The following is a 55,029-nucleotide window of genomic DNA, read 5'->3' as shown; positions in this document are numbered from 1 at the left end:
CTGGTCCTCGGATCTCATGATCTCGTCCTCCTCATCGCGGGCCCGGTGACAGCTCGGCGAGCGCCATCAGCTGCGCGGCACGCGACGACCAGGAGGCACCGAGCACGGATCCCCGAATGGTCTCGGCGGGCTGCAGACCCCCGTCGCGCAACGTCTCACGAACAGCGTCCAGGAAAAGGTCACCGCCGGCGGCGATCCGCACGCGATCGGCATAGTTCGCGAGTTCCTGGAAATCGGTGCTGACCACCGGCAGGCCCAGCGCGAGATACTCCTTGAGCTTGATCGGATTCGAATGCCTGATCCACGGATTGTCCAGCCACGGCATGATCGCGACATCGAATCCCGATCCGTACGCGGGGATGTCCTCGTACGGCCTGAATCCGAGCCAGTGCACGTTCGGATGGCGGGTGAGCCGTTCCATCGGGACGGTCGCGTCGCCGATCAGGACCAGCGAGACGCCGGACAGCTCGACGGCGATCCGTTCGAGAAGGTCGAAGTCGACGAGATAGTCGTCCAGCGCGCCGAAGAAACCCACCCTCGGGCCGGGGATCGCGCGGAGGTCGGCGGGCTGCTCGCTCTCCGGACGGCGCCGGAAGTGGTCGGTGTCCACGCCGTGGTCGAGGAAGTGCGCGCGGTCTCCGGTCACGCCGCTCTCCTCGCCCATCAGCGCGGTGCTGACGTAGACCACGTGGTCGGAGCGTTCGAGCAGGCCGCGTTCCAGCGCCTCGATGGTCGGCCGGTCGGACTCGGGGAACGACGAGTGCCGGTCGGAGCGGTTGAACACCAGCGCCCGCCTGCGCATCGGCCGCACCACGTCCCACGCCGTGGGTATGGTGACCATGATCACGGGGTGGCGCAGTCCCAGTGCCCGCGAGACGGCCAGCACCTGGGCCCGGACCAGCAGCGCGTTCACCCGCCTGGCCAGTGGCGAGCCGTAGAAGGGCAGCGGCAGCGGGGACATCACGTAGAAGCCGGGCAGCTCCCGCAGCGGCCTCCTGACGAGCATCGCGACGCTGCGCAGCTTGCGCCCGACGCGCCGCAGCACCTGCGTGGACCTGCCCGGCATCGGCATGCGCATCCCGATGCTGTTGACCACGAGGACCTTCCTGTGCGCGGCGACCGAGCGCATGAGCTGGAAGTCCGAGTGCGCCCGGTTGTGATACCACCAGTCCTGCGCCGAGAAGCAGACGTAACCGGGAGAGACCTCCGCCCCCCGGGCCGGGGATGTCTCCGTGGTCTGGAAGGCGGAGGCCTCCGTGGTCTGGGACTGGGAGACCTTCGTGGTCTGGGGCTGGGAGACCTTCGTGGTCTGGGGCTGGGAGACCTTCGTGGTCTGGGCCGGGGAGATCCGGGAGACCTTCGTGGTCTGGGCCGGGGATGTTTTTTCCTCGCCGGGCAGAAGCGGCCACTCGCGCAGGGGGACCAGCTGGCGCAGGGCGGCCCGGTGCCGCCTCCCGCCCTCCCCGCCCCTGGCGACCGCGCGGACCAGCTCGTTGAGCCCGACGGCCAGCCGCATCAGCTGCCCGCGCGGGCGGCCGTACCGTTCCCGGTGCATCCGGACCCGGTTGGCCGACGACAGCGCCCACAGCCGGCTCGACGTGGACTGCTCACCACCGAGGTGAACGGCCACGGCACGGGGCTCGTACCGGACGGCGAACCCCGCCGCCCCCGCTCTGAGCATGTACTCGGTCTCCTCCGAGTACAGGAAGTAGCGTTCGTCGAGGGGGTCCAGGGCGTCCAGGCACGCGCGGGAGACCAGCCAGGCCGCACCGGCCACCCAGTCGGCCGCCTGCGGCCTGTCGTAGGCGGCCGGGTCCACGACCAGCTCGCCGAGTGCCGGGATCCGTCCGGCTCTGTGCCCGCCCAGCAGCGCCTCCCCGAGCGCCCTCGGCACGGTGGGGCGCCTGCGCAGGGAGAGGTGGAGCGTCCCCGTCTCGCCGGTGAGGCGGGGGGCGGCGATCCCGGTTCCCGGCAGGGCGAGCGCCTGCCGGAGCAGGAGCACGGAGCCGGGTGCGAGCCGGATGTCGGGATTCAGTATCAGCACGTCGCAGCCGTCCGCGGCGGCGATGCCCGCGTTCACCCCGGCGGCGAAGCCGGCGTTGCGCCCGGTCTGGATCACCTCGGCCTCGGGCGCGACCTCGCGTACCCGCTCGACGGTGTCGTCGGGCGAGGCGTTGTCCACCACGACGACCCGTGCCGGACCGGCACCGGCCAGTGCCGCGTCGAGCGAGCGAAGGCAGCCCTCGACCACCTTGCCGCTCGAATACGTGACGATCACTACGGCCAGCGGGAGCCGGTCTGGAACAGCCATGTCGGAGCCGTTTCTCGTGAGAGAGGACCGTGGCGGGAAGGCGGTCACGCCGAAGGACGGGGGATCGGCGGCCACCCGGGGCGCCTCGATCCCGGACGCGGGATCGGCGGTCATGTGAAGCGCCTCGGACCTGGACTCGGACTCTGACACGGGATCGGCGGTCACGCCGGGTGCCTCGGACTCGGACGCGGGATCGGCGGTCATGTGCGGCGCCTCGATGTCAGGCGGGTGCGCAGGGCGCCCGCGAGGAGGGCGACCGCGAACGGCGCGTCGTCGCGCAGGTAGCGGCGGGCCAGGCGGCGCGGTTCCAGGGCGAGCCGGTACAGCCACTCGGCGCCCACTCGCTGGACCGGCCCCGGGGCGCGGCTGAACCGCCCGGCCGCCATGGGGATCCCTGCTCCGCAGCCGAGGTACCAGGCGTCGGGCAGTTTCTCCCTGAGAGCCTCGATGACCCTTTCCTGCTTGGGGAAGCCCAGCCCGACGAGGACGAGGTCGGGTGCGGCGGCGGCCACCCCCTCGACCACCTCGCGGACCCCGTCCGGCGTGCTCTCGAACCCGAAGGGAGGCGAGCAGGTGCCTGCCACGCGCAGTCCCGGGCAACGTCCGGCGAGGACCCGCGCCGCGTCCTCCGGCACGCCGGGCTCCCCTCCGAGCAGGTAGACCGAACGGTTCTCGCGCGCGGCCCGTCCGGTCAGGGAGTGCACGAGCGCGGCACCGGTGATCCGGCAGGGAACCGCCGGCCCGGCGAGCCTCGACGCCCAGACCACCGGCATGCCGTCGGCGACCACGATCTCGGAGCGGGTGACGAGGTCCGCCAGGGCGGGGTCGCGCGTGGCGGCGCGGACGATGTCGACGTTCGCGGTGACGATCGCGCCGCCGCGCCCCCGTCGCCACTCGGCCGCCACGTGGTCGAGAAGCTCCGCCTCGCTGACCGCCATGACCTCGACGGCCCCGACCCGGACGCGCGCGAACCCCGCCCCGGACCTCTCCGGTGGCACCGTACGCACCACCGGCGGGGAGGGCCGGTCCGCGGGAGGGACGTCCTCCGGGGTACGCGGACCGGCGCCGTTTCCCGCTTCTCCATGGCCGGAAGGCTCCGTACGCCCGTCGGTACCGTTTCCCGCTTCTCCATGGCCGGGAGGTGCGGGAGTCGTGAAGATGGGCTCATGAGAGTCGAACGCGCCGAGATCGACGATGTCCTGCTCTTCGTCCCCACCCTGCACAGGGACGACCGCGGACTGTTCACCCGCACCTTCGACGCGGCGCTCGCCGCCGCCCACGGGCTGCGGCCCGAGGCGTTCGTCCAGGACAGCCAGTCGCGGTCCCGGCTGGGGACGATCAGGGCCCTGCACGGCCGGGGAGGACGGGGGGAGGCCAAGCTCGTCCGGTGCGCCCGCGGGGCCGTGCACGACGTGCTCGTCGACGCCCGGCCGGGCTCGCCGACCTTCGGCCGCCAGATGTCGGTGGTTCTGGACGATGAGACGTTCGTTCACCTCTACGTTCCTCCTGGCTTGTTGCACGGCTATCAGGCACTGACCGATCAGGCCGACGTCTGCTACCGGATCGACCGGGAGCACGACCCCGCCGAGGACCTCGCCGTCCGCTACGACGACCCCGATCTCGGCATCCGGTGGCCGCTGCCGGTCACCGCGATCAGCGAGCGGGATCTGGCCGCGGGCTCCTGGGCGGATCTGCGCGCCCGGCTGGTCGGGTGACCTTCCCAACGGCCTCGACGGCCTCGACGTCCTTCTCGCCGACCTCCTCATCGGTCTCCTTCCCGAACTCCCCGAGCTCCCGGGACTCCCCGGGCTCCCCGCCGGACCTCTCCGGCGGCCGGATGGCCTGAGCCCTCGGCTGCCGGGTGGCGCGCAGCAGCGAGCCGGCGGCTCCGATGATCAGGAATGACAGGCCCGTCACGGTCGCGAACGAGCGCAGGTCGAACGTGGCCGCCCCGACCAGGGGGACGACCAGGCACGCGGCCAGGGTCAGCCCCAGGTCCCGTACGGCGGGGTCGGAGCTGAGGCGGCGGACGCGCAACGCCGCCCAGATACCGGTCAGGAAGATCCCGGAGAAGGCGGCCAGGCCGATGACCCCGGTCTCCACCAGCGACAGGATGTACTGGTTGTCGAAGATCAGATGCTTGGGCGCGTACCAGGTGCCCAGCCCCCTGCCGACCCAGAAGTGGTTCCCGATCTCGGTGGCCGCCACCGCGTAGTCATGGGTCCTGTACTGGATGCTCGAATCGCTGGACAGGCTGGTGAACAGTCCGAGGAAGACGCTGATCAGACCAGGTACGGCCACCTTCATCGCCACCAGGAAACCCACGCCGCCGAGCGCCGCCCACAGCCTCCTGCGCGCGGGCCACCCGGCGACCAGCACCACGCCGACGACGGCGAGCCCGAGGACCGCCGACCGCGACACGGAGAACATCAGCCCGGTGCCGATCAGCGCGCAGCACACCCACCACCGCAGGGAGGGCTCCCCCCGGTCGCGGGCGCCGAACGCGTAGTGCAGCGCGAGAGGAGTGATCATCGCGCAGACGACGCCGAGCTCGATGGGATGTCCCGTGGTGGCCGCGACCCGGCGCAGGGTGTTCCGTTCGAGGATCGCCGGCAGATCCGAGGTGAACCGGAAACCGGGAAAGGTCAGATACTTCGTCAGGTCGAATTCGAGCACGAACTGGAGCGCCGCGATGACCCCGACTGCGGCGCCGGAGATCACGAGACACCTCAGAACGAAGTCCAGCCGCTCCCGGCCCCGGATACCGTCGCACGCCCCGAGACCGATGCCCACCGCCGCCACGACGAGGACGATGCTGTGGTCGGCCATGTCGAGCTCGTCGGGCGGGAGGTAGGCGGCGCTGGCGTACCCGTAGGTGGCCAGCATCGCCGCGGTGTACACGAACAGCGCGGTGCGTACGGGGTTGGAGCCCTTGGCCGCGCCGAGCGTGGTCGTGAGCTGCGCGCAGAACCACCACAGCGCGGCGAAGAGGCCGACCGCGTCGGCGGGCGTGAGCGAGAAAGGCAGGCCGCGGAAGACCAGCCGCGCCGGAGACAGCATCAGGACCACCGCGAACGCGGCGGCGAGGGTGGCCCCGTCGGCACTGCGGAGACCGGGGCGGTCCAGGGAGGCGACGGACACGGGGGCCGGATCCCCGGTGGGGACCTCGGCGCGGACCGTGCCGGAGACCGTGGGTGCCGTACGGGTCACGGGGATCCTCACCGCCGCAGGAGGGAGGGTTCGGCGGGCAGCCCGGGCGCCGGCACGGGCCTCCCGCGTCTCCGCTTCCGGGCGTCCAGGAAGCTCTCCAGGGAGAACACCGCGGCGAGGCTGGCGAGTATCCCGAGAAGCAGTGCGGCGGCGGCCCCGCGCGTCTTCCCCCCGCGCTGGGGTTGCGGCTCCGTCGGCGGCACCATCTCGTCCATCGTGATGTAGGTCGCCAGGGGCGCGTTGAGCTGCCTCTGGCGACCGGCCAGCTCGATCCTCGCGCGGTCCCTGACCCGCGTCACGATGTCCCGCGCCCCCTCCGGCGACCTGCTCGTGCCCTCGATGTACACGAACGGCCCGCCGTCCAGCGCCTCCGGATTGGTGCTGCCGTTGGTGGCCGTGAAGGTGGTGTCACCCTCGGGCCGCACGCCGAGCGACTCCGCCGTCTCCGGCGCGCTGATCACCTGAATGAGGATCGAGGCGGACATGCTCAGGCCCCAGTCGAAGTTCAGCAGGGGGTTGGTCAGCCCGTTGGGACGCTCGGGGTCGCTCGGCAGGCTTCCCCCGGTGGGCGGGATGGTCAGCACGAGCACCGCGTTCGAGACGTAGAGCGTGGGGATCGACGAGTAGACGCCCAGCGCGGCGCCGATGGACAGCAGGAACGCCGGCAGGGCGACGTACCAGCGCCGTAACACGATGAGTACGGTCCCCCAGAAGTCCACGCGTTTCCTCTCGTCTGCCTGTCGCGGTCGCCTGCTCGTCGCCGTCTACTTGTCGTCGTCCACTTGTCGTCCTCGTCCAGGCGTCGCCGAGGGCGCCGGGGACATCGCCTCCACCGGGTACACAGTGATCGGCGGCTCGGCGGCGCCCCTGCCGTCACGGCCTCCACGCCCCCTGCCGCCCGCGCGGCTCTTACCGCCCCCGCCGCCCTTACCGTCCTTGCCGGTCACCGGCTCCCCGCCTTCCTCGCCTTCCTCGTGCTCCCGGCCCTTTTCCGGAAGGTCATCGGGATGCGCCTCGTCGGAACGGCCTGCCAGGGGCGGGGCCGCGTCCGTGGCCCTGTCCGTGGTCGTGTCCGTGTCCGTGTCCGTGTCCGTGGTTGTGACCCTGTCCGTGGCCGTGGTCGTGGCCGTGTCCGGCCGGGGCTCGCCGGGCCGCCCGCCACCGGACCTCCGCCGGAACACCCTCCGGCGCTCCACGGCGTACACCGCGCCGAGGCCGAGCAGGACGACGGCGAACGCCGCCCCGCCCGCGGCCTGCCACGTGCCGCTCCGGTTCATCGCGGGGTAGCCGGCGGGCACCACCTCGACGAACCCGATGAAGGTGGAGCGAGGGGCGCCGAGCACCTCCTGTCTGCGGACCAGCTCGGTCCTGAGGCGGAACTGGGTCCTGGCCATGACGGCACGGGTGACCTCGGCGGAGTCGCTCTCCACCTCCACGTACACGAACGGGCCGTTCATGAGGATGCCCAGCATGCTGGGGTTGGTGCGCCCGTCGTTGATCGTGACCTCGATGGGACCGTCCTTCACGATGCCCAGTTCCGTCGCGACCGCCTCGGTGTTCATGGACAGGATGAGAATGCCGGCCGTGGTCCTGAGACCGTCGCTGAACTGCAGCAACGGGTTGGTCCGCCCCGGCTTCTTGGCCGGGTCCGTCGTCCCTCCCGCAGGGGGCGTGGTCAGCACCATGGAGGCGCTCGACACGTAACGCGGGGGCACCAGGGAGAAGACGACCACGGCGGCGAGGAGCGTCAGGCCGAACAGCGGAAACCCGACCCGCTTCCTTCTGGCGAGGTCGAGGATGGTCTTCCAGAACTCCACTACGTCGTCCCCGCTCCCCCGAGCGCGCCAGACGCCCAGGACACGATGCGTATTGGTCGCAGCACACGAACTCCTTGTCACTACGGACGTCACCGCAGGCGTCACCACGGACGTCACGGCCTCACAGCGTCACGGCCTCACCGCGGTGTGGCGGTGGCCGGGTGTCCGCCGCTCACCCGGCCCTGGTCAGGGCCTCCGCCTCGTACTCCAGCGCCAGCTCCTCCGGCATCGGGTCGAGGTCGGAGGAGCGGACGAAGTCACGCAGGGTGGTACCGGTGCACTCCGCGTCCACGTTGCGAGCGCCGCGACGGGTGCGCACGTCGTCGATGTGGACCGTGCGGAAGTCGATGCTGAAGCGGGTCCTGCCCGAGGTGTTGGGCACCGTGGAGTGCAGCTGGGCGCCGGAGAACACCATGACGCCCCCCGGCTCCGGCACCACCCGCACCTGCGGGTCGAGTACGACGGTCTCCTCGGGGCGGGGCTGGTCCCTGGTGTCGCCGCGCACGTGCTGGGCGGCGGTGAGCCGGCTGGTCCTGTTCCACTCCGCGTAGTCGTAGCGGGCGCTGCCGTTGCGCACCGGGCTGCCGAAGTACTGGGGATGGAAGGCCATCACGTTCTCCGGGACCACCTCGTAGACGGGGATCCACCAGTTGAGCTGGTTGAACGGGGCCGAGTACCAGCAGTCGCGGTGCGGGTGGAAGGCGTAGGAGATGCCTGAGGTGAGGTAGTCGTGGGAGGTGGAGGTGCGCAGCCGGGGCACGTCGAAGTAGGTGCGGTCCAGGTCGCAGCCCAGCTCCGCGAGCACCGCGGGCAGCAGTTCCTTGCACCGGGGGTGATGGATGAACCGGGGCTTGAGCCGGGCGAGCAGGTCGGCGAACTTCTCGACCGGCATGTCGAACTGGGCGGTCTCCGGGTCGCGCTCGCCGAACGCCTCGGCGATCAGCTCCCTGGCGAAGGCGGCCAGCTGGGCGGAGGCGGGCGTCGCCGAGTAGACGAAGACCTGCCCCTGGTAGAGCTGCTCCCTGCGCGTGTCGTCGTTCACCGCGCTGTTGGAGAAGACGGTCGTCACGGGGTTCTCCTTTCTGAAATCACTGGTGGGGAGTCGGAGGACATCTCTCACCGCCCACCGGGGACGAGCCCCGAGGCGATGAGCGCGAGCCTGCGGCCCCGGCGGGCCGCGGTGAGCCGCTGGCGGCGCGCGTACATGGCGAGGACGGCCGCGCGGGCACGGCGACGCTGGTCGGCGGTGAGATCGGCCTCCCGCAGCCAGCGGAACAGCTCCCCGCACTGCAGGACGCTGGAGCAGCGGGCCCGCCAGGGCGGCACGTCGAGGCGGCGGGCGATCGCCGACAGGGTGTCGTGCTTCCAGTTGCGGTGGGCGAGGACCTCGGGGACGTGCCCCCACGGTCCGGCCAGCGCGAGCTTCGCCGCGAACACCTCGTCCTCGCGCAGCATGTTGCGCCGCGGAATCCTCGCCAGGGGGTCGCGCCGCAGCGTGCCGTACAGCGGGTCGATGAGCAGGTGGCTCTCGTTGAGCAGCCGCAGCATCTCGGCGAACCGCTCGACCGGGTCGTCCGAGGCCAGGCCGGAGCGGTCGAGGGGAGCGGTGGTGACGGTCCCGTCGGGTCCGGTGTAGGCGACCTGCGTGGTGACCAGGACGAGCCGGTCGTCCTCCGCGAACGCCTGGAGGGACCGGGAGACGCACGCGGGCTCCAGCCGGTCGTCGTCGCCGACCCAGCGGAAGAACGTGCCCGCGACCAGTTCGGTGGTACGGACGAAGTTGTCGAACAGGCCCACGTTCTCCGGGTGCCTGCGGTAGACGATCCGGCGGTCGGTCGCGGCCAGGTCGCGGCAGATCTCCTCGGTGCCGTCCGTGGACGCGTTGTCGGAGATCACCAGCTGGAGGCGCTCGTGGTCCTGGCCGAGCACCGAGCGGATCGCGCCCTCGATCCGCCCGGCCCCGTTGCGCACGGGAAGCACGATGGACACCAGCGTGTCGGAGTTCTCCATCCGGTCTCTCCTCTCCTGAATCTCGTGGATCTCCTGAATCTCGTGGATCTCCTGAATCTCCTGAATCTCGTGGATCTCCTGAATCTCGTGGAACTCGTGGAACTCGTGGAACTCGTGGAACTCGTGGATCTCGTAGGTCTCGCGGAGCTTGCGGGTCTGGCGGGTCTGGCGGATCTGGCGGATCTGGCGGATCTGGCGGAGCTGGCGGAGCTTGTGGCGGTCAGCGGGCGCGGGCGGGGACCACCCGCGCGCCGAGCTGTCTGAGCCGCGCCGCGGGTACGGCGATCAGGAGGTACGCGAGCAGTCCCCCGCCACCGGCCACGCAGAGCTGGACGAGCGCGGAGCCCGCGGTCGCCCCGCCGGTCCCCTGACCCGTCAGGCCGCTCGTCAGGCCGGCGAGCGTGACCGTGACGACCGTCGCGACCGCGGCCCCCAGGAGCGGGCGGACGAGGGCGGGCAGGACGGGTGCCAGGCGCACGCCCGCGCGGCTCAGCACCAGGGCCGCCATCGGCAGGGCGACCAGGACACCGGCCAGCGCGTGCCCGATCGCCGCGCCGCGGATGCCGTACCAGTGCGTGCCCGCCCACAGCGCGGGCACCAGCGCCACGGCCCAGCCGAGGTTCATCCACACGGTGGCCCTGGTGGCGCCCGCCGAGGTGAGGATGTCGAAGGCGAGGGAGGTGAGCATCCGCACGACCATCAGGACCGCCAGCAGCGCCAGGACCCCGGCGGCCGGGGCCCACTTCTCGCCGTAGAGGAACGCCACGATCGCCGGGGCCAGCGTGGCCGTCACCACGGCGACCGGCAGGACGAACGCGACCAGCAACGGCACCGAGCGCTGCACCCCCAGCGACAGCGCCTGGGACCGCTGCTCGGCCAGCCGCGAGAAACTGGGCACGGTGACGTACCGCAGGGCGGTGCCGATCACGCTGGGCACCCAGCTGGAGACGTTGAACGCCAGCAGGTAGAAGCCGAGGGCGACAGGGCCGAGCACGGCGCCGACGATGACGTAGTCGGCGTTCATCAACACCGCCTCGATGCCGAGCCCCAGGGCCAGCGGCGCCCCGAACCGCAGGAGCCTGACCGCCACCTCCCGGTCGAAGCCGAGGCGGAACGGCAGCCCGGCCCAGGCGAACACCAGCGCGCCGGTGACCGTGTTGGCCGCCACCTGCCCGACGGCGAAGCTGTAGGCGCCTGCGCCGTTCGCGGCGAGCGTGACGGCCACCCCCGCGTTGACCAGCGAACCCGCGATGTTGGCCTTGGTCAGCCTGTCGTGCCCGAACCCGCGCATCAGCGAGCCCGCCCGCACGGCGGTGACGCCGTCGATGAGGATGACCGCGGTGAGCAGCCGGACCACCGGGGTGGCCTCCGCGCTGCCCGCCAGCTCCGCGAAGTACGGGGCCACCACCCAGAAGATCCCGTACATCCCGGTGCTGAACGCCACGGCCATGACCGTCGCCGTCGGCGCCATGTCCTCGACCCTGCCCCGCCACTGCACGGTGGCGGCGATGATGCCGACGTCGTTGACGTGCATGACGAAGGTGGTCGCGGCGAGCGCGATGGCGTAGAGGCCGAAGTCCTCCGGCACGAGCAGCCGGGCGAGCACCAGTCCCATGACGAAGGTGGTTGCCTTCGTCCCCAGGTTGCCCAGGAGACTCCAGCGCAGCCCGCGACCGGCCTTCCTGCCGATCGTCCCGACCTGCTCACCGGCCGTGCCGGCGCCGCCGGTGTCATCGACTCCACCGGCGCCACCGGTCCCGCCGGCCGGGTCGACCTCAGTGGCCGTACCGGTCTCGCCGCCCGTCTCGGGGGACGGCCCGCTCACCTGGGCTCCTCGACGCGTTCGAGCCAGATCTCCCGCCAGAACGGGACGAACTCGCGCGGGCAGCTGACGTTGTACGCGCCCGCGCAGACGACGCCCTCCAGGACGATGCAGGGGTTCTTCATCCGCAGCATCCGGCCGGTCTTCTCGTCCAGGCACCTCTCGACGCGGGCGCTCACCCGCGCCACGTGGCCGCAGTAGCGCGACATCTCCTCCTCGAACCCCATGCCGCGGTTGAGCAGGCCGTCGTTGAGCGTCTTGAGGATCTCCTCCTTGGACTTGACCCTGACGAGCTCTCCCGGCCGCAGGTCCAGGGTGAGCGTCGGAGTGGTGGGCCCGGCCTCGCCCCTGACGAACCCCCAGCGCAGCCCGCCCCTGATCCACAGCCACCTGGGCAGGACGCGCCTGCTCGCCTGCTGGAAGCGGTTGAACAGCCCGACGAGGAACGAGCGCAGCATCCAGGTCACGCCCACGTTCCCGGTGCGCACGTCGGCGACGTACTGCCCGACGTCCTTGAACGGCAGGCAGGTGGGCGCGGCGCGCAGCAGCTCGGTCGCCTGGCAGGAGAAGCGTTCCTCCCCGTCGGGGCCCGGCTCCTTCCTGGTGGCGGCCTGCAGGATCGGCAGCAGGGGCCTGCCCGCGGCCAGACCGTTCTCCGCGGGAGGAGCGGGGGGAGCGGTGGGAGAGGCCGGGTCCACCCGCTTGAGCCAGGACTCCTTCCAGTAGAACTGGCAGGCCGTCTGGCAGCCGCCGTGCGCCTGCCCGTCGCAGCGGGCCCCGGTCAGGTGGACGGCGCGCTCCATCCGCCGCATGCCGCTGCTGCTGATCGTGTCGCAGAGCTTGTGCGCCACCTTGTGCACCGTGAGCCGCCGCCCGCAGAAGGCCAGCATCTCCGGCATGAAGGGCAGCTCGTCCAGCTCCCCCCTCTCGTCCAGCGTGGCCATGATCTCGGCCTCACCGAGCACCTCCACCGTCTCGCCGACCCGGAGGTTGAGCGCCCCGCCCGCCCTGGAGCCCGCCCGGGAGCCCGTCACGACCTGGAACCGCGTCACAGCGAACACTCCTTGAGAAGTCCCGAACCGCGAAGGGCCCGTGCCGCCTCCGCCACGGCACCGAAGGGAAGATCGGACCGTTCGGCGATGTCCAGGAGGCTGTGCCTCCCGTCGGAGAGGTTCAGCACCCACAACATCGCCATCTGGGCCTCCCTCGTGTCGCTGCGCCCGCCCAGCGACCCGTACAGGCCCCGCCTGCCCAGCCGCGGTTCCCCGTACGGGCTGAGGTTGAGGTAGGCGCGGTTGTCCTCCAGCACCCGGGTGACCTCCCAGCAGGTCTCCAGGGTGTCGGCCATCGCCTCGGGGGAGACGAAGTCCGGGTCGTCGGCGGAGGTGTGATACTCCGGGTAGCCCGCGTACGGGGTCCTGGTGAGCGAGCCGACGGGCAGGTCGAAGCCGGGCGAGCAGAACTGACGCTCGTCGTAGCCGTACGGGGAGAAGTCCACGACCGTGTGGGGGCGCCCCGAGCTCCGCAGGACGTGCCGCACCGCCCTGTCGATCTCGGCGTCGCCCCGCCTGCTGCGTTTGTACGTCAGCGGGCCGCGGTCCCCCGCGCAGGCCAGCACCAGGCCGTGCCTGATCCGCCCGGCGCGCTCCCGGTTGCGGGCCAGCCAGGTGATCGCGCCGATGGTGCCCGGCGCGAACAGGAAGCGGTAGGTGTACCACGGGTCGGCCCCGGCCAGCCGCCGCGCGAGCCGGACCGCCACCGCGACGCCCGCCAGGTTGTCGTTGGCCAGCGAGGGGTGGCACACGTGGCAGGAGACGAGCACCTCCTCGGCGACCCTGCCGGGCACCACGTGCTCGCCGTAGGTCAGGTGCCCGTCGGCGAGCGTCGAGTCGATCATGACCTCGTACGGCCCGTCCCGGAGGCCCTCCAGGGTGTCGTGGGCCAGGCAGAAGCCCCACGTCTCCGCGTAGTAGCTCGTGCGGTACGGGACCAGGTCGGGCTGCTCGGGGAGCGTGTGCAGGTGCCCGCGCAGCTCGTCCAGGGTCATGGTGGCCGACACCGGGACGCTGTAGCCGACCACGTGCAGGTTCGACGCGGCGAAGTCGACGACCCTGGCCCCCGAGGCGTCCTTGATGTACGCGTCGCGGATGTTCCACTCCCTGGGGACCGTCCAGTCGAGGACCTGGGTGCCCGTCGGCACCTCGCGGACCTGCAGGCGGAGGGACTCCCCGACGATCTCCAGGGTGCGGCGCACGCCGTTGCCGGTGATGCTCCTGCAGAGCGGGTAGAGCCGCTCCACGAGGTCCCGCATCTCGCGCGCCTCGTCACCGCTTCCCGTTCCCAATGCCTCGTCACCGCTCCCCGTTCCCAATGCCTCGCCACCGTCTCCCGGCCCCGGTGCCTCGCCGCCGCTCCCCGCCTCTGACGCCTCGCCGCCGTTCACCGCGCCCGGCGCCTCGTCACCGTTCACCGCCTCCGGCGCCTCGCCGCCGGGGTCACCCGTCACCGCGCACCGCCCCGCGCGGCCGCAGCGCCCCGTCGACGGTTCCGGCCTCGCGACGGGCCGACAGCCACGCCAGCCTGGTGAAGTGGCGCCGGAAGCCGTCCTCGGTCAGGCCGAACCGCCCGTACGCCTCGGCCAGCTCGACCGCGCCCGCCTTCACCGTCCACAGCGCCCGGTAGCCGGGGAGCGCGTCCCGGATCCGGGAGAAGTCGACCCGGTAGGAGCGCGGGTCGGCCCCGGTCTCCCCGGTGATCACGACTCGGGAGCCGGGCACCGCCTCGGCGACCTCGGCGGCGATCTCCGCCACCGTCACGTTGTTCTCCTCGGTGCCGACGTTGAAGGCCCTGGCGTGGACGGCGTCGCGCGGGGCGGCCAGCGCCATGGCGAAGGCGTTCGCGATGTCGGCGGCGTGCACCAGCGGGCGCCACGGGGTGCCGTCGGACAGCACCCTGACCTCGCCGGACAGGAGCGCGTGGCCGACGAGGTTGTTCAGCACGATGTCCGCGCGCAGCCTGGGCGAGAACCCGAACGCGGTGGCGTTGCGCAGGAACACCGGGCTGAAGTCGTCGTCGGCCAGCTTGAGCAGGTCGTTCTCCACCCGGACCTTGGAGTCGGCGTACGGGGTGACCGGGCGCAGCGGCGCGTCCTCGTCGACCAGGTCCGAGCCGGAGGCGCCGTAGACCGAGCAGGTGGAGGCGTACAGGAACCGGCGCACGCCCGCGTCACGGGCCAGCCGGGCCAACCGCACCGAGGCGCGGTGGTTGATGTCGTAGGTCAGCTCGGGCGCCAGCGCGCCCAGCGGGTCGTTGGACAGGGCGGCGAGGTGCACCACCGCGTCCACCCCCGCCAGGACCTCGGGCGTGACGTCCCGCAGGTCGACGGCGTGTCCGGGCGGGTCGTCGGGCGCGGGGCCCAGGACGCGTCCGGCGAAGAGCCCGGAGTCGAGCCCGGTCACCTCGTGGCCCGCGGCGGCGAGCACCGGGGCCATCACACTCCCCAGGTAGCCCTGGTGCCCGGTCAGCAGCACGCGCATCCGGTTCAGCCTCCAGCCAGGTCGAAGATCAGCTTGTTGACGTGGAACGCCTCGGCGTAGCGGGCGTGGCACTCGATCCCGCGGATGCGGGCCAGCCCCAGGAACGCCTCGCGGTCGAACCAGGAGCGGTGACGCTGGGAGGGGTAGTGGCGGTGCAGCAGGCCCGCCTTCGCCTCGGCCACCTCGGGCGTGAGCGGCTGGTAGGCAGAGGGCCGCCCGAGGTCGCCGTCCCACTTGGCGATCTCGTAGCCGAGCACCTGGTGGTCGCGGAAGGCCGTGGGCACCAGCCTGGCCAGGCCCCGGTGGTCCTGGTGGGCGTCGGCGGGGTTCGGCGCGAGCAGCAGGTCGGGGTCGGTGCGCGCCCGCAGCTCCTCCACCGCCTCCTTCGCCTCCTCCCAGCGCGCGGGCAGCCGCCCGTCGGGCAGTTTGAGCACGGTGAGCCGCAGGTCGGCGCCGGGACAGAACGCGGCCAGCGCGGCGCGCTCCTCGTCCTCCCGCTCGGTCCCGCCGCCGGAGAGCACCAGGGCGTCCACCTGGACGCCGGGGCGCGCGGAGCAGAGGGTGAGCAGGCTGCCGCCCGCCCCGATGGCGAGGTCGTCGCAGTGCGCGGCGAGCAGCGCGATCCGGCCCGTTCCGGCCGGCCGGAACCGGATCATGCGACCGTCACCGCCGCGTGCCCTCCTCCGAGCACCGCCGCGGACCCGTACCCGGGTTCCTGTCCCGGCACCGGCGTCCGCTCGCGCTCCCACAGCGCCCACGGGCGGTCGCCGCGCGAGTAGGCCTCGTCGAGGGCCACCCGCTCCTTGACCGTGTCGGTGGGCCGCCAGTAGCCGCGGTGCGGGTAGGCGAGCAGCCTGCCGCGCTTGGCCAGCTCGGCACAGCCGTCCGCGACCAGGTCGCCGCCCTCCGGGATGTGGTCGAAGATCTCCTGGCGGAGCACGAAGTATCCGCCGTTGACCCAGAGCGGCATCTCGCTGACCGGCGTGATCCCGCCGACCGTGCCGCGCTCCCCCAGCTCGATGCAGTGGAAGGTGTCGGCGGGCGGCACCACCATCATCGACGCGGCCGCGCCCGACCGGGTGAAGCGGTCGACGATCTCCGGCAACGGCGCGTCGGTGAGCACGTCGGCGTAGTTGGCCAGGAACATCTCCTCGCCGTCCAGGTGGTCGCGGACCCGGCGCAGCCGCTCGCCGATCGGCGACGCGATCCCGGTCTGCACGAACGAGATCGACCACTCGGAGATGTCGGTGGACAGCAGCTCGACCCTGCCCCCGCGCAGGACGAAGTCGTTGGACGTCGTCTCCTGGTAGTTCAGGAAGAAGTCCTTGATGTGATGCGCGCCGTACCCCAGGCAGAGGACGAACTCGGTGTGCCCGAAGTGCGCGTAGTAGCGCATCACATGCCAGATGAGCGGCCGGGGCCCCACGAGCTGCATGGGCTTGGGCACGTCACCGGGGGTGCCGGCGCGCATCCTGGTGCCGTATCCGCCGCAGAAGAGGACGACCTTCACGGGTTCACCTCGACGATCTCCAGGTTGGGGATGGGGAAGACCAGCCGGCCTCCCCAGGCGTGCACGAAGGACAGCTGGCCGACGAGTTCCTCGCGGAGGTTCCACGGCAGGACCAGCACGTAGTCGGGCCGCTCCTCGGCGAGCCGCTCGGGCGGCAGGATCGGCACGCGCGTGCCGGGGGTGAACCTGCCGTGCTTGTACGGGTTGCGGTCGACGGTGAAGGGGAGCAGGTCGGGCCGGATGCCGCAGTGGTTGAGCAGGGTGTTGCCCTTGCCCGGCGCCCCGTAGCCCGCGACGGTCCTGCCCTCGCGGGCGGCGTCGAGCAGGAAGCCCAGCAGGTCCCGCCGCACCCGCGCCACCCGCTCGCCGAACTCGGCGTACCCGGACAGCTCGTGCAGGCCGGCCGCCTTCTCCGCGGCGAGCAGCGCGGCCACCCGCTCGCCCGGCTCGCCGAACTCGCCGAGCTTGCCGATGGCCTCCAGCGGCCTGGCCCACAGCCGGATCGAGCCCCCGTGCGTGGGCAGCGACTCGACGTCCACGAGGGCGAGCCCGCCGGTGGCCAGGGCGCGCTGGGCGGAGGCGACCGTGTAGTACTGGAAGTGCTCGTGGTAGATCGTGTCGTACTGGTTGTGCTCCATCAGGGTGAGCAGGTGCTGGACCTCGATGGAGACCCAGCCGTCGTCGGCCACCAGGGCGCGCAGCCCCCGGGTGAACCCGATGACGTCCGGGATGTGGGCGTAGACGTTGTTGGCCACCACCAGGTCGGCGGGCCCGTGCTCCGCGCGCACCGAGGCGCCGGTCTCCGGGTCGAGGAACGCCGTGAGGGTCGTCACCCCGGCCTCCCTGGCCGCCCGGCCGACGTTCTCCGACGGCTCGATCCCCAGGCACCGGATGCCCCGCTCGACGACGTGCCGCAGCAGGTACCCGTCGTTGCTGGCCACCTCGACCACGAACGACCCGGCCCCCAGCCCGAGCCGGTCGGCAGCCCCGCGCACGAACTCCCGCGCGTGCTCCACCCACGAGGTGGAGTACGAGGAGAAGTAGGCGTACTCGGTGAAGGTCTCCTCCGGCGTGATCATCGGCGGGATCTGCGCCAGCCAGCAGCCGGTACAGACCCGCAGGTGCAGCGGGTAGGTGACCTCGGGCTCCTCCAGCTGCCGCTCGGTGAGGAACCGCTCGCAGGGCGGTGTCGCCCCGAGGTCGACGACGCTGGCGAGGCTCGTCGAGCCGCACAGCCTGCAGGTTGTCATGGATGCGCTCCCTCGCCGCGTGACGCGGTCCGACGGTTCTCCGACTTGGTCGTTCTCATGTCCGGCTACCGGCTTCCGCCGGTCTCGTCCCCGCTAGCCCGCCGCGAGCACACGGGACTCCCTCAGCGCCTCTCGCCAGTGCCGCATCGGCGGCAGCCCGGCCGCGCGCCGGCTGTCGTGCCCGAGCACGCTGTACGCGGGCCGGGACGCGGGGCGCGGGAAGTCCTTGGAGGAGACCTCGGTCACCCGGGCGGGATCGGCGCCCAGCAGCGTGAAGACCTCCCTGGCCAGGCCGTACCAACTCGTGTGGCCCGAGTTGGTGGCGTGGTGGACGCCGGGCGGCGCCCCGCTCCCGGCCAGGTCGACGATCCTGGCGGCCAGGTCCCCGGCCCAGGTGGGCTGGCCGAACTGGTCGCCGACGACGTCGGGGGCCGCCCCCTCCCTCTCCAGGCGGGCCATCGTGCGGACGAAGTTGCGGCCGGTCGCGGCGTACAGCCAGGCGGTGCGCACCACGTAGCCGCCGCGCGGCAGCACCTCCAGCACGGCGCGCTCGCCCGCCAGTTTGGTCCTGCCGTACGCGTTGACCGGGCAGGGCCGCGCGTCCTCGGGGTAGGGGTCAAGCGCGGTGCCGTCGAAGACGTAGTCGCTGGAGGGCTGGATCATCCGCGCGCCGGCGCGCCCGCACGCCTCGGCGAGCGCGCGCACCCCGGTGCCGTTGACCGCGAGCGTCTCGTCCTCTCTCGTCTCCGCCTCGTCGACGGCGTTCCACCCGGCGCAGTTCACCACGACGTCGGGGCCGTGGGACGTGACCAGGCGGCGCACGGCGGAGGTGTCGCGAAGGTCCAGCTCCTGCCTGCCGAACGCGAGGACGGGCCGCCCCTCCGCGCGCAGGCGGGCCGTCAGTTCGGTCCCGAGCATGCCGGAGGCACCGATGATCATCCAGCGGGTCATCCGGTCTTCCCTCCCCGCCGTCCGCCCGCCGCACCGGCCGAGCCCCCCGCGTTCACCGCGTTCACCGCGCCCGCCGAACCGGACGAGCCGGCCGAACCCGCCGCGCCGGGTGCGCCGGGCGGGCTCGCCCCGCCCGGCGGCGAGCCGTCACCCGCCTCCTCCACGGCGACCTCCCACCAGCCGGGGTTGTCCTCGTACCAGCGGACCGTCTCCGCCAGGCCCTGCTCGAACGACACGGACGGCCGGTAGCCGAGCGCGCGGAGCCGGGAGTCGTCCAGGGAGTAACGGCGGTCGTGCCCCTTGCGGTCGGGGACGCGCTCGACCATGTCCCACCCGGCGCCGCAGGCCTCCAGGAGCCGGGCGGTGAGCTCGAGGTTGCTCAGCTCCGCCGTACCGCCGATGTGGTAGACCTCCCCGCACTCGCCGCGCTCGGCGACGAGGCGGATGCCCGCGCAGTGGTCGTCGACGTGGACCCAGTCGCGGACGTTGCCGCCGTCGCCGTAGAGCGGGACCCTGCGACCTCGCAGGAGGTGGGTGACGAAGCGCGGGATCAGCTTCTCCGGATGCTGGCGAGGACCGTAGTTGTTGCCGCAGCGCGTGATGGAGACCGGCAGGCCGTGGGTGACCGCGTACGCCTGGGCGACCATGTCTCCACTCGCCTTGGCCGCGGAGTAGGGCGAGCGCGGGCTGAGCGGCGAGCTCTCGTCCCAGGAACCGCTCTCGATCGACCCGTACACCTCGTCGGTCGAGACCTGCACCACCCGCGGGGTGCCCGCGTCCAGGCAGGCCTGCATCAGCGCCTGCGTGCCGAGGACGTTGGTTCGTACGAAGTCGGCGGCACCGTCGATCGACCGGTCGACGTGGGACTCGGCGGCGAAGTTGACGACGAGGTCGTGCCCGGGGACCAGGCCGGCCAGGAGCTCGCCGTCGCAGACGTCGCCGTACACGAAGTCGTGGGGTGTCCCCTCCAGGTTGGCCGGGTTTCCCGCGTAGGTGAGCTTGTCGAGGACCGTCACGGCGGCCCCGCTCGCGGCGAGCACGCGGGCGAAGTGGGAGCCGATGAATCCGGCGCCCCCGGTGACCAGGACCTTCGACGGGGTTGGGGTCGCCCCCCTGTCGGCTGCTGTCATGAACTTATCTGGACCTTGCTGTGATCGCCCAGCACGAGACGGTGGGCTCTGGGGGTGGTGGGGGCGGGGGTGACCTCGACGTCATGACCGATGAGGGACGCCTCGATCCGCGAGACTCCGGCGATCGATGATCTGGGCAGGACGATCGAGTACTCGATCTCGCTGCCGCTGATCGCGCAGCCTGCCGCGATCGAGGTGAAGGGGCCGATGTAGCTGTCCCGGATCCGGGTGCCGGGACCGATGATCGCGGGCCCGACGACGCGGGACCGCTCGATCGTGGCGCCCTTCTCGACGACCACCCGGCCGATCAGCTGGCTGGCGTCGTCGACCAGGCCGTCCACCCGGGGCTCCAGGGACTCCAGCACCAGCCGGTTGACCTCCAGCATGTCGGTGACGTTGCCGGTGTCCTTCCAGTAGCCGGAGATGACGGAGGACTCGACCCGCCGCCCGTCGGCGATCAGCCAGTGGACGGCGTCGGTGATCTCCAGTTCTCCTCGCCACGAGGGCTTGAGCTCGGCCACCGCCTCGTGGATCGCGGCGGTGAACAGGTAGACGCCGACCAGGGCGAGATCGCTCTTGGGGACGGGCGGCTTCTCCTCCAGCCCGATCACCCGGCCGGTGGCGTCGAGTTCGGCGACCCCGAACTGCCGGGGGTCCCCGACCCTGGTGAGCATGATGTGGGCGGCGGGCCGCTCGCGGGTGAAGCGTTCGACGACGTCGTCGATGCCGCCGACGATGAAGTTGTCGCCGAGATACATGACGAAGTCGTCGTCGCCGAGGTAGTCGCGGGCGACGAGCACCGCGTGGGCCAGGCCCAGCGGCGCCCGCTGGCGGATGTAGGTGACCTCCAGGCCGAACGCGCGGCCGTCGCCGACGGCCGCCTCGATCTCGGCGTGCGTGTCGCCCACGACGATCCCGATCTCTCGGACGCCCGCGGCGGCGATGTCCTCCAGCCCGTAGAAGAGGATGGGCTTGTTGGCGACGGGCACGAGTTGCTTGGCGGAGGTGTGGGTGATCGGCCGCAGCCGGGTGCCCGACCCTCCGGCGAGCACGAGTGCTTTCACTAGTAGGCCCCTTCTCCGCCGGTCACGGCGCTCCAGGTCTTCCAGAGGATCTGCAGGTCCAAAAAGAGCGACCAGTTCTCGACGTATCGGAGATCCAGGCGGACCGACTCCTCCCAGGTCAGGTCCGAGCGCCCGCTGACCTGCCACAGGCCGGTCATGCCGGGTTTCACGACCAGGCGGCGGCGCACGTCCGCGCCGTACTGCCTGACCTCGTCGGGGAGGGGCGGTCGCGGGCCGACGAGGGACATCTCCCCGCGCAGCACGTTGAGCAGCTGGGGCAGCTCGTCGACGGAGTATCGGCGCAGGAAGGCGCCCACGCGGGTGATCCTTGGATCGTTCCTAATCTTGAACAGGACGCCGTCGAACTCGTTCTCCCGCTCCAGGTCGATCTTGAGCTGCTCCGCGTCGACCACCATCGTGCGAAATTTCACGACGTGGAACTCCACGCCCCCCTTACCCACCCTGATCTGACGGAAGAGGGCGGGTCCCGGGCTCGTCGCGCGGATCAGCGCGGCGATCACCAGCATCGGCACGCCCAGTGCCAGGAGGGCCAGGCCCGCCCCCGTCCGGTCGAACAGGCTCTTCGCCAGCCGCCGGGCGCCGCGGAAGTCGGGGTGCTCGACGTGCAGGAGCGGCATGCCGGCGACCGGGCTGATGCTGATGCGCGGACCGGCCACGTCCATGAGGGCGGGCGCCACGAACAGGTCGGTACGGGCGTCCTCCAGGCCCCAGGCGAGCCTGCGCAGCGCCGCGCCGTCCAGTTCCGGGCAGGCCAGAACGGCGACGGCGTCGGCGCTGACCTCGGCCACCACCGCGGGGACGTCGGAGAAGCCGCCGAGGACCGGAACCCCGTCGACCTCCACCAGGTCGGGGCCCGCGGGCAGGCACGCGGCGACGACGGTCATGCCGTGGTGCGGCTGCCTGCGCAGCTGCATCACCAGGTCGAGCACCGACTCCCGGTGGCCGACGGCGACCACGTGGCGCATGTAGTCGCCGCGCGAGCGCCTGCGGTGCAGCCGCTTGCGCATCCGGTAACGGAAGAAGAGGGTGAGGACGAAAGCGAGCGGGAACATCGCCATGACAAAACTGCGGGCGATCGGAGTTTGCGTGATATACGCACCGATCGCGACCGCCGCCGTCAGACCGGCGGCGCCATTGAAAACCGCTCTGAATTCATCCGTCCCCTCACCGTGCGTGCGCTTGCGATAGGCGCCTCCGGACGCCAGGGCGAGCGGCCAGATCAGGGCGAGGCTCAGCCCGAGCAGGGCCTCCGTCAGAGGGATGAAGGCGCCGAACCACAGCCGGACCCCCAGAACGGTCTCGCAGGCGACCACGGAACATGCGACGTCTCCGGCAAGCAGAATACGGACATAGGAGCGCGTCCAAATGCTTGGAGCAGTGCGCGCAGGACCCTTGAGAAGCCCGAGGACGAGCTCCTCGGTTTCCACTCTCATACCACCCCGTCCCACCCAAGATGCCTGAACGCGACCGGCTAAGGGCCGCGCGTCTCATTCAATGGTTGACAGCATTCCCTTATGCATCAGGAGCGTGGATACCCAGGGAAATCCTAGTGATCACCAATGAGTAGGGGAATACCGGGCACTGTCCACTATTGGCCGAAGTACGGCAGAGACGGCATCTTGACGGAACGATCCAAACGTGTAAGTTTGACCGCCGTATTTGGAAATAATTAGAAATTAGTCGTATTCAAAATCCGGCAGAGCCGAAGGCGGTTCGGGGCTGCGCCACACGACGACGTAATCGTCGCGCGCGGACTCCACCGCCGCACCGAGCCGGTCGAGATCGAAATCCGGGAGATACCGGAGACGGGCGAGGAAGGTCGCGTCGGTCGCCGAGTGGGGCACCACGCACCCCTGGCCCTGCCGATCGAGAAGGATGTACAGGATGTCCGAGTCCGTGTCGCCCACTACCCGCACCTCGACGACGTCCTCCCACGCGAGGGCGTCAACGCTGCCGTCCGCGTAGTGACGGGTCACGCCTTCTTCGGTGACATATACGTAGGAGTCCGGCACTGAGTTGCCGTGCATGGCCGCGATTGTGACGACTTCAGGGCTCCGCGTGCAATAGAGCCATGCAAGTCGGTGCCTAATGATCGCCCCAGCTGTGATCGAGGTGCGCGGCGACCGCCTCCCTGGCGGCCTCCCCGGGACCCCGGCCGATCGCGTCGAGCAGGTCCCGGTGCTCGGCGACCAGCACGTGCCGGTCGGAGTAGACCGCGCGCAGCCTGACCAGGCCGAGCCTGGTCTCGGCGGCCAGCATGCCGTAGAGCCGTTCCAGGCGAGGGCTGCCCACCGCGACGACCAGCGCCTGGTGCAGGGCCATGTGCTCGGCCACCATCTCCGACCAGGGGGCGTCGGCGGGCAGCGCGGCCATCCGCGCCAACGCCGCGTCGGCCTCCCCGACCCGCCGCCCCGCCAGCGAGGTGGCCGTCAGTTCCTCCAGCGGGCGCCGGACGAACATCAGGTCGTCCAGGTCGGCCACGCTCACCTCGGCCACCTGGGCACTGCGGTGGCGCTCGCGCCTGAGCAGGCCCTCGTGCACGAGTACGGCGAGCGCCTCGCGGACGGTCGGGCGGGCCACCCCGTACAGGGCCGAGAGCTCCTGCTCCGGCAGCGTGGTGCCCGGCGGGATCTCGCCGGACAGCACCCGCCGGCGCAGGGCGTCGGCGAGCGCGCCGACGGCGGAGACGGGATGAAGCGGGAGGGTCACGCCGACGACCCTATTGCCCTCCGGTCCCGGCTTCCCCGATGGACGCGCTCGGGCAGGGAGACCGCGACCAGGCTGGCACCGAGCAGGACGAGCCCGGCGACCGAGGCGGGCGCGAGCCGCTCGCCGAGCACGACGACCCCGAGCAGGGCCGCCACCGCGGGCTCGGCCAGCGCGAGGGTGGCGGCGGTCGCGACCGGGGTCGTGCGCAGCCCCCTGCCGTACAGGAAGTAGGCCAGCGCGGTGGTGGCGCAGCCCAGGTAGAGAGCGGTGAGCAGGCCGCGCGGCTCGGCCAGCCAGCCGGTGCCCGTCCACAGCAGGACGGGCGCCATGACGACGGCGGCCCCGCCGAACATCAGCCCCATCACCGCGTCGGAGGGCGCCCCCGCGCCGATCGCCCGCGCCGCGGTGACCGCGTAGAACGCGTACAGCAGGCCGCCGAGCAGCGCGAGCAGGACACCGTCGGCCCGCACCTCGCCTCCCCCGCCGGTGAGCACGGCACAGCCGGCGATCGCCACCGCGGTCGCCCCCGCCCAGCGGCGGCCGGGCCACTCGCGGTCGAACAGCCAGGACAGCAGCCCGGTGAAGACGGGACCGCTGCCGATGGCGACCACGGTGCCGACGGCCACCCCGGTCCTGCCGACCGCGGCGAAGTAGCACAGCTGGTACGCGGCCACGGCCACCGCCGCCACCGCGAGCGGGCCCAGGCGCGTCCCGAGGCCGCGCCCCCGCTCCCGTTCCCGCCCTCCGGGAGAGCCCGCGGAAGAGCCCCCGAGAGAGCCCTCGGGGGGGCCTGCGGAAGAGCCCCCGGGGGAGCCCGTGGGGGAGCCTCCGGGCAGGAGCAGGAACCGCGCCGCGGGAGCGGTGACGACCGCGAGGACCAGTCCGCCGATCACCAGGCGGGCGGAGGCAAGGGAGACGGGATCGACCCCGCTGACGAGCAGGCCCGCGGTTCCCGCGGTCCCCCAGAGCACGGCGGCTCCGATCACAGCGATTTTCATGGGTCGATTGTAGGCAGATTGTATGACAACTAGACAATTCTGCAGGGAGTGTCCGGCCGGAGAGAGCGACGAAGACACGCCCGGCATCCCGTTTTCGCAGGTGGGCGCGCGGGTAGTTCGGCGAGGTGAGATGTCCGAGAGACAGCGCGAACCAGCAGGTCAGGGGGCACGGCCGATGGTGATCCAGGGTGTCGCCCGCGAGAACGACCGCATGGGCGCCCGCGGCGTGCCCACCGCCGGCGGACGGAGGCGAGGATGACCACGGTCTCCAGGGGAACGTTCCGCGAGGGGGCGGCCCGCGAGGTCGAGTCCATGATCGGGTCGGCCACGCCGCACCGGCTGGACGGGGTGAAGATCACCACTTCGGCCGAGGCGATGGACGCGATCGCCGAGGCCCTCGACCTGCCCGACCGTTTCGGGCACAACCTCGACGCGCTCTACGACGTGCTGACCGACCTGTCGTGGTTGCCGCCGGGAGAGCACCTGCTGATCTGGTCGGAGCCGTCGACGCTCCGGGCCGGGGACCGGCCGGCCTACGACGCGATCCGGACCGTTCTCGCCGAGGCGGTCGCCGACGGCGCGACCGGAGGGTCCTTCCTGTCGGTCCTGATCCTGACCGACTGAGCCGTCGCCACGCAGTGGGCGCAGAAGACGCCGTTCCTGCCCTCGGGACAGCTGCAGTGCCAGTGGAGGGTCCCGTCGACGAGCCGGAACTCGACACACGCGGCGCCGTCGTCGACCTCGGCGGTCACCCGCGGCGGGCTGAACCGGACCAGCTGCACCGCCCCCGCCCTCGCCAGCTCGCCACCACGGACCAGCGCCGCCTGGTCGGCGCGCTCGGCCTCGGTTCCGATCAGGTCCGCGATCTTCTGCATCGTCGACCCCCCTTCCCTCTAAGAGACGCACGCGAGGAGCCGATGGTTCCGAACGGACAGATCGCGATAAATAGTCTCAATATGGCTCACGTGCACGTCTGGTCCCACGTGACCCACATTGCTATGTTTGGCCATTGTTAACCACGCATCTCAAGGTGTGCGAGGTATTATGGCCAGCCGAAAATACTCAATCAGGGTAAAGATTTTTACCTTACTCCTGGTACCTATTATATCCCTTGTAGTGATTTGGGTATTTGCGGCCAACATCACGGTCCAAGATGGGCAGGAGCTACTCAAGATCCGTGGCGGTTACGAGCAGGTGGTCGTGCCCACCAGGAAGGTGACCACGGCGCTCCAGCACGAGCGGATGCTGTCACTGTCCGTCCTGGGGGACGTCGGCGTCTCGCGGAGGGAGCTGGACGCCCAGCGCCTGCGGACGAACGGTGCCAGAGCCGAGCTGGAACGGCTGACCACCGCGGCCCGCCCCGACATCGCCCCCGCCACCTGGGGACGCCTGAGCCGGCTCCTCGCCTCGCTGGACCGGCTCACCGAGATCCGCAGCGGGGTCGACACCCGTACCGAGACCCGGCTGCGGACCCTCGACGCCTACAGCGGGATCATCGCGGCCGCCTTCGACGCCTACGAGAAGATCCGGATATCCGCCGACGTCGAGCTGAGCGATCAGACGCGAGCCGTCGTCATGGTCGGGCGCAGCCGCGAGATGCTCAGCCAGCAGGCCGCGCTGATGTCCGGAGCCGTCGTCGAGGGGGCGATGAGCCCCGCGGAGCGCGCGAGGTTCGGCCAGCTGGTCACCGGCCGCAGGCTCCTGTACTCCCTGGGCTTCGACCAGCTCGACACCGAGTTCCAGTCCCTTTACACCCCCCTGCGCGACTCCTCCGACTACTCCTCGTTCGAGAGGATCGAGGACGCCGTCTCCGCCTCGGCCCTACCCGAGCCCTCCTGGGCCGGGATCGCCACGCGGCTCTCCGACGACTTCGACAAGCGCGCCGGGGACGTCAGCAGGCGCATCAGCGAGCGGTCCATGTCCCTCGCCGGCGACATCATGGTCCGGATCGGCCTGGCGGCGGGGCTCGGCCTGGTCGCGATCGGGCTGTCCGTCTTCGTCTCGGTACGGTTCGGCCGCAGGCTCGCCGGCGAGCTGGTCGGCCTCCAGCGGGCGGCCCTCGACCTCGCGGACAGGCGGCTGCCGGACGTGGTCCGGCGGCTCCGCCGGGGCGAGGACGTCTGCTCGGAGGCCCCCGAGATCAAGGTCGGCAGCACCGTCGAGATCACCGGGGTCGCCGAGGCGTTCTCCTCCGTGCAGCGGACCGCGGTCGAGGCGGCCGTCGGCCAGGCCCGGATGCGCAAGGGCGTCAACAAGGTCTTCGTGAACCTGGCCAGGCGCAGCCAGTCCCTGCTGTACCGGCAGCTGGCCATGCTGGAGGCCATGCAGAGGCGGGCCGGCGACCCGGCGACCCTTGAGGACCTCTTCGGCCTGGACCACCTGACCACCCGGATGCGCCGGCACTCCGAGGGCCTGATCATCCTGTCCGGCGCCGCTCCCGGCCGGGGGTGGCGGAACCCGGTCACGATCTACGACGTGGTCCGCGCCGCGGTCGAGGAGGTCGAGGACTACCCGCGCGTGACGATCGGCGTCCCGCACGGCCCGTCCGTGATCGGCGCGGTCGCCACCGACGTGATCCACCTGGTCGCCGAACTGGTCGAGAACGCCGCGATGTTCTCTCCCCCGCACACCTCCGTACGCGTCCACGGCGACCTGGTCGCCAAGGGCTACGCCATCGAGGTCGAGGACAGGGGCCTCGGCATCCCCGCCGAGGAGACGGCGCGGCTCAACGCGCTGCTGGCCGACCCGCCGGAGTTCGACCTGGCCGACAGCGACCGGCTCGGCCTGTTCGTCGTCGCGCAGCTCGCCGCCCGGCACGGCATCCGCGTCTCCCTGCGGCCCTCCCCCTTCGGCGGCACCACGGCGATCGTGATGCTCCCGGGCGAGTTGGTGGTCGAACCGGTCGATCCCCGGTTCACCTACTCGGTCGAGGTCGAACGGGTGCCCCCGGACGGCGGCCTGCCCAAACGGGTGCGCCAGACCGTACCCGCCGAGCGGACCGCCGCCGGAGTCCCGGGCACGGGGACCCGGGAGACCCGCGGGGGCGGGACGGGCGAGGGCCCCGTCCCGAGCGGCGTGTCCGGGACGCTCCGCGACGGACGGCGGCGCGCCGGGCAGGAGGGTGGACCGTGACAGCGGAGCGTTCGCTCGACCGACCCGACCGACCCGACCGACCCGACCGACCCGACCAGCCCGACCGGTTCGACCGGTTCGATCAGGAGTCCGGCCCGATCGTCCGCCCCTACACGGTGACCCGCGGCCGGACCAGGCCCGCGGGAGAGCATTTCGACCTGATGGCCGTGGTGGTGGCGGTCAGGACCCCCCGCCGGGAGCTACAGCCCGAGCACCTGTCGATCCTGGACGCCTGCCGCGCGCCGATCCCGGTCGTCGAGCTGGCCGCGCGGACCGGCCTGGCGGTCGGGGTGCTCCGGGTGCTCCTCGGCGACCTGCGCGGCAGCGGCCTGATCACCGTACGGCCCCCCGCGCCCCCGTCGGCGGTTCCCCGCGAGAGCCTGCTCCGCGACCTGCTCGCCGGTCTCAGAACCCTCTGATCCCCCTGCCGCTCAGTCGGTGGCCAGGCGGGCGTGCCGCTCCACGTCGTAGCGGACGCCCTGGTGGCTCAGCTTGGCCCGCTCGATTCCCTCGGGCAGGAATCCGGCCCTGGTGGCCACCGCGCAGGAGGCCTCGTTGCCGACCCGGTGCCCCAGCTCCAGGCGGAACAGCCCTCGTTCCCCGAACGCCCACTCGGCCATCATCCTGACGGCGGCCACGGCCACGCCCCGCCCCCTGGCGCGCGGGAGCGTCCAGTAGGAGACCCAGCCGGTGCCGTGCGCGTCGATGTTGCTCACCGCGACGTTGCCCACGACCTCGCCGTTGGACACCACGGCGAACGCCCGCGCGTCGTCGCGGAACCCCCAGACCCCCATCCACTCCAGCGCCGCCTGGGCGGTGTCGATGGGCCGGGCCGCCTGCTCCGCCATGTCCGGGGAGCTGAACGCGTCGAGCACGACCGACGTGTCGTCGGGCCGCCATCCGCGCAACTCCACTTCCGTCATCCGTGCAGGGTAACGCCCGGCGACCGGCCCGTGAAGTGCGCCGACGCCGGACCGCTCACCTTCCCCTGCCGGAGAACGGACCGGACAGCGCCGCCCACCGCAGCAGCATGATGGTCTTCGCGTCGTCGATCTCCCCTGAGGCGATCATGTCCAGGGCCTTCGCGAAGGGCGGTTCCACCGCGACGGCGGACGGAGAGGAGAGGCCTCGCCTCACCCCGGGTCGGCGGGAGGCGACGCGTCCGGGGCGGACGGAGACACCGCCGGAGGCTTCGCGTCCGGAGCGGAGGCGGCCACGGCCCGCAGCGACGCGGGGACATCGGGGTCGAGGGAGAACGCGCCCGCGAGGCCGGTGATCGTCAGGATCCGTTCCAGGACCCCGTGGACACCGGCCAGCCGCAGGCAGCCCCCCGCCGCGCCCGCGCGCCGCTGGAGTTCCAGCATGGTCCACAGACCGGTGGAATCGCAGAATCTCAGGCGGGCGACATCGAGGACGAGGTGGCGCGCCCCGTCGTCCAGCTGCGCGACCATGAGGTCGCGCAGCCGAGGGCTGGACAGCTTGTCCAACTCACCGGCGAGCGCGATCACCGAGGCGCCTTCGCACCTGCGGACCGAGAGATCAAGCCGCGTCGTCATCCTCCACAATCCTTACGCCGGTTGCACCGAGGCTATTTTAAAGATCTTGGTGAGAAGGCGCTCTCCGACCAACCGCAACACGCCCGTAAGCGAATCGCGCCCTGGACATGGGGACCGCCCCGGATCCGGCTCGCGGCTCCCCCGTTGGGAAGGCTCCCACGTCGGGAAATCGTCCACATCGGATCGGAGGTCACAGATAGATCTAGAACCTGCGGGGCACTCAGCAGCTATGAGCGACGATTCGGAGAGCCGCGACTTCACCGTGAAGGGGTTCGGAGACGAACTTTCGGGACGGCCCAAGACAATGGGAGAGATAGCCGTGAATCTGGCGGTCAGCGAATCACTCGCCAATCACGGCCACCACGCGCTGGTCAACGCCCACGAGGCGGCGGCGAGCAGCCACCAGCTCATGGCCGAGGCGGGTGTGGGCGATGTGGACGAGCATCTGGATCTGGCGCGATGGCACCGCTGGTGCGCCATCGTCGAGGATCAGCTGGCCGACGAGGCGGACCAACGAACTCCCGCCAGACGGAACAAGCACGACTGAACCCGGCGAGCACACCGGGAAACGGGGACGGGACGCCGCGAAGATCGGCCGTCCCGGCTACGCGGCGTTCCGGTTCACGTCCCACAGCCACCCGCCGTGGGAGGAGCAGACGCCCTGGAGCCCGCCCGACATGCTCACCTTGCCGTCGACGCACATGACCAGGTAGCCCCGCCCGTTGGGGAAGTTCTCGATGCAGGTGAAAACCTGGCAGGCGCCGTCCGCGGGCGGGTACACCTTGGTCCCCGCGGGACAGAACGTGAATCCGTAGGCGTTGGGAGGCGCGCCGCAGAGCGGGCCGGTCGGGGTCACGGAGGGCGGCGGTGAAAGGGGCGGCGGGGGAGGCGACGGGGGAACCGATGGGGGAACCCGCGTAAGTGTCGGCATGGGCGTGGCGGTGACCGTCGCGGTGGCGGTCGCGGTGACGGTCGCCGTCGCGGTGGCCGTCACTGTCGCGGTCGCGGTGGTGGTCACGGTGGTGGTCACGGTCTCGGTCACCGTGATCGTGGTGGTCACGGCCGGGGTGGTGGGCCGCACGGTGACGGTCACCCGGGGTGCGGGGGTCGTCCGCGCCGACGGTGTCGTCACGGAAACGGAGGAGCTGCCGCTTTTCTTGTAGGTGCCGGTACCGAGATACGTTTCGTGCCAGGCCGTCCGCCCGGCACTCACCGACAGGCCGGTCGTCACCGTCCGGCACTTCTTCTCCACGCAGACACGTTGTTTCACGGAGAACCGCTTGGCGGTTCCGTATCCGTTCGTCACCTGCACCCTGAGGTAGGACTTGCCGCCGACCCTCGTCACGGAGGTCTTGACCACCCGCTTGGCCGGCGTCGCGGGAGCGGCGTTCACCCCGCCGTTCACCAGTGCGGAAGCGCCGCTCGCCCCCTTGCCCGCCTCCAGGAAGCCTCTGATCGCCTCCCTGCCCGCGCTCGCGGTGGGACCTGTGGCGGAGCTCACGGCCGAGGCGGAGAAGGTGTCCCGGACGTCGATGGCACCCAGCCAGCCGATGACGGCGATCATGGTGCCAACGGCCGCCACGGACAATATAAAAATTCTCATACCACCACAAATGTCCTGTATGCCAGAATTGCTGTAGATAAATAATTTATCAGCACTTATATCACTTCCCTCCGTTGATTTCAGCCGAACGAGACTGCCCCGACGGCACGCCTTTCATCGCGGGAAGGCGCCCGGCCGGACACCCGCGAACGGCGCCCGGCGTACGGTCACCTTCGCGGGTGTGACCTGCCGGGCGCCACGACGGGCCTCGCGTCAAGGAAGCAACAACCCCCAGTAGAGGGCCCACGGAACGAACATCGCCCCGCCGGCGAGCAGGAGGCCGAGCCGTACCCCCTCCTCCCGCGGCACCGAGGCTCGGGCGCGACGCCAGGCCAGCCCGGTGAGGACCGCCGCGACCACGCAGGCCACCGCGCAGGCCTGCAGCACCAGCCAGAGCACCGGGCGCCCCGCCAGCACGGGCCCGGGAGCGGCCAGCTTGCCGCCGGTCATCACCAGGTAGAACAGGTAGAGGCACGATCCGAGGACCGCCGCGAGCCCCGTGGCGCCGAGCAGCCGCGCGGCCCGGGTCACCGGAGGTCGCGACCGGCCGCGAAGGCGCCGCACCAGCGCGATCACCGGGTAGGCGGTGAAGGCGACCAGGATCAGCAGCAGGACCGCGAGCTGGACCGGCGCCGACTCCCACGGGGCGGGAGGATCCACCGGCACGGTCCGCGAGGCCTGCACGGGAGCGGGCCCGGACGTTCCCGCCGCCGGCGGCCTGCCCGCCGTGACGTCGCCGACCCAGGAGCCGACGAGGTCCGCGTAGCCGGGGGCGAGTTCGGGCGACCGGGTGACGCCGCCGTCGGGACTCTGGTGGGCGGCATGGTCCGCACCGGGGAAGAAGCGGAACGTGTAGTGCTTGTTGCCCCCCTTCTCCAGCGCCCTGGCGAAGATCGGCGGGCTCTCCTCGGGCGGGGTCAGCAGGTCGTGGGTGCCCCAGATGCCGAGCACCGGCTGGCGTACCGCGGCGATCGTCGGCTCGGGGTCGTAGTACGGCTCGGGGAACATGCCGCCGTCGGCGATCGTCCGGTACAGGTTGAACTCGGCCCGGTCGATCAGCGATCCCGAGACCTCCGCCTTGCGCAGCCCGGCCGCCACGGCCCAGGTCTGCTGCCGCAGCGGCGGCAGTCCGTTGGCTCCCACGAGCACGACGAAGGCGATGTCGCTCGACCGTGCCGCCGCGATGGGGACCACCCAGCCGCCCTCGCTGAGTCCCCACATGCCGACCTTCACCGGGTCGACGCCCGGCTGGGAGCGGAGCACGGCCAGGGCGGCGAGCGCGTCGGCGGCGAGCAGCGAGTAGGACCGTTCGAAGAGCGAGTAGCCCACCGACCGCTTGTCGTAGATCAGCACGGACATTCCCTGACGGGCGAACGCGACGGCCTCGCCCATCAGCTTCTCGCGGGGCGTGCCGGTGCCCGCGCCGTGCACCAGGACCATGCCGGGACGCGCGGATCCCGCGCCGGTGGGCGAGATGACCGTGCCGCGCATGGGGAGGTCCCCGCCACCGCGGAAACCCACCTCCGTCGCCGCGAGGCCGGGCGGGACGCCGGGGAGTGCGGCGCTCGCCGGGGCCGTGGTGGTGAAAGCCGCGGCCGGGGTGACGAGGGCCGGGATGGTGGCGGCAGCCGCGGCCGGAGTGGCAGGAACGACAAGGGCCGAGGCGGTGGCGGGAGCCGCGGACGTGGCGGCGGCGGTCGCCGGAACCGCGAGCAGGCAGAGGGCGGTGGTGGCGACCATCGCCCGGAGTCCCGAGGAGATCGGGGGGATTCTTCTCATATACCGAAGCTACTCTGCAGAGAGTTCTCGGCAAAGCTTTGTCTGCAGATATCGTTCTGCAGGACTAGGCTGCTCCTCATGAAGGATGACGAGCCGTTCCTGCTCGACGACCCCGGGAAGCTCAAGGCGCTCGCCCACCCCATGCGGCGGCTCATGCTGCGCCATCTCAACGTGCACGGTCCCGCGACCTCCACCACGCTCGGCGAGCTGCTCGGCGCGAAGACCGGCACGACGAGCTACCACCTGCGCCAGCTGGAGAAGTACGGCTTCATCGAGGAGGTCCCCGAGCGCTCGACCGGCAGGGAGCGCTGGTGGCGCAAGGCCAGAGGGCCGCGTGACCTGCGGCTTCCCAGGCCCGAACAGCTCGCCCCCGAAGACCGTCCCGCGCTCGCCGAGTTCCACCGGGTCGGCATGGAAGAGGACCGCGAGCTGATCGAGCGGTTCCCCGAGGCCTACCTGCGCGATCCCGAGTGGGCCACCGGATCGCGCGGCCTGGGCCGGATGACCAAGGCCGAGTTCAAGGAGTTCTTCGAGGCCTACGTCGCGCTGCTGATGAAGTACAGCCCCCTGCCCGAGGACGCGTCCCCCGGTGCGCGCCCCATGCACATCCGGCTCTTCGCCATGCCCGCCGACGAGGACTGACGGCGCCCGCCCGGGCCCTGCCGCACAGGGGCCCGGGCCGGTCCTCTGTGCGGCAGGGCCCGCGCGCGGGCCCGCGGCCGGCGGGATCGCGGACCCTCCCGCAAAACGGCCGTTCATGACTTTTGACCCATTGACGCCATGTTTCCGACAAGTTAAATTAAGTGTAGAAATAAGGCGTTGATTTACCGTTCCCCGTAAGTCGCCCTTCACCTGCAGTTAGACCTTCCACCCCCCGGATCCGCAGTGGAGACATGCATGAGAGGTCTGTTCCGTCCTGCCGCCTTATGGACTGCCACGGCAGTCGCGGCAGCTTTACTCGCAGTACCGTCGACCCCCGCCTTCGCCGACACGTTGCTGTCGCAGGGCAAGACCGCGACGGCCTCGTCGTCCGAGAACGCCGGCACCGCCCCGGCCGCCGCGGTCGACGGCAACGCCGGCACCCGCTGGTCCAGTGCCGCCACCGACGCCCAGTGGCTCCAGGTGGACCTCGGCGCCTCGACCAGCATCAACAAGGTCGTGCTGAACTGGGAGGCCGCGTACGGCAGCGGATACAAGATCCAGGTCTCCACGGACGGAACCGCGTGGACGGACCTGAAGACCGTCACCGGCGGTGACGGCGGGATCGACACCTGGGACGTCACCGGCACCGGCCGGTACGTCCGGATGCAGGGGGTCACGCGGGCCACCGGCTACGGCTACTCCCTCTGGGAGTTCCAGGTCTTCGGCCCCGACGGCGGCCCCGGCCCCGGCGAGCCGTGCGGGACCACCAACGCCGCGCTGAACAAGACCTACAGCGCCTCCTCGGTCCAGGGCGCCGGGACCCCCGCGAGCGCTGCCTTCGACGGCAACAACGGGACCCGCTGGTCCAGCGTGGCCAGCGACCCGCAGTGGGTCCAGGTGGACCTCGGCTCGGCGCAGACCCTCTGCAAGATCGACCTGAGGTGGGAGGCCGCGTACGCGAGCACCTTCAAGCTCCAGGGATCGACCAACGGCACCACCTGGACCGACCTGAAGACCGTCACCGGCTCCACCGGCGGTGTCCAGTCGCATGACGTGACCGGCTCCGCCAGGTACGTCCGGATGCTGGGCAGCGCGCGGGGCACCGGCTACGGCTACTCACTGTGGGAGTTCGCGGTGTACACCACGTCGGACGGCCCCGGCCCCGAGATCCCCGGCGGCGGGCCGCTGGGCCCGAACGTCCACGTCTTCGACCCGTCGATGTCCAGCGCCACCATCCAGAGCCAGCTCGACGCGGTCTTCACCCAGCAGGAGTCGGCCCAGTTCGGCACCGGGCGCCACGCCTTCCTGTTCAAGCCGGGCACCTACAACGTGAACGCCAAGGTCGGCTTCTACACCTCGATCATCGGTCTGGGCCAGAACCCCGACGACGTCACCCTCAACGGCGTGACCGTCGACGCGGGCTGGTTCAACGGCAACGCGACCCAGAACTTCTGGCGCTCGACGGAGAACCTGTCGGTCCAGCCGCCCGGCGGCACCAACCAGTGGGCCGTCTCCCAGGCCGCGCCGTTCCGCCGCATGCACATCAAGGGCGCGCTGAACCTGGCCCCCACCGGCTACGGCTGGGCCAGCGGCGGCTACATCGCCGACAGCAAGATCGACGGTGCCGTCGGCCCGTACTCGCAGCAGCAGTGGTACACCCGTGACAGCTCCGTCGGCGGCTGGGTCAACGGCGTGTGGAACATGGTCTTCTCCGGGGTGCAGGGCGCTCCCGCGACCAACTTCCTCGACCAGTCCTACACCACGCTGGAGAACACCCCGATCAGCCGCGAGAAGCCGTACCTCTACGTGGACGGAGGCGGCGCCTACCGGGTGTTCGTCCCGGCCAAGCGGACCAACGCGCGCGGCGTGAGCTGGGCGAACGGTTCCACTCCCGGCACCTCGCTCCCGCTCGGCCAGTTCTTCGTCGCCAAGCCCGGCGACTCGGCCGCGACCATCAACGCCGCGCTCGGCCAGGGCCTGCACCTGCTGCTCACCCCCGGCATCTACCACCTCGACCAGCCGATCAACGTGACCCGCGCGAACACCGTGGTCCTCGGCCTCGGTCTCGCGACGATCATCCCGGGCGGCGGCTCCGCCGCGGTCAAGGTGGCCGACGTGGACGGCGTGAAGCTCGCCGGCTTCCTGGTCGACGCGGGCACGCAGAAGTCCGACGTGCTCATCGAGGTCGGCCCGCAGGGGTCGAGCGCGGACCACGCCGCCAACCCGACCAGCCTGCAGGACGTCTTCGTCCGCATCGGCGGCGCCTTCGCCGGCAACGCCACCACCAGCGTCGTCGTCAACAGCGACGACGTGATCATCGACCACACCTGGCTGTGGCGCGGTGACCACGGCGAGGGCATCGGCTGGAACGTCAACACCGCCGAGACCGGCCTCATCGTCAACGGCGACGACGTCCTGGCCACCGGCCTGTTCGTCGAGCACTACCGCAAGTACGACGTCGAGTGGTACGGCGAGCGCGGCCGGACGATCTTCTTCCAGAACGAGAAGGCGTACGACCCGCCGAACCAGGCGGCCTACATGAACGGCACCACCAAGGGGTGGGCGGCCTACAAGGTCGGCCCCGCGGTCGACACCCACGAGGGCTGGGGACTCGGCAGCTACGTCTACTTCAACGTCGACCCGACGATCGAGGTGGAGAACGCGTTCGAGACTCCGGTGAAGCCGGGCGTGAAGTTCCACAGCCTGCTCACCGTCTCCCTCGGTGGCAACGGCCGGATCAACCATGTGATCAACGGTGTGGGCGGTCCCGCCTTCGGCACCGCGACGATCCCGTCCAAGCTCGTCTCCTACCCCTGAGGTCCTGAGCCCGCCTGATCAGCGGTGGTCACAGCGCTCTCCCCGCTGATCAGGCGTTCTACCCCACGCCGTGGGTCTCCGCCGCCGCGGAGGCCCACGGCCTCGCCGTTCTCAGGGGGCGGTGGCGCGGTAGCGCAGGCCGTCCATCAGCAGGTCGAGCAGGCGGCGGGCCTGGTCGCGCTGCGCGGGCTCCCCCGCGGCGAGGGACACACCGCCCATGCTCGCGAGCACGTCGACCGGATCGACGTCCGAGCGCACGGTCCCGGCGGCAGCACCCGCCTGGAGCAGCGTCGTCATCGCCTCGACCAGGCGGTCTCGACTCTGCGCGTACGGATTCCCGCCGGACGCGATGACCGCGCGCAACGCGTCGGCCATGCCGCGCTTGGTCGTCATGTAGTCGACGAAGCGGTCCATCCAGGTGCGCGTCGCCTCGTCCGGCGGCATCGCCCCCAGCAGGTCCGGCACGACGTCGCACAGCCTGTTCAGCTCGCTGCGGTACGCCTCCTCGATGAGCGCCTCGCGGGTGGGGAAATGGCGGTAGAGCGTGCCGATGCCGACGCCCGCGGCCTTCGCGATCGCGTCGAGCGTCACGTCCGGTCCGTCGTGGGAGAACGCGCGCACGGCGACCTCCAGCAGCCGTTCGCGGTTGCGCCGCGCGTCGGCGCGCAACGGTCGGGGGCCGGTGGCCGACACGGTTTCTCCTCGTCAGTCCCTGCGGACGTGGTAGCCGGCGCGCTGGACGCCGGGGGGTGACTTGCTAAGCGGAGGAAACTCCGCTTACAGTGGTTCGTAGTGGAGGGTCCTCCGTTTTCACATCGTACCGGCCGGATCCCCCCTTCGCACAGCCGAGCACATCGCCGACAGGACAGGCACGATCATGACTGAGACCGCACGTATCAGCACCCCGTTCACCGCCGTGTCCACCGCCGCCGAGGTCGTGGACGGCATCGACCTCACCGGCCGCCGCGCCGTCGTGACCGGTGGAGCGTCCGGCATCGGCATCGAGACGGCGCGGGCGCTCGCCGGGGCGGGCGCGGAGGTGACGCTGGCGGTACGCGACCTCGGCGCCGGAGAGCGCACCGCGAACGACATCATCGCGACCACCGGCAACAAGCAGGTCCTCGTCGCACCGCTGGACCTCGCCGACCAGGCGTCCGTGGCGGCGTTCACGGCCGCGTGGGACGGCCCGCTGCACATCCTCGTCAACAACGCCGGCGTCATGGCGTCGCCCGAGACGCGCACCCCGGAGGGCTGGGAGCTGCAGTTCGCCACCAACCACCTCGGCCACTTCGCGCTCGCCACCAGGCTGCACCGGGCACTCGCGGCGGCCGGCGGCGCCCGCGTCGTGTCGGTCAGTTCGAGCGCGCACCTGCGCTCGCCGGTCGTCTTCGACGACATCCACTTCAGGGAGCGCGCGTACGAGCCGTGGTCCGCGTACGGGCAGTCCAAGACGGCCAACGTGCTGTTCGGGGTCGAGGCGACGAGGCGCTGGGAGAGCGACGGCATCACCGTCAACGCGCTCATGCCCGGCGGCATCCGGACCAACCTGCAGCGGCACGTCTCCCAGGAGGAGCTCGACCGGGCGATCGCGGCGGCCGCCGACTCGGGCATCACGTGGAAGACGCCCGAGCAGGGTGCCGCCACGTCCGTGCTGGTCGCGACGTCGCCGCTGCTCGAAGGCGTCGGCGGGCGCTACTTCGAGGACTGCAACGAGGCGGGCCCGAACCTGCCGGGCACCCGCACCGGGGTCGCCGCGTACGCCCTCGACCCCGAGGCGGCCGCCCGTCTCTGGCAGGTGTCCGTCGAGACGCTCGCCCCGTGATCAGCGCTTGACCGTCACGACATATCCATGTACCAATGACAGCCGGCCACGATTTCCCGCACCGGGGAAACAAGAAAAGCAGCCATTAGAATTCCCTTATCGTTTTCGGCATGATGTTTTATTGGACCGTCGTCGTGCACGCGTTGTAATTTCGCCACAACGCTTATATCCGAGCCTCACGTTTCGGAGTGAACAATGCACACGACCGACCGTTCGTCGCCCGCGCGCCCCAGGAGCGGGCTCGCCGTCGTCGCCATCTGCTTCTTCACGATCGTCTTCGACGGCTACGACCTGATCGTCTACGGGTCGGTGGTTCCCAGCCTGCTCGGCGACCAGGAGTGGGGTCTCACCCCGGCGCAGGCGGGGGCCATCGGCAGCTACGCCCTGATAGGGATGCTGATCGGCGCGGTCGTGGCGGGCATGATCACCGACGTCGTCGGGCGACGAAAGATCATCCTTGTCAGCATCGCGTGGTTCTCCGTGGCCATGGTGCTGTGCGCCACGGCGTCGTCACCCGAGACCCTCGGCCTGTTCCGCTTCGTCGCGGGTCTCGGCCTCGGAGGTGTCGTACCGACGACGATCGCACTGACCGTCGAATACGCCCCGAGGAACCGGCGAAACCTCTACAACGCGCTCATGTTCTGCGGTTATCCGGTGGGCGGCTGCCTGACCGCGCTGGTGGCCATGGCGCTTCTCGCCGAGCACGGCTGGCGGGTGATGTTCCTGGTCGGAGCCGCACCCATCGTGCTGATCCTGCCGCTCGCGATCTGGCTGCTTCCCGAGTCGGCGAGCCATCTGCTGGCGCGGGGACGCCGAGCCGAGGCCGAGGCCGTGGCCGCCCGCTACGGGCTGGACCTCGGCGACGGTCGCGACGAGCCCGCCGGACCGCGCGCGGGGAAGGGTTTCACGCTGCCGTTCCGGCGGGGCTACCTCGCCGCCACCCTTCTCTTCGGAGCGGCCAGCTTCTGCGGCCTGCTGCTGGTCTACGGACTCAACACCTGGCTGCCGCAGATCATGCGCGAGGCCGGCTATCCCCTCGGTCCCTCGCTGCAGTTCCTGCTGGTCCTGAACGTCGGGGCGATCGCCGGCACCATCGTGATGTCGGCCCTCGCCGACAGGATCGGGGCCAAGGCCATCGCGGTCTGCGCCTTCCTGGCCGCCACCGTGTCCATCTACCTGATGAGCCTCGACCTGGGCACCGGCCTGCTGATGCTCTGCGTCGCCGTGGCGGGGCTGGGCAGCGTGGGCACCCAGATCCTGGTCAACGGCTACGTGGCGATCTTCTACCCGGCCTCGGGCAGGGGCTCCGCCCTCGGCTGGACGCTCGGCGTGGGCAGGGCCGGCGCGATCGCCGGTCCGCTCCTGGGCGGCTGGCTGCTGGGCTCCGGACTCGGGTTCGAATGGAACTTCTACGGGTTCGTCCTGCCCGCCCTGCTGGGCGCGCTGTTCGTCGCCGCGGTCCCGCGCCTCAGCCGCCACCGGAGGCGGACGCCGGTCGTCGAGGAGACGCCGGTGGAGAGTGGCGTGCTCGGCGGCATCCCGCTCCAGAGAGAGGCGCACGACCACCAGAACGTCATGAGGTGACGGGCCGGACGCCCACCCGCCGTCAGCCGCCGGCGCCGGGGCCCGCGGGAGAACCGGCGGACTCTCTCGGCCCGCCGGAAAGGATCATCCGGCGGGCCACCCCGGCCATCCAGACGAACGTGAAGGCGATCACCGTCGGGTTCTTGGCGGAGACGAGGATCGACGTCACCGGCTCCTGCCGCCACGAACCGCCGGTCGAACGCGCCTCTCGTACTTTGGGCCGATCCGAAGTGGTACCTGTTCTCGTACCATGAGGAGGTGCTCCCCCTTGTCCGCTCCGTGTGGGACGAGCCCCGCCCCCCCGACCCGCCGCCGCGGGTGTGGCGGGACTGGGTGCTCGTAGGGGTGCTCGTGCCGATCGCGCTGCTCGAAGGGGTGCTGCGGCCGGACCTTCCGTGGCGGGCCGTCGCGGTGGCGGTCACCGTCGGGCTGATCCCCACGTTGTTGTGGCGCCGGACCAGGCCGCTGCCGGTGGTCATGATCGTCTTCGGCGTCACGAGCCTGGCCCCGCTGCTGACGGGCGGCGACTCCGCGGAGACGTACACGATGGCCTATCTGCTGCTCGTGGTGTACTCGCTGTTCCGGTGGGGATCCGGGCGCGAGGCGGTGATCGGGCTGGCGATCATGCTCGTCGCGGTCTACCTCTCGATCGTCTTCGACCACCCCACCCCCGCCGACGTGGTCGCCACGTTCGCCGTCATGTTCTCCGCCGTCGCCCTGGGCGGAGCGCTCCGGTACCGGGCGCGGGCGAGGATGCGCGAGCTCGACCAGGTCAAGCTGCTCGAACGCGAGCAGCTGGCGCGCGACCTGCACGACATCGTCGCCCACCACGTCTCGGCGATGGCGATCCGCGCCCAGGCCGGCATCGCCACCTCGGCGTCGCGGCCGAACGCCGCGACCGAGGCGCTCCACGTGATCGAGGCCGAGGCGTCGCGCGCCCTCGCCGAGATGCGCGCCATGGTCCGCGTCCTGCGCCGGACCCAACCCGCGGAGCTGGCACCCGGCCGGCGCGTCACCGACCTCCGGCAGCTCGCGGGCCGGGGCGCGTCCGGCCCGTCCGTCGACGTGGAGATCCCGGACGACCTCGGCGACCTCCCTCCCTCGGTCGAGGCCGCGATCTACCGCCTCGCCCAGGAGTCGGTCACCAACGCCCGGCGGCACGCCCGCCACGCCACCCGCGTCGAGGTCCGCGTCACCGCCGACGACACGTCGGTGCGCCTGCGCGTGAGCGACGACGGCGACACCGGTTCCGCACGCCCGCCCGCGCCGCCGGGATACGGGCTCATCGGCATGATCGAACGCGCCGAGCTGCTCGGCGGCACCTGCGAGGCCGGACCGAACCCCGAGCGGGGCTGGACCGTCACCGCCGTACTGCCCCGGGCCGGGGCGACGGCGTGAGCATCCGGGTGCTCGTCGCCGACGACCAGGAGATCGTCCGCACCGGGCTCGCGATGATCCTCGACGCCCAGCCGGACATCGAGGTCGTCGGCGAGGCCGCCGACGGGCGGCGAGCCGTCGAGCTCGCGCGGCGCCTGCGCCCCGACGTGTGCCTGTTCGACATCCGCATGCCCGGCCTCGACGGCATCCAGGCCACCCGCCTCCTCGCCGGGCCGGACGTCGACGACCCCCTCGCCGTCGTCGTCATCACCACGTTCGACCTCGACGAATACGTCTACGCCGCGCTGAGGGCCGGCGCCAGGGGTTTCCTGCTCAAGGACGCCGGCACCGTCATGCTCTCCCAGGCCGTCCACGCCGCCGCCGTCGGTGACGCGCTCATCGCCCCGAGCGTCACCGCGCGACTGCTCGGCGCCTTCGCCGACACCGGGCCCACCTCACCCTCGCTGCGCCCCGTCGAGGCGCTCACGGACCGGGAGGAGCAGATCCTCGTCACCGTGGCACGGGGGCGGACCAACGTCGAGATCGCCGACGAGTTCCACATCTCCCTCAGCACCGTCAAGTCCCACATCGCGAGCCTGATGGCCAAGCTCGGTGCCCGCAACCGCGTCGAGATCGCGATGTGGGCCTACGAGACCAGGCGCCTTCGGGGCTGATCCGGGCGGCGAGGGGAACGGCTCGGACGGTGGCGCTCCATCGGCGGAACGGCCCGCCCGGAGCCCGCCGATCGTCCATCGATCGGGCGTACTTTCGGCTGATGAGTCCCTCGCGGGGGTCTTCTACCGTGATTCTCATGGCCCGGGACATCCTCGGCGCCACTTGGTCGGCGACGCCTCCGATCCCCCGGCACCGGTCCGTGGGCATGGCGCCCCGGCAGACTCGTACCCACCCGCGATGGATGAGGAGAATGCGTTGAAAGCGTTCGTCCTGCGCTCGTACGGCTCCCCCGACGTCCTCGATCTGACGGAGATCGACACCCCCGTTCCCGGCGACGGCGAGGTGCTCGTCCGGGTGCACGCCACCTCCGTCAACCCCTACGACTGGCACAACATGAGAGGCGAGCCGTACGTCGCGCGCCTGATGCCCGGCGCCCTGGGGTTTCGCGGCCCGAAGCTCGGCATCCTGGGCGCCGACATGGCCGGGCAGGTCGAGGCGGTCGGCGCGAACGTGACGGCGTTCCGCCCCGGCGACGAGGTGTTCGCGCTGCTCGAGGAGGGCGGCTTCGCCGAGTACGTGTGCGTCCGGGAGGACAAGCTGGCGCCGAAACCGGAGAACCTGTCGTACGAGCAGGCGGCGGCGGTACCGATGGCGGCGTGCACCGCCCTGCTGGGCCTGCGCGACGACGGACGGATCCAGCCGGGGCAGCGGGTCCTCGTCAACGGCGCCTCGGGAGGGGTGGGGACGTTCGCCGTGCAGATCGCCCGCGCGTTCGGCGCGGAGGTCACCGGCGTCTGCGGCACGGGGAACGTGGGCATGGTCCGGTCGATCGGCGCCGACAAGGTCATCGACTACACCAAGGAGGACTTCACCCGGGCCGAGCGGCGCTACGACCTCCTGCTGGACGTCGCGGGGGGCCGCCCGGTGTCGGCCTGCCGCCGGACGTTGACTCCCAAAGGGGCCTACGTCATCATCGGCGGACCGGGTGGCCGATGGCTGCGACCCGTCGGTCACATGTTCTCGGCCCTCGCGACCGCGCCGTTCGTGTCCCAGCGGACGGCCAGGACGGACGTGGTCCATTGCCCGGAGAACAAGAGGAACCTGGTGACGCTGACCGGGCTCATCGAGGCCGGGAAGGTCACCCCGGTCATCGATCGGGTCTACCCGTTCGAGGAGATCCGGGCGGCCGTCGAATACCAGGAGAAGGGGCACGTGCCGGGAAAGGTCGTCATCAAACTCTGAGACGACGGACCCGCCGCGCGTACGACGACCACCTCTCGCGGGCAGTCCGGCGGAGCCCTCCGTCGCCGGCGCATCCGGCACCCCGAAGTATGCTGGGCGCCCGTGCGGGACCGAGCGCGGACGATCAACGATCATGGATGCGGCCGTCACCACCTGCGGGATCACGGTCGCGAGCGGCATCGGCCGGACCGTGAGGACGGCCGGAGCAAATGGGCCGGACCGTGGAGACGGCCAGAACAAATCGGCCGGACCGTGGAGACGGCCGGAGCAAGAGGTGGACCGGCATGACGCCCAGCGGGATCTCGGACCCGGAACTCACCCTCGGCGCCCAGTCCGGGGACGTCGCGGCGCTGGGGCTGCTGCTGGAGCGCCACCAGGCGGGCATGCGCGCGGTGGCGCTGAGCCTGCTGGGGCACGGGCCGGACGCGGACGACGCCGTACAGGACGCGGCGCTGGTCGCGCTCCGGCGGATCGGCGACGTCCGGGACCCCGCCGCGGTGGGGCCGTGGCTGCGGATGATCGTCCGCAACGCGTGCCGGACGCGTCTCCGGGCCGCCCATGACACCCGGTTCCTCGACGAGCTCGTGCTGCCTTCCCCGGACGCGACCCCCGAGCAGGCACTGGAGCGGCACGCGCTGCGCGACTGGGTCTGGCGGGCGATCGAGGAGCTGCCCCCGCCCGTCCGGACGGCCGTCATGCTGCGGCACTTCAGCAGTCGCGTCACGTCCTACCAGGAGATAGCGGCGGCCTGCGCGGTACCGGTGGGCACGGTTCGCAGCCGGCTCAGCCAGGGGAGGGCCAAGCTGGCCGAGGCCCTGCGGGCGACCGCGGACTCGGCGCACGGCGACGCCGCCGAGCTGGCCGCGGCGAGCCGGCGGGAGGCCCTGGAGACCCTGGAGGCGGCCGCGCGGGGAAGGTTCGCCGAGGTCCTGGCCGAACGGTGGTCGCCGGAGGTCGCGCTGCTCGTCGGGGAGCGCCCGACGATCGGGCGCGAATTCCTGCTCAGGGGAATGGAGGGCGATCTGGAGGCCGGGGTCCGCCAGCACCTCGCCCACGTGGTCGCCAGCCGTGACATCACCATCTGGGAGATGGACATCGCCAATCCGGTGGAGAACCCGGAGCACTGCCCGCCCGCCGTGACCTGGCTCATGTCCCTCGACAAGGGGCGTGTCCACCAGCTGCGGCTCTATCATCCGCGGCCCTCCGGGCCGGCCCTTCACGATCCGCGGCCCTCCGGACCGGCCTGAGCACGGAACGGCGGCTCCGCCCGAGGCCGCGGCTGTGACCACGATCACAGGGGCCGGATCGAACTTACCCGCCGCCCCCGCGTCCTGCCGGTGTCAGTGACGACACCGCAAGACCGGAGATCCCATGAACGCCCTCGGCACGAACCCACTGTCGCCCGGCACCCACACCGTCGACCTGAACGGCATCGTCCAGCGCTACCACGTCCACGGCACCGGACCGGTGTGCCTGGCACACTCCGGTGGCCCCGGAGTGCTCTGGGAGTACATGAGGATGCCGGCGGTGGAACGGCACCTGACCATGGTGTACGTAGAGCCGATCGGCACGGGCGAATCGGGCCGCCTCGATACGCACCCCCACGGTTACACGCGAGACCGCTACGCGGAGGCCCTCGACGACCTGATCGACCACCTCGCGCTTCCGAAGGTGTACCTCCTCGGCCACTCGCACGGCGGTTTCGTGGTGCAGCACTACGCCCTGCGCCACGCCGGCCGGCTCGCCGGGATCGTCCTGTACGACAGCGCACCGGTCACCGGGGCCGAGCACTTCGCCGAGGCCATGCGCAACATGGAGGAGTTCACCCGGAGGAACGCGGGCAACCCCGAGCTCCAGGAGGTCCTCGACGCCTTCCGGTCGATCCCCGCCATCTCGAACGACGAGGAGTTCACCGCCACGATCCGCGGGCTGCTCCCGGCCTACTTCGCCGACTACTGGGGACGCGCGGAGGAGTTCGCGCCCCTGCGGGCCACGGTGAGCGGATCACACATCTCGGGCCTCGACGAGCACCTGGCCCCCGACGTCATCGACGACAGGGAGCTGCTGGGGGCGATCACCACGCCCACCCTGGTGGTCGTCGGCCGGTACGACGTCATCTGCGGGGTGCGCTGGGCACACGAGCTCGACAAGCTGATCCCCGGCTCCGAACTGCTCGTCCTGGAGAACAGCGGCCACTTCGGCCACCTCGAGGAGCCCGAGGAGTTCACCCGGGCGATCGCCGCCTTCGCCGCGTCCACCGCGTCCACCGCGTCCACCGCGTCCACCGCGGTATGACAGGCCCGCGGGCCTGTCATACCGCGGCCTGAGCCACCGGAGCCGGGCGGGACAGGGTTCCGCCCGGCCCTCCGGTCAGCCGCAGGCGGGCGAGATCGCGCCGGTGAGGGCCCGGTTGGCGTCGCGCACTCGCTTGACGTCGGGCTTCGGCGGCGGTCGGGCCGGCGGCGCGGAAGACTCCGGCACCGCCGGGGCCGCGAAAACGGCCGGCCTCGCACCCGGCCCGCCAGGTGTCCCGGCATCCTCGGGAGCGTGCCTTCACAGGCCTTTGCCCCTGGCGCGGAAGGCCGCGGTCTTGACGCGGTTCTGGCAGGTGGTGCCGCAGAACCGGCGGGTACCGTTGCGGGAGACGTCCACGTAGACCCGGTTGCAGTGCGGCGCCGTGCACACGCCGAGACGGTCGTGATACTCGCTCCCCAGCACGATCGCGAGACCGGTGGCACAGCTCGCCGCCCAGTCGCCCGCCATGGTGCCACCCGGGCCGTGGAAGTGCAGGTGCCACGGCTCCCCGTCGTGGCGTTCGAGCATCGGCCGGGCCCGGGTCTCCTCAAGGAGATCGTTGACCCGCAGGGCGGCGACGTCGACGTCTCCCCTCGTGACGGCGTCGAAGACCACGCGCAGCCGCGCCGCGATCTCGACGAGCTCACCGGCCTCCGTCTCGGTGACCTCCCGGTGGTCCGGGTGGCCGGTGCGCAGGCCCTCCGTGGCGGCGGCGACGAGATCTCGTGGCGGCGGGAAGTCGCGGCCTCGCCTCTCTCCCGGGGTCAGCTCGTTGACCAACCCCACCGCCACCCGAACGATCGCATCAGCGTGACTGTTGAAGTCCACTTGACCAGTTACATCCTCGCGTTCTAGCTTGTAACTGGCATAAGTCTATACGACAGTTACAAGGAGACTATGGTGCTCACCCACGATGCCGCACTCGAGTGGATCGCACGCTGGGACCGCCAGCAGGAGGGCTACCTGCCCGACCGCGAGGAGCGCTTCACCGCGCTGATCGACGCCGTCGAAGCGACGGGCCGCCCCGACCCGCTGGTCATCGACCTCGGCTGCGGACCGGGCTCGCTGTCCGCCCGCCTCCTGGAACGGCTGCCCAGGGCGACAGTGATCTCGGTCGACGCGGACCCCCTGCTGCTCGGCCTCGGCCGGGCCGCCTACCCGCACCTCACCTTCGTCTCCCTCGATCTGCGCACCCCCGGATGGACCGAGTCCCTGGGCCTGGACGGACCGGCCGACGTGGCGGTGAGCACCACCGCGCTGCACTGGATCTCTGGACCGGACCTCCGGAAGATGTACGCCGAGCTGGCGACCGTGCTGTGTCCGGGCGGCCTCCTGCTCAACGGCGACCACATGGAGACCGACGACACCACTCCGGCCATCGCCCAGCTCGAACGCACCGTGCACGACCGGGAGACCCGGCGCACGTTCGCCGGCGGCCACCCCGAGGACTGGCGCCAGTGGTGGGAGGCGGTCGCCGCGGATCCCGCCTTCGCCGAGCTCCGCACCGCACGCACCACCGCGGGCGCCGACCATCACGGCTCGGAGTCCTCCCTGCTCTCCGAACACGTCGACGCCCTCCGCGATGCCGGATTCGCCGAGATCGGCACCCTCTGGCAGCGCGGCAACAACCGTCTCCTCTGCGCCGTCCGCGACTGATCCGGCCACCGGCACCCCCGCGGCCCGCCGCCACTGCCCATGGACGAGACCTTCCCGTACCATCCCTGCATGTCCCCTCGCATAGCGGTCATCGTGCTGGCAACCGTGCTCGCCACCGGAGCCGCGCTTCCTCCCCGTTCCGTCCGCGGGGACGTCAACGGGGACGGCGGGGCCGACCTGGTGGTGGGCGGCGCCGGTCCGCTCACGATCCAGCCGCTGAAGGGCAGAGCGGCGGTCCGGGACCAGCGCGCGACCGCGCTGTCGACGGGCGACTTCGACGGGGACGGCCTCGCGGACGTGGCGGTCGGCGCCGGCGGCACGGTCACCGTCCTGTACGGCCGGCGCGCGGACGGCTATGTCGGCCGGACCGGCCGATTCACCCCCGGCCAGGGCGGTATCCCCCGGCTCGGCACCGGCCACGGCTTCGGCAACGCGCTGACCACCTCCGACCTCAACCGGGACGGCTACACCGACCTCGCCGTGGGGGCGCCGGAGACCACGCTGGACAGCGCGGCGACGCGCGGCGGCGCCGCCGTCGTCCTGTACGGCTCCCGCCGCGGTCTCACCTCCTCCGGGGCACTGCGCCTCAGCGAGAACACGCCGGGAGTGGTCGGCTTCAGCCAGCACAGCCGCCTCTTCGGCGCCGCGCTGGCGGCCGGAGACGTGACCGGAGACGGATACAACGACCTGGTGGTCACCGCGCCGTCCGGACGGCCGGGATACGACATCGGTGGGGCCGTCCACGTGTTCAAGGGGTCGGCCAGAGGCGTGACGACCGCCGGAGACACCATGGTGACCAGCGGAAACGTGGACGGCCGCGTCATGGACGCGCAGGCGTGCGCGGGTGGTCCCGACGGTGCCGACAACAGGGCGAACACCGCCAGGTGCACGCGCGAGCCGTTCGGCTGGTCAGTCCGGGTCGGCCGTTTCCACGGCGGCAAGTACGCCGACGTGGTCGTCGGAATCGGCACCGGCAGGCTTCTCGTCCTGCGAGGCGGTCCCGCGGGCGTCGACAGGCGCCGGCTGAAGACGCTGGCCCTGCCCGGCATCACCGGGACGAGCGACCCGGCCAACGACCACGCCGGCTCGCTCGCCGCCGGCGACGTCGACAAGGACGGCTACACCGACCTCGTCGCGGGAGCTCGCGGCCGGGGCGAGGTCGCCGTCCTGTACGGCTCCGCCACCGGGCCGCGCCGGCCGGACTGGGTCGGGAAGGGCGGGGCCAACGTGGCACTGCTCGACGTGGACGGCGACACCGTCCCGGAACTCGCCACCACCGACGGAGGCTCCACCCGGGTTCTCTGGATCAAGAACGGCAGGGTCGCCAGGACCACCGCTCTTCCCCTGAAAGGCCGGCTGATCGCGCGCTGACCGGAGCCGACGCCGAAGCCTGCGCCCGAGCCGCGTCACCTGGTCACCCGGCACGCAGGCATCGCCGGCCCAGCACGCCGAACCACAGCATGATCGGCAGGTGAAGGGCGTACCCGAGCTGCTCCATCGCGACCGACGGTCCCTGCACGCCGGCCGTCCACGGAAGCGCGACCGCGACCAGCCCCGGGAGCGCGACGAGCACACCGGCCCGGCGAAGCCCCGCGGGCATCGGGACACCGATCGCGGTGGCGACGGTGGCCGCGACCCACAACAGCCCGGCCAGGTTGACCATCCACTTGGCGGTGAGAAGTACCGCCGCGGCCACGGCGGCGGCCTCGGGAACGGCGGTCAGCCGGGTCACGGCGAGATTGCCGGCGTCGTGGAGCATGCCCGCCAGCCCGGCGGCCGCCAGCAGCCCGCCGGCGAGCACCACCAGATGCGGTCCGGGCGCCTCGGCCGACCCGGCGGCCATCACCAGCCCCGCGGCGGTCAGCGCCAGCCAGCCCAGCACGTCGAGGGCGAGCTCGGCCAGGTGCAGCCCGACGTGCTCGCCCACCGCGGACAGCGCGGCGGCGGGATCGGACGGATTCAGGGTAAGCCCCGATGGCACCACGACGGCCGCACCGGCGACCATGGCGATGAGCGAGCACAGCAGCAGTACACCGGTGAGCCGGTTTCCAGGGGTCGAGTCGGTCATGGACGGTGACGCTAGAACCCTGACGCAAGGACAAGGTCAACACGAGAGGTCGAGATGTGGCGGATCGGACAACTGGCGCGCATGACCGGCGTCTCGGAACGCACCCTGCGCCACTACCACCACATCGGGCTGCTCATGCCCGCCGCGACAGACCGCGCCACCGGCTACCGGCGGTACGGCGTGGCCGAGCTGTCCCGGCTCGAACACATCCGCGCGCTACGACGTCTCGGCCTGTCGCTGCGTCAGATCCCCGACCTGCTGGACGCGCCCGAGGCACAGGTGCGGCAGGCCGTGGCCGAGGTCCTGGCGGGCATCCGGCGTGACATCACCGCCCTGGCCACGACCGCGGCTCACGCGGAGGACCATCTCGCGACGCCGATGTCGATCCTGCCGCAACAGGCCACGGTGGGCCCGCGCCACCTGCGCGTACGCCACCTGCGCCTCGATCACCCGGCCGAGCTGGCCACCGTCTGCCCGGCACCGCCCGTGACCCTGCTGACCTGGCTGCTCCGGCCCCCGACCGGCGGATTCGCCGCGGCGGTGACCACGGACCGGGGCGGGGAGCGGCTCGTCCTGCCCGCCCGTGCCGTCGTCCGCGCCGTCGTCCCGCCCGCCGGTGTGATCCAGGCCGGGCAGGACCTGTTCGGCTGGCTGGACCGTCACCACCTGGACATCGCCGGCCCCAACGTGGAAGAGCACCTCACGGACGACGACGGTGCGCGGGTCACCGTCCTGGAGATCTCCGTACGCCCGCGCCCGCGCGACCCCGCCGGTTGACGGGGGACCGTCGCGTCAGCATCGATCGTCGGCGAAGGCCGCACGCGGATCGAGGAGCCGGCCTCGCGCGTACTCCTCGTCGAAGGCGTCCGGGCCGAGCGCCTCGACGGCGGCGGCGCGCACCTTGGCGAGGTCGGCCGCGTCGTCAGGATCCGGTACCTGGCCGAGCGACGCGAACGCGCCGTCCGCGACTCCGGCCAGCCGCGCCGCCCGCGCGTGATCACCCTCGGCCGAGGCGTACGCGGCGCCCGCCACGCAGACGTACGGCACGAAGTCGGCCCAGCCGTTGCGGAACACCCGCTCACGGCCCTCGGCGAACAGCTTCCTCGCCGCGTCGAGATTGCCCAGGCCCAGCTCGCAGAACGCGAGGTTGTGATATTCGGAGTTGACCGTCTCGGGCCGGCCGAGCGCCTCGTTGAGGGCGATGCTCTCCCGGTACAGATCCCGAGCCCGGAGCAGGTCTCCGGACATGCGCGCCACGGCGGCCAGCACGTGCCTCGGCCGTTCCTCGAGGCCGCGGTCACCGGAGCGCAGCGCGACCGCGAGCGCCTCCCGGGCCCGCGCCTCTCCGCCCGGCAGGTCACCACCGCGGATGGCGACCCGGGCCAGGCTGTACCGGGCCTCCACCTCGCCCGCCGCGTCACCGGCCGCCTGGGCCCGCTCGATCTCGGCCTCGCTCATGCGCACCACGGCGTCGCTCTCACCGCGCCGGAAGGCCGCGCGCACGTTCTCACTGAAGTTCATGAATCCTCTTCCCCGATCGGGCTGTCTTGTCCGTCACCGTGCTTCGAACACGGTCCACTTCTCCACGGGGCGGAAACCCATCGACTCGTAGAGCGGCCGGCCCATCGCGCTGGTGTGCAGGTAGGCCGCGTCCGCTCCGGCCGCGATGCCGTCCAGCAGCACGGTCTCGGTGATCGCCCGGCCCAGGCCGCAGCTCCGTGCGGCCGGGACGACGGCGATGTTGAACACGCCAACCACACCGGGGCTCCGGATCCCGAGCCCGGTGCCGGTGGGCCGTCCTGACTCCTCGGCCAGATAGCCGGTGATGGGGTCGGCGTCGAGCACGCCACCGCCCATCAACGAGCCGAAGACGCCCTCGGGAGCTTCGAAGCCCTGGGTGAGAGCGTCGGTGTAGAGATCGCTCTCGGCCGCACCGACCTGGCGTACCGGCTTTCGCTCCGCCGCGCCGGTCCGGAACACCATGTCGCCCGCGGCGCAGGCCAGCAGCCACAGATCACTGCGTTCGACCAGCCCGTGCCCGGCCGCGAGGCCGGCGACCTCGTCGCCCGCCTCGCCCCGAACCATGATCGACCATGGCGCGCCCTGCCTGCCGACCTCGGTCGCCATCTCGTCGAGCGACTCGCGATCCGGTTCCGGTGCCGTGTCGTAGGCCGCGTTCAACGTCGCGACGCCCGCGTGGGTCACCGCCGCGCGGGCGGTGCCCCGCTCGGCGTACCAGCCCATCGGCGTCACCTCGCAGAGGAGCTCGATGGCGTCGAAGTACGCCGCCGCCATCCGATCGGCGGTGGTGTCCATGGCTGTCTCCCTCGTGTTCTCCATGGTCAGCGGCGAGCCGCGGGACTCGTCGCTCGGTAGAAGAACGGTACCGGCCGCTGCTCAAGCGGCCTGCAGGCGCATCCGGTCAAGGACGGGCTCGGCGACCTCGCGCTCATTCCCGGCAAGGTCGACGTCAAGCGCCTCATCGACCCGAGCTTCTCGGACGTCCTGAAGTGAGGTTCGGGCCACGGCGGCCGACCACCGTGGCACCCAGCAGGCGGTCGTGAAGGACCCGGCCTTCCGGATCGAAGAGCATCCACACCCCGACCGCGAGAAGGCAGGGCAGCCCGATGCCGGGCACGAGAGCGAGGAAGGGGAAGACAAGCGTGCGAAGAGCCGCCTTCCCCGCTCCCAACCGTCCGCCCGTCCGCGCGTCGATGACGCGTACCCCCACCATTCGCTTGCCCAGCGTCCGCCCCCACAGGACGTGCTGCACCCAGACGTAGAGGAACAGCCCTGCCAGGACGGCCACTTCCCCGGGCCGCACTCTGTCCGGGGGCACGTGATCCCCGGCTCGCTCCAGGAGCCCGGCACCCATGCGGGGTGCGAAGCCGACGCCGATCAAGTATCCGGCCGTCCCCGCGACGGCGCTGAGGACCGTGGCGACGATCAGGTAATCGGCCAGGGCCGCGATCGGCCTGCGCCACATCATCCCGGCCCGGGACGCGGCAGGCTCGCCCCCCGTGATGGGCCGCACCGCCCGGGACGCGGCGAGCACCAGCGCCGCGGCCACCAGGAGACACAGCTGGGTGATTCCCCAGGCGTCGGCCACCGCTCCGAACCAGTCAGCGCTGAACAGCGGGATCGTCTCGCGGCACATGCCCCGCTCACTGTGCAGCGAGGCGAGAGGCCCGACGGCCGCGTTCAGGACGAGGAGTCCCGCCACCCGCCGGCCCGCGGTCGCGGGATCCCCGCGGACGAGACACGCGAGAAGTCCGAGGAGGACCACCAGAGCCGGAACCGCCCACCCCGTCGCGATCTCCATGACCGCTTCGAGGTCACCACGGAGCGGGGCGAGCGGTGACAGCGTCGATCCGCTGCTGAACTGGCACACGTACCCGTAGATCTGGGCGGTCTCCCCATGGAGCTGGGCGTACTCCTCAAGGCTGAGTCGCTCGCGCCACAGTTCCCACGTCGGGAAGGCCGTGACAGCCGCGGCCGCCACCCACACCGACAGCGCTGACCGCGACAAACGGGAAACCCGCGACACCATGATCCTTTCGCCCCGGGAGCGAAACCCTACCGGCATTCCGGTGAAGCGCTCCAGATCCTGGCCACCACGGCGATGAGTCGCGAAGTCATCCGGTAGGCGGTGTCAACGCCCGCGATCTTCAGTCTTCGCCGGGACGGACGAGCCCACTCTCGTACGCGAAGGCGATGGCCTGTGAGCGGTCGCGCAGCTCCAGCTTGTCCAGCACCCTGCCCAGATGCGTCTCCCCGAGATGGAGCCTGGCGGCGATCTCCGAGTTCGACAACCCCCGGCCGACGAGGGCGAACACCTCGGCCTCCCGGCCGGTGAGCCGGTGCCGCTGGGACGCCGGCTTCTCGTGCGTCATCCGCTACGACTTCATGCGCTCCGCACCCACCGTGGAGGTACGGCCCGCGGAGGTGCGACTCTGACCGGTCGGCCGCCTGCGGATGGCCCATTCGGCCACGGCGAGGTTGATCACCCAGCCGGCGGCCACGAGCAGCGCCCTGGGGAACTCGCCGGGTGTCCCGAGAATCAGGAACCAGGGCAGGTGGGTCAGCGCCTGCGTGCCCGCGCCCAGGCCGATCGCATAACCGCGAATCATCCAGGCGCGGTGCCGGGCGATATCCCGCCGCCGGATCGCGGCGAAGGCGAGAACGATGGACAGGAGCATGGCCGAGCCGAACACAAGCCGGATCCCGGCGAGGAGATCACCGTCGCCCTCAGGCCGGGGATAGAACAGCGTCATCCACAGACCAGAAAGCGCCGCGGCGATGCCGCAGAGGACCAGGACCCGCCCGGCGGCGCGGTGCCGGCCCGGCCTCCGGCGGCGGAAACGGGGAGCGAACTGGAAAGCCCCCAGGATGGTGTACACGCTGACACTGAGGATGTGCAGCACCACGGGCAGGGGTGCCGCGAAGAACCGCGCGTTTCCCGGCGTGATCTCCGCGCCGGCCGTCAGCTCGGTCAGGCGGGCGGCTCCGGCGATCATTGGAACGGCGCCGAGCAGGATCAGCGCGGCGGGCAGGAGCCAACCCGACCCGGCGGAGGGGGTCGTGGCGACTTCGGCACGGGCACGGACGGTGAAAGTCTCCGCTGTCTTCCGCTCATCCGCCGGCCGGCCGCTTCGCGGCGGCTGCGAGGACAGGAGGTGTCCTGTCGGGCTCTCATCGGTCATGGTCCGATCGTGACAACCGGGACGGCGGCGGTTCATCGGGAGAACGGCCTGACCCGAGCCGGCCGATCGTCCACTGACAAGGCGTACTTTCGGCCGGAGTCCCGCGAGGCCGTCAGTCCCGTTGGCACCACACGGACGGGTCACCTGGCTTGACGCCGGTGCCGCCGATCCCGCGACGGCACGGTCAGGCTCGGCCTTCGTCGCCGAGGTCTGCGCGTCGGCGTCGCCGGCCGAGATCCTGGGTGGTCAAGATCAGATCATGTTCGGCGGCCGGTGCCGGGCAGCGGTCCCAGGTCACGCACGACCCTGCCCTCGATGTTGCCCACGAGGGCCACGCGGTCGATTATCAAAAAGAAAAGTCGGGGGTTAACAGATCTTATGGCAGCCGTCACACTGACGATGTCGTCGCGAGTGGCGCCCTTTCGACGTGAATCGTATTTCCTTGTTCCTTGGTTTCGAGCCGAGACGTGGGAGTTGACTCATGCGCTCATCGTTGTTGCGCGCGTTGACGGCGGTGGTCATCGCGGCCGCGGCGGTTCTCGTGCCGGCGGGGCCCGCGTCCGCGGGAATCTGGCAGCTCACCGACGGGTTCGAGCCTTCGACGAACCCGGCCTCCAGATGGACGTTGACCGCGAACGGGCATTGCGGCGGGCCCACGTTCGGCGGCCCGTCGAGCACGCCGCGTACGGGGAGCGGCTGGGCCAGCATGATGGCCTTCACGGCGCGCGGCTGGTGCGCGCTCGGGCGAACCATCCATCTCACGCCGGTGAGCATTCACCCGGGGGCACGATGCACCGCCGGCGTCTGGACCGAGTTGTGGGGGAACGAGGCCTCGTTCAACCTCGAGGTGATCGACCCCGACACGTGGACGTACATCGCGTTGAAGTCGATCACCCAGGACTGGGTCCACGGCTGGGAGCTCCAGACAGTGAGCTGGACCGCGCAACGCTCCGACGTCGTGCTGCGACTCACCGTGGGGCAGCAGCATCCGTACTGGCACGCCGCGCAGGTCGATCTCGACGACGTCGTGGTGCAGTGCGCCTACTGATCGGCTGAGCCCTCCGGCCCGGTCGGCACGCGATACATGATCACCGGACGTGAAAGCGGCCCCCGAGCGGCCGGAGGTCTCAGCTTGTCGTTTGACCTCCGAAGTCCCTCACAGCCAAACGTGATCTCGGAGGTTGAACAACAAGCTCAGACATGGACCACCTCCACGGTTTTCCCGCACAGGTTGCCCATGTCGTCCTCATCGGATGTCAGAACGACGACCGGGCGCACCGAACGCAGTGCGGTAGCCGCGACCACGGCGTCGATGGCGTACTTGTGACCGTGCAGACGTGCGTCTCGGAGCAACTCGATCGCCCGTGACGAGATGTCCTCCGTCACAGGCTCGATCTTCAGGCGTGACAGGTACCACCTGAGACGATCGCTTTTGACGCGAACGTCTTGCGCCTCGATCGGTGTCATCGCGCTGACCACAACCCGAAAGTCGTTGTCCTGGGCCTCCCGTACGAACGCGGTCACCCGCCGGTCGGCCTCACACCATTTCACGAGTCCCTCGCAGTCGAGGACCACAGTGCCCGCGCTCAGCCTGCTTCGTGCACGCGTCACCCGTCCTCCTCCTGGAGTTCGGGCGCCGACTTGACGCGGCGGAACAGCGCCGCCGCCTCGTCACGCAAGGACTGGGGGATCGGCCCGGAAGCGGCCTCATTCTCCTGAAGGGCCTCCTCCAAGAGATC

At 71.2% G+C, this 55,029-nt stretch carries 58 protein-coding genes (2 of these 58 cut by a window edge); 19 read left to right on the top strand and 39 right to left on the bottom strand.

What is annotated here, in order from left to right; translation table 11 throughout:
• From ACTOQ2_RS16795 to ACTOQ2_RS16785, 3 genes are all read right to left on the bottom strand, one after another.
• Positions 1-18 carry the start of a hypothetical protein gene (locus tag ACTOQ2_RS16795; RefSeq protein WP_440100468.1) on the bottom strand. It extends 1,368 nt beyond the left edge of the window, so 18 of the gene's 1,386 nt are visible here — the first part of the coding sequence; the start codon lies at positions 16-18; its stop codon lies beyond the left edge, outside the window.
• 13 nt (positions 19-31) lie between these two features.
• Positions 32-2,425: a glycosyltransferase gene (locus tag ACTOQ2_RS16790; RefSeq protein WP_440100467.1), complete on the bottom strand. Its 2,394-nt coding sequence runs from the start codon at positions 2,423-2,425 to the stop codon at positions 32-34.
• Between the two features lie 86 nt (positions 2,426-2,511).
• Positions 2,512-3,309, bottom strand: coding sequence for a WecB/TagA/CpsF family glycosyltransferase (locus ACTOQ2_RS16785; RefSeq protein ID WP_440100466.1), 798 nt, complete (start codon positions 3,307-3,309; stop codon positions 2,512-2,514).
• Positions 3,310-3,477: 168 nt separating this feature from the next.
• Here ACTOQ2_RS16785 and ACTOQ2_RS16780 point away from each other — a divergent pair, with 168 nt between their 5' ends.
• Complete coding sequence (locus tag ACTOQ2_RS16780; RefSeq protein WP_440100465.1) at positions 3,478-4,026, top strand: dTDP-4-dehydrorhamnose 3,5-epimerase family protein; 549 nt, start codon at positions 3,478-3,480, stop codon at positions 4,024-4,026.
• Here the strand turns inward: ACTOQ2_RS16780 and ACTOQ2_RS16775 are convergent.
• The 5 genes from ACTOQ2_RS16775 to ACTOQ2_RS16755 all read right to left on the bottom strand — a co-directional run bounded on the left by ACTOQ2_RS16775 (position 3,965) and on the right by ACTOQ2_RS16755 (position 9,348).
• The gene (locus tag ACTOQ2_RS16775; RefSeq protein ID WP_440100464.1) at positions 3,965-5,521 is read right to left on the bottom strand and encodes an O-antigen ligase family protein; all 1,557 of its coding nucleotides are present in this window, start codon (positions 5,519-5,521) and stop codon (positions 3,965-3,967) included. The two genes, ACTOQ2_RS16780 and ACTOQ2_RS16775, sit on opposite strands and share 62 nt — an antisense overlap.
• An 8-nt stretch (positions 5,522-5,529) precedes the next feature.
• The gene (locus tag ACTOQ2_RS16770) at positions 5,530-6,240 is read right to left on the bottom strand and encodes a hypothetical protein (protein ID WP_440100463.1); all 711 of its coding nucleotides are present in this window, start codon (positions 6,238-6,240) and stop codon (positions 5,530-5,532) included.
• Between the two features lie 45 nt (positions 6,241-6,285).
• Positions 6,286-7,338, bottom strand: coding sequence for a hypothetical protein (locus ACTOQ2_RS16765; protein ID WP_440100462.1), 1,053 nt, complete (start codon positions 7,336-7,338; stop codon positions 6,286-6,288).
• A gap of 172 nt (positions 7,339-7,510) precedes the next feature.
• On the bottom strand, positions 7,511-8,407 hold the full coding sequence (locus tag ACTOQ2_RS16760; RefSeq protein WP_440100461.1) for a hypothetical protein: 897 nt from the start codon (positions 8,405-8,407) through the stop codon (positions 7,511-7,513).
• Positions 8,408-8,454: 47 nt separating this feature from the next.
• Positions 8,455-9,348 (bottom strand): glycosyltransferase family 2 protein, encoded by an 894-nt coding sequence (locus ACTOQ2_RS16755; protein WP_440100460.1) that lies wholly within the window; start codon positions 9,346-9,348, stop codon positions 8,455-8,457.
• Positions 9,349-9,372: 24 nt separating this feature from the next.
• Between ACTOQ2_RS16755 and ACTOQ2_RS16750 the strand changes: the two genes are divergently transcribed.
• Complete coding sequence (locus ACTOQ2_RS16750) at positions 9,373-9,612, top strand: hypothetical protein (RefSeq protein ID WP_440100459.1); 240 nt, start codon at positions 9,373-9,375, stop codon at positions 9,610-9,612.
• Here the strand turns inward: ACTOQ2_RS16750 and ACTOQ2_RS16745 are convergent.
• From ACTOQ2_RS16745 to ACTOQ2_RS16680, 14 genes are all read right to left on the bottom strand, one after another.
• Complete coding sequence (locus ACTOQ2_RS16745) at positions 9,569-11,173, bottom strand: lipopolysaccharide biosynthesis protein (RefSeq protein ID WP_440100458.1); 1,605 nt, start codon at positions 11,171-11,173, stop codon at positions 9,569-9,571. The two genes, ACTOQ2_RS16750 and ACTOQ2_RS16745, sit on opposite strands and share 44 nt — an antisense overlap.
• A complete protein-coding gene (locus ACTOQ2_RS16740) occupies positions 11,170-12,222 on the bottom strand; it encodes a hypothetical protein (protein ID WP_440100457.1) in 1,053 nt (350 codons plus the stop codon). The genes ACTOQ2_RS16745 and ACTOQ2_RS16740 overlap by 4 nt, the downstream gene beginning before the upstream one ends.
• Positions 12,219-13,676 (bottom strand): DUF4910 domain-containing protein, encoded by a 1,458-nt coding sequence (locus ACTOQ2_RS16735; protein WP_440100456.1) that lies wholly within the window; start codon positions 13,674-13,676, stop codon positions 12,219-12,221. Before ACTOQ2_RS16735 ends, ACTOQ2_RS16740 begins: the two co-directional genes overlap by 4 nt.
• A complete protein-coding gene (locus ACTOQ2_RS16730; protein ID WP_440068060.1) occupies positions 13,666-14,706 on the bottom strand; it encodes an NAD-dependent epimerase/dehydratase family protein in 1,041 nt (346 codons plus the stop codon). Before ACTOQ2_RS16730 ends, ACTOQ2_RS16735 begins: the two co-directional genes overlap by 11 nt.
• Before the next feature lie 5 nt (positions 14,707-14,711).
• Positions 14,712-15,362, bottom strand: a complete 651-nt coding sequence (locus ACTOQ2_RS16725) for a PIG-L deacetylase family protein (RefSeq protein ID WP_440083966.1) — start codon at positions 15,360-15,362, stop codon at positions 14,712-14,714.
• Positions 15,359-16,216: a sugar phosphate nucleotidyltransferase gene (locus ACTOQ2_RS16720; protein WP_440100455.1), complete on the bottom strand. Its 858-nt coding sequence runs from the start codon at positions 16,214-16,216 to the stop codon at positions 15,359-15,361. Before ACTOQ2_RS16720 ends, ACTOQ2_RS16725 begins: the two co-directional genes overlap by 4 nt.
• Entirely contained in the window at positions 16,213-17,466 is a 1,254-nt protein-coding gene (locus ACTOQ2_RS16715) for a class I SAM-dependent methyltransferase (RefSeq protein WP_440100454.1), read from the bottom strand. Before ACTOQ2_RS16715 ends, ACTOQ2_RS16720 begins: the two co-directional genes overlap by 4 nt.
• 93 nt (positions 17,467-17,559) lie before the next feature.
• The gene (rfbD, locus tag ACTOQ2_RS16710) at positions 17,560-18,417 is read right to left on the bottom strand and encodes a dTDP-4-dehydrorhamnose reductase (RefSeq protein ID WP_440100453.1); all 858 of its coding nucleotides are present in this window, start codon (positions 18,415-18,417) and stop codon (positions 17,560-17,562) included.
• Positions 18,414-19,547 carry a dTDP-glucose 4,6-dehydratase gene (gene rfbB / locus ACTOQ2_RS16705; RefSeq protein WP_440100452.1) on the bottom strand — a complete coding sequence of 378 codons (1,134 nt, stop codon included), beginning with the start codon at positions 19,545-19,547 and terminating at the stop codon, positions 18,414-18,416. The genes rfbD and rfbB overlap by 4 nt, the downstream gene beginning before the upstream one ends.
• Positions 19,544-20,611, bottom strand: a complete 1,068-nt coding sequence (locus ACTOQ2_RS16700; RefSeq protein WP_440100451.1) for a glucose-1-phosphate thymidylyltransferase — start codon at positions 20,609-20,611, stop codon at positions 19,544-19,546. Before ACTOQ2_RS16700 ends, rfbB begins: the two co-directional genes overlap by 4 nt.
• On the bottom strand, positions 20,611-22,065 hold the full coding sequence (locus tag ACTOQ2_RS16695; RefSeq protein ID WP_440100450.1) for a sugar transferase: 1,455 nt from the start codon (positions 22,063-22,065) through the stop codon (positions 20,611-20,613). The genes ACTOQ2_RS16700 and ACTOQ2_RS16695 overlap by 1 nt, the downstream gene beginning before the upstream one ends.
• A gap of 243 nt (positions 22,066-22,308) precedes the next feature.
• On the bottom strand, positions 22,309-22,659 hold the full coding sequence (locus ACTOQ2_RS16690; RefSeq protein ID WP_440083959.1) for a hypothetical protein: 351 nt from the start codon (positions 22,657-22,659) through the stop codon (positions 22,309-22,311).
• A gap of 58 nt (positions 22,660-22,717) precedes the next feature.
• Positions 22,718-23,341: a GntR family transcriptional regulator gene (locus ACTOQ2_RS16685; RefSeq protein ID WP_440083958.1), complete on the bottom strand. Its 624-nt coding sequence runs from the start codon at positions 23,339-23,341 to the stop codon at positions 22,718-22,720.
• The gene (locus ACTOQ2_RS16680; protein ID WP_440100449.1) at positions 23,338-24,339 is read right to left on the bottom strand and encodes a DMT family transporter; all 1,002 of its coding nucleotides are present in this window, start codon (positions 24,337-24,339) and stop codon (positions 23,338-23,340) included. Before ACTOQ2_RS16680 ends, ACTOQ2_RS16685 begins: the two co-directional genes overlap by 4 nt.
• 255 nt (positions 24,340-24,594) lie before the next feature.
• On the opposite strand from ACTOQ2_RS16680, the gene ACTOQ2_RS16675 reads away from it, so the two are divergent.
• Complete coding sequence (locus ACTOQ2_RS16675) at positions 24,595-24,963, top strand: barstar family protein (protein WP_440068045.1); 369 nt, start codon at positions 24,595-24,597, stop codon at positions 24,961-24,963.
• Here ACTOQ2_RS16675 and ACTOQ2_RS16670 read toward each other — a convergent pair.
• Positions 24,873-25,214, bottom strand: a complete 342-nt coding sequence (locus tag ACTOQ2_RS16670; protein ID WP_440100448.1) for an SWIM zinc finger family protein — start codon at positions 25,212-25,214, stop codon at positions 24,873-24,875. The two genes, ACTOQ2_RS16675 and ACTOQ2_RS16670, sit on opposite strands and share 91 nt — an antisense overlap.
• A gap of 241 nt (positions 25,215-25,455) precedes the next feature.
• On the opposite strand from ACTOQ2_RS16670, the gene ACTOQ2_RS16665 reads away from it, so the two are divergent.
• Together ACTOQ2_RS16665 and ACTOQ2_RS16660 are read left to right on the top strand one after the other, a co-directional pair.
• Complete coding sequence (locus ACTOQ2_RS16665; protein ID WP_440100447.1) at positions 25,456-27,471, top strand: sensor histidine kinase; 2,016 nt, start codon at positions 25,456-25,458, stop codon at positions 27,469-27,471.
• Positions 27,468-27,890, top strand: coding sequence for a DUF742 domain-containing protein (locus ACTOQ2_RS16660; protein ID WP_440100446.1), 423 nt, complete (start codon positions 27,468-27,470; stop codon positions 27,888-27,890). Before ACTOQ2_RS16665 ends, ACTOQ2_RS16660 begins: the two co-directional genes overlap by 4 nt.
• A 12-nt stretch (positions 27,891-27,902) precedes the next feature.
• Here ACTOQ2_RS16660 and ACTOQ2_RS16655 read toward each other — a convergent pair whose 3' ends face one another.
• Genes ACTOQ2_RS16655 through ACTOQ2_RS16645 form a run of 3 tightly spaced genes read right to left on the bottom strand, consistent with a single transcriptional unit; the run spans position 27,903 to position 29,027 of the window.
• Positions 27,903-28,394, bottom strand: a complete 492-nt coding sequence (locus ACTOQ2_RS16655; protein ID WP_440068040.1) for a GNAT family N-acetyltransferase — start codon at positions 28,392-28,394, stop codon at positions 27,903-27,905.
• Positions 28,395-28,449: 55 nt separating this feature from the next.
• Entirely contained in the window at positions 28,450-28,572 is a 123-nt protein-coding gene (locus ACTOQ2_RS16650) for a hypothetical protein (RefSeq protein WP_440100445.1), read from the bottom strand.
• Positions 28,573-28,604: 32 nt separating this feature from the next.
• Entirely contained in the window at positions 28,605-29,027 is a 423-nt protein-coding gene (locus tag ACTOQ2_RS16645; RefSeq protein ID WP_440100444.1) for an STAS domain-containing protein, read from the bottom strand.
• A gap of 229 nt (positions 29,028-29,256) precedes the next feature.
• On the opposite strand from ACTOQ2_RS16645, the gene ACTOQ2_RS16640 reads away from it, so the two are divergent.
• Positions 29,257-29,574 carry a hypothetical protein gene (locus tag ACTOQ2_RS16640; RefSeq protein WP_362690354.1) on the top strand — a complete coding sequence of 106 codons (318 nt, stop codon included), beginning with the start codon at positions 29,257-29,259 and terminating at the stop codon, positions 29,572-29,574.
• A gap of 57 nt (positions 29,575-29,631) precedes the next feature.
• On the opposite strand, the gene ACTOQ2_RS16635 is transcribed toward ACTOQ2_RS16640, so the two are convergent.
• Both ACTOQ2_RS16635 and ACTOQ2_RS16630 read right to left on the bottom strand, forming a co-directional pair.
• A complete protein-coding gene (locus ACTOQ2_RS16635) occupies positions 29,632-30,609 on the bottom strand; it encodes a hypothetical protein (protein WP_440100443.1) in 978 nt (325 codons plus the stop codon).
• 234 nt (positions 30,610-30,843) lie between these two features.
• A complete protein-coding gene (locus ACTOQ2_RS16630; RefSeq protein ID WP_440100442.1) occupies positions 30,844-32,409 on the bottom strand; it encodes an alpha/beta hydrolase family protein in 1,566 nt (521 codons plus the stop codon).
• 78 nt (positions 32,410-32,487) lie between these two features.
• Between ACTOQ2_RS16630 and ACTOQ2_RS16625 the strand changes: the two genes are divergently transcribed.
• Both ACTOQ2_RS16625 and ACTOQ2_RS16620 read left to right on the top strand, forming a co-directional pair.
• A complete protein-coding gene (locus tag ACTOQ2_RS16625) occupies positions 32,488-33,051 on the top strand; it encodes an ArsR/SmtB family transcription factor (RefSeq protein ID WP_440068031.1) in 564 nt (187 codons plus the stop codon).
• A 255-nt stretch (positions 33,052-33,306) separates the two neighbouring features.
• On the top strand, positions 33,307-35,868 hold the full coding sequence (locus ACTOQ2_RS16620) for a discoidin domain-containing protein (RefSeq protein ID WP_440100441.1): 2,562 nt from the start codon (positions 33,307-33,309) through the stop codon (positions 35,866-35,868).
• Positions 35,869-35,979: 111 nt separating this feature from the next.
• Here the strand turns inward: ACTOQ2_RS16620 and ACTOQ2_RS16615 are convergent, their stop codons facing one another.
• A complete protein-coding gene (locus tag ACTOQ2_RS16615) occupies positions 35,980-36,561 on the bottom strand; it encodes a TetR/AcrR family transcriptional regulator (protein WP_440100440.1) in 582 nt (193 codons plus the stop codon).
• Positions 36,562-36,745: 184 nt separating this feature from the next.
• Between ACTOQ2_RS16615 and ACTOQ2_RS16610 the strand changes: the two genes are divergently transcribed.
• Together ACTOQ2_RS16610 and ACTOQ2_RS16605 are read left to right on the top strand one after the other, a co-directional pair.
• Complete coding sequence (locus ACTOQ2_RS16610) at positions 36,746-37,690, top strand: SDR family NAD(P)-dependent oxidoreductase (RefSeq protein ID WP_440100439.1); 945 nt, start codon at positions 36,746-36,748, stop codon at positions 37,688-37,690.
• Positions 37,691-37,885: 195 nt separating this feature from the next.
• A complete protein-coding gene (locus ACTOQ2_RS16605; protein ID WP_440100438.1) occupies positions 37,886-39,274 on the top strand; it encodes an MFS transporter in 1,389 nt (462 codons plus the stop codon).
• A gap of 22 nt (positions 39,275-39,296) precedes the next feature.
• Here ACTOQ2_RS16605 and ACTOQ2_RS16600 read toward each other — a convergent pair whose 3' ends face one another.
• Entirely contained in the window at positions 39,297-39,443 is a 147-nt protein-coding gene (locus ACTOQ2_RS16600) for a hypothetical protein (protein WP_440100437.1), read from the bottom strand.
• Between the two features lie 89 nt (positions 39,444-39,532).
• Between ACTOQ2_RS16600 and ACTOQ2_RS16595 the strand changes: the two genes are divergently transcribed.
• The 5 genes from ACTOQ2_RS16595 (at position 39,533) to ACTOQ2_RS16575 (ending at position 44,863) form a co-directional block, all read left to right on the top strand.
• Positions 39,533-40,672, top strand: a complete 1,140-nt coding sequence (locus tag ACTOQ2_RS16595; RefSeq protein WP_440100436.1) for a sensor histidine kinase — start codon at positions 39,533-39,535, stop codon at positions 40,670-40,672.
• Positions 40,669-41,325 carry a response regulator gene (locus tag ACTOQ2_RS16590; protein WP_440100435.1) on the top strand — a complete coding sequence of 219 codons (657 nt, stop codon included), beginning with the start codon at positions 40,669-40,671 and terminating at the stop codon, positions 41,323-41,325. The genes ACTOQ2_RS16595 and ACTOQ2_RS16590 overlap by 4 nt, the downstream gene beginning before the upstream one ends.
• Positions 41,326-41,563: 238 nt before the next feature.
• The gene (locus ACTOQ2_RS16585; RefSeq protein ID WP_440100434.1) at positions 41,564-42,568 is read left to right on the top strand and encodes an NAD(P)-dependent alcohol dehydrogenase; all 1,005 of its coding nucleotides are present in this window, start codon (positions 41,564-41,566) and stop codon (positions 42,566-42,568) included.
• Positions 42,569-42,852: 284 nt separating this feature from the next.
• Positions 42,853-43,815, top strand: coding sequence for an RNA polymerase sigma factor (locus ACTOQ2_RS16580; protein WP_440100433.1), 963 nt, complete (start codon positions 42,853-42,855; stop codon positions 43,813-43,815).
• A gap of 124 nt (positions 43,816-43,939) precedes the next feature.
• A complete protein-coding gene (locus ACTOQ2_RS16575) occupies positions 43,940-44,863 on the top strand; it encodes an alpha/beta fold hydrolase (RefSeq protein ID WP_440100432.1) in 924 nt (307 codons plus the stop codon).
• 258 nt (positions 44,864-45,121) lie between these two features.
• On the opposite strand, the gene ACTOQ2_RS16570 is transcribed toward ACTOQ2_RS16575, so the two are convergent.
• Entirely contained in the window at positions 45,122-45,655 is a 534-nt protein-coding gene (locus ACTOQ2_RS16570; RefSeq protein WP_440100431.1) for a CGNR zinc finger domain-containing protein, read from the bottom strand.
• Between the two features lie 108 nt (positions 45,656-45,763).
• On the opposite strand from ACTOQ2_RS16570, the gene ACTOQ2_RS16565 reads away from it, so the two are divergent.
• Both ACTOQ2_RS16565 and ACTOQ2_RS16560 read left to right on the top strand, forming a co-directional pair.
• Entirely contained in the window at positions 45,764-46,519 is a 756-nt protein-coding gene (locus ACTOQ2_RS16565; RefSeq protein ID WP_440100430.1) for a class I SAM-dependent methyltransferase, read from the top strand.
• A gap of 69 nt (positions 46,520-46,588) precedes the next feature.
• A complete protein-coding gene (locus ACTOQ2_RS16560) occupies positions 46,589-47,890 on the top strand; it encodes an FG-GAP-like repeat-containing protein (RefSeq protein WP_440100429.1) in 1,302 nt (433 codons plus the stop codon).
• A 43-nt stretch (positions 47,891-47,933) separates the two neighbouring features.
• Here ACTOQ2_RS16560 and ACTOQ2_RS16555 read toward each other — a convergent pair whose 3' ends face one another.
• The gene (locus ACTOQ2_RS16555) at positions 47,934-48,587 is read right to left on the bottom strand and encodes a hypothetical protein (RefSeq protein WP_440100428.1); all 654 of its coding nucleotides are present in this window, start codon (positions 48,585-48,587) and stop codon (positions 47,934-47,936) included.
• A gap of 54 nt (positions 48,588-48,641) precedes the next feature.
• Between ACTOQ2_RS16555 and ACTOQ2_RS16550 the strand changes: the two genes are divergently transcribed.
• A complete protein-coding gene (locus tag ACTOQ2_RS16550; protein WP_440100427.1) occupies positions 48,642-49,364 on the top strand; it encodes a MerR family transcriptional regulator in 723 nt (240 codons plus the stop codon).
• Positions 49,365-49,379: 15 nt separating this feature from the next.
• On the opposite strand, the gene ACTOQ2_RS16545 is transcribed toward ACTOQ2_RS16550, so the two are convergent.
• From ACTOQ2_RS16545 to ACTOQ2_RS16525, 5 genes are all read right to left on the bottom strand, one after another.
• Positions 49,380-50,108 carry a hypothetical protein gene (locus tag ACTOQ2_RS16545; protein WP_440100426.1) on the bottom strand — a complete coding sequence of 243 codons (729 nt, stop codon included), beginning with the start codon at positions 50,106-50,108 and terminating at the stop codon, positions 49,380-49,382.
• A gap of 33 nt (positions 50,109-50,141) precedes the next feature.
• Positions 50,142-50,903, bottom strand: coding sequence for a GNAT family N-acetyltransferase (locus tag ACTOQ2_RS16540; RefSeq protein WP_440100425.1), 762 nt, complete (start codon positions 50,901-50,903; stop codon positions 50,142-50,144).
• 163 nt (positions 50,904-51,066) lie between these two features.
• The gene (locus ACTOQ2_RS16535; protein ID WP_440100424.1) at positions 51,067-52,116 is read right to left on the bottom strand and encodes an RDD family protein; all 1,050 of its coding nucleotides are present in this window, start codon (positions 52,114-52,116) and stop codon (positions 51,067-51,069) included.
• A gap of 139 nt (positions 52,117-52,255) precedes the next feature.
• On the bottom strand, positions 52,256-52,480 hold the full coding sequence (locus ACTOQ2_RS16530) for a response regulator transcription factor (protein ID WP_440100423.1): 225 nt from the start codon (positions 52,478-52,480) through the stop codon (positions 52,256-52,258).
• A gap of 3 nt (positions 52,481-52,483) precedes the next feature.
• Positions 52,484-53,290 carry a DUF2306 domain-containing protein gene (locus ACTOQ2_RS16525; protein WP_440100422.1) on the bottom strand — a complete coding sequence of 269 codons (807 nt, stop codon included), beginning with the start codon at positions 53,288-53,290 and terminating at the stop codon, positions 52,484-52,486.
• A gap of 481 nt (positions 53,291-53,771) precedes the next feature.
• Between ACTOQ2_RS16525 and ACTOQ2_RS16520 the strand changes: the two genes are divergently transcribed.
• Positions 53,772-54,338, top strand: a complete 567-nt coding sequence (locus ACTOQ2_RS16520; protein ID WP_440100421.1) for a hypothetical protein — start codon at positions 53,772-53,774, stop codon at positions 54,336-54,338.
• A gap of 146 nt (positions 54,339-54,484) precedes the next feature.
• Here ACTOQ2_RS16520 and ACTOQ2_RS16515 read toward each other — a convergent pair whose 3' ends face one another.
• Positions 54,485-54,901, bottom strand: a complete 417-nt coding sequence (locus tag ACTOQ2_RS16515; protein WP_440100420.1) for a PIN domain-containing protein — start codon at positions 54,899-54,901, stop codon at positions 54,485-54,487.
• Positions 54,898-55,029, bottom strand: partial view of a hypothetical protein gene (locus ACTOQ2_RS16510; RefSeq protein ID WP_440100419.1) — the end only. The gene runs 159 nt beyond the window's last position; only the last 132 of its 291 coding nucleotides appear in the window; the start codon falls outside the window, past its right edge; the stop codon is at positions 54,898-54,900. Before ACTOQ2_RS16510 ends, ACTOQ2_RS16515 begins: the two co-directional genes overlap by 4 nt.

Origin of the sequence: Streptosporangium sp. H16 (assembly GCF_051918855.1) — a bacterium.
In the GTDB taxonomy this organism is placed as follows: domain Bacteria; phylum Actinomycetota; class Actinomycetes; order Streptosporangiales; family Streptosporangiaceae; genus Streptosporangium.
This window is presented reverse-complemented; position numbering and strand designations above follow the sequence as displayed.

Bases quoted from the DNA above. Each gene is read 5' to 3' on its own strand.
- ACTOQ2_RS16680 (WP_440100449.1), bottom strand. From the start codon at position 24,339: ATGAAAATCGCTGTGATCGGAGCCGCCGTGCTCTGGGGGACCGCGGGA.
- ACTOQ2_RS16690 (WP_440083959.1), bottom strand. From the start codon at position 22,659: ATGCACGGCAACTCAGTGCCGGACTCCTACGTATATGTCACCGAAGAA.
- ACTOQ2_RS16555 (WP_440100428.1), bottom strand. From the start codon at position 48,587: ATGACCGACTCGACCCCTGGAAACCGGCTCACCGGTGTACTGCTGCTG.
- rfbD (WP_440100453.1), bottom strand. From the start codon at position 18,417: ATGACCCGCTGGATGATCATCGGTGCCTCCGGCATGCTCGGGACCGAA.
- ACTOQ2_RS16605 (WP_440100438.1), top strand. From the start codon at position 37,886: ATGCACACGACCGACCGTTCGTCGCCCGCGCGCCCCAGGAGCGGGCTC.
- ACTOQ2_RS16695 (WP_440100450.1), bottom strand. From the start codon at position 22,065: ATGAGAGTGGAAACCGAGGAGCTCGTCCTCGGGCTTCTCAAGGGTCCT.
- ACTOQ2_RS16790 (WP_440100467.1), bottom strand. From the start codon at position 2,425: ATGACCGCCGATCCCGCGTCCGGGATCGAGGCGCCCCGGGTGGCCGCC.
- ACTOQ2_RS16755 (WP_440100460.1), bottom strand. From the start codon at position 9,348: ATGGAGAACTCCGACACGCTGGTGTCCATCGTGCTTCCCGTGCGCAAC.
- ACTOQ2_RS16545 (WP_440100426.1), bottom strand. From the start codon at position 50,108: ATGAACTTCAGTGAGAACGTGCGCGCGGCCTTCCGGCGCGGTGAGAGC.
- ACTOQ2_RS16540 (WP_440100425.1), bottom strand. From the start codon at position 50,903: ATGGACACCACCGCCGATCGGATGGCGGCGGCGTACTTCGACGCCATC.
- ACTOQ2_RS16715 (WP_440100454.1), bottom strand. From the start codon at position 17,466: ATGACAACCTGCAGGCTGTGCGGCTCGACGAGCCTCGCCAGCGTCGTC.
- ACTOQ2_RS16575 (WP_440100432.1), top strand. From the start codon at position 43,940: ATGAACGCCCTCGGCACGAACCCACTGTCGCCCGGCACCCACACCGTC.
- ACTOQ2_RS16645 (WP_440100444.1), bottom strand. From the start codon at position 29,027: ATGACGACGCGGCTTGATCTCTCGGTCCGCAGGTGCGAAGGCGCCTCG.
- rfbB (WP_440100452.1), bottom strand. From the start codon at position 19,547: ATGACAGCAGCCGACAGGGGGGCGACCCCAACCCCGTCGAAGGTCCTG.
- ACTOQ2_RS16625 (WP_440068031.1), top strand. From the start codon at position 32,488: ATGAAGGATGACGAGCCGTTCCTGCTCGACGACCCCGGGAAGCTCAAG.
- ACTOQ2_RS16550 (WP_440100427.1), top strand. From the start codon at position 48,642: ATGTGGCGGATCGGACAACTGGCGCGCATGACCGGCGTCTCGGAACGC.
- ACTOQ2_RS16730 (WP_440068060.1), bottom strand. From the start codon at position 14,706: ATGCGCGTGCTGCTGACCGGGCACCAGGGCTACCTGGGGAGTGTGATG.
- ACTOQ2_RS16725 (WP_440083966.1), bottom strand. From the start codon at position 15,362: ATGATCCGGTTCCGGCCGGCCGGAACGGGCCGGATCGCGCTGCTCGCC.
- ACTOQ2_RS16670 (WP_440100448.1), bottom strand. From the start codon at position 25,214: ATGCAGAAGATCGCGGACCTGATCGGAACCGAGGCCGAGCGCGCCGAC.
- ACTOQ2_RS16675 (WP_440068045.1), top strand. From the start codon at position 24,595: ATGACCACGGTCTCCAGGGGAACGTTCCGCGAGGGGGCGGCCCGCGAG.
- ACTOQ2_RS16630 (WP_440100442.1), bottom strand. From the start codon at position 32,409: ATGAGAAGAATCCCCCCGATCTCCTCGGGACTCCGGGCGATGGTCGCC.
- ACTOQ2_RS16610 (WP_440100439.1), top strand. From the start codon at position 36,746: ATGACTGAGACCGCACGTATCAGCACCCCGTTCACCGCCGTGTCCACC.
- ACTOQ2_RS16530 (WP_440100423.1), bottom strand. From the start codon at position 52,480: ATGACGCACGAGAAGCCGGCGTCCCAGCGGCACCGGCTCACCGGCCGG.
- ACTOQ2_RS16585 (WP_440100434.1), top strand. From the start codon at position 41,564: ATGGATGAGGAGAATGCGTTGAAAGCGTTCGTCCTGCGCTCGTACGGC.
- ACTOQ2_RS16520 (WP_440100421.1), top strand. From the start codon at position 53,772: ATGCGCTCATCGTTGTTGCGCGCGTTGACGGCGGTGGTCATCGCGGCC.
- ACTOQ2_RS16525 (WP_440100422.1), bottom strand. From the start codon at position 53,290: ATGACCGATGAGAGCCCGACAGGACACCTCCTGTCCTCGCAGCCGCCG.
- ACTOQ2_RS16640 (WP_362690354.1), top strand. From the start codon at position 29,257: ATGAGCGACGATTCGGAGAGCCGCGACTTCACCGTGAAGGGGTTCGGA.
- ACTOQ2_RS16655 (WP_440068040.1), bottom strand. From the start codon at position 28,394: ATGACGGAAGTGGAGTTGCGCGGATGGCGGCCCGACGACACGTCGGTC.
- ACTOQ2_RS16620 (WP_440100441.1), top strand. From the start codon at position 33,307: ATGAGAGGTCTGTTCCGTCCTGCCGCCTTATGGACTGCCACGGCAGTC.
- ACTOQ2_RS16580 (WP_440100433.1), top strand. From the start codon at position 42,853: ATGACGCCCAGCGGGATCTCGGACCCGGAACTCACCCTCGGCGCCCAG.
- ACTOQ2_RS16560 (WP_440100429.1), top strand. From the start codon at position 46,589: ATGTCCCCTCGCATAGCGGTCATCGTGCTGGCAACCGTGCTCGCCACC.
- ACTOQ2_RS16780 (WP_440100465.1), top strand. From the start codon at position 3,478: ATGAGAGTCGAACGCGCCGAGATCGACGATGTCCTGCTCTTCGTCCCC.